Raw genomic sequence first — 54,183 nt, 5'->3', positions numbered from 1 at the left:
GAGGCCGTCCAGGCCCGGGGCGTGCGCGTCAGCGTCGTCTCGACCCTGAAGGTGCAGCCGCCCCACATCGCCGATGACCTGCGGCGGCAGGCCGATGATTTCATCGAACTGGCCGAGCTGGTCGCCGAGTTCGGGCGACCGCGCGCGCCGACCGCGCCGCCGTCCGTCCGGAGCGGCCCGCCGGAGTCCGGCTCGTGAACCGGTCGGTCCCGCCCGAAGCGCCCCGCAACTGCCCGCTGTGTCCGCGCCTGGTCGCCTATCGGGCCGTCAATGCGCGCGAGAATCCGGACTGGTTCAACGGCGCGGCGGCCTCGTTCGGGGACCCACAGGCGCGCCTGCTGATCGCCGGTCTGGCCCCCGGCCGCACCGGCGCCAATCGCACCGGCCGGCCCTTCACCGGCGATCACGCCGGCTGGCTGCTGTACGAGACCCTGAAGAAGACGGGCTTCGCCACCGGCGACTATGACGCGCGGCCCGACGACAGCCTGCGGCTGGACGATTGCATGGTCACCAATGCGGTGCGTTGCGCCCCGCCGGGCAACAAGCCGTTGCCGGTCGAGGAGGCCACCTGCCGCCCGTTCCTGGTATCGCGTCTGGCCGCCCTGCCGCGTCTGAAGGTGATCGTGACCCTCGGCGACGTGTCGCGGCGCAATGTGCTGAAGGCGCTTGACCTTCCGGCCACCGCGGTCGCGCCCGGACACGGCGTCGAGGCCCGGGTGCGGGACTATATCCTGCTCAACAGCTACCACTGCTCCCGCCTGAACACGAACACCGGCCGGCTGACGCCCGAGATGTTTGAAGCCATCTTCCGGCGGGCCCGGGTCCTGATCGAGGGCTGATCCGACCGCCGGCCTGTGTCGCCCGCGCCACGCCGGACCGGCCCAGGACGATTCGTCCGGGGCCGGGGGAACGGCGCGGCCGTGATCACGTTCTCTGATCAGGTCAGGAGCCGGGAGGACAGGATGCGCAGATCGGAACGGGTGTTTTCAGCGACGGAACGGCGGGTGGCTGTCGTCGCCCTGGTGTTGACGGTCCTGGTGACCGTTCTGGGCCTGACCGTCGGTCAGAGCTGGAGCCCGCCCTCGCTCGGACCGTACGGAACCGATGCCTATGCCGTCGCCGCCAGTCCCGGCATTCTCGACGCCCGCCCGATCATGAGCACCCCGAACAGCTGATCAGCCCTTGTCCCGCATCAGCCGGGCCTTGTCGCGCTGCCAGTCGCGGGCCGCCTCGGTCTCGCGCTTGTCGTGAATCTTCTTGCCCTTGGCCAGGGCGATCTCCAGCTTGGCCTTGCCGGCCTCGTTCAGATACAGTTTCACCGGAATGATGGTGCGGCCCTCGCGCTGGACGGCCCCGATCAATTTGTCGATCTGCTTGCGGTGCAGCAGCAGCTTCCGGGGGCGGCGCGGCTCGTGGTTGAAGCGATAGGCCTGCTGGTACGGCGGAATATCGGCATTGATCAGCACGATCTCCCGGCCTTCGACCGCCGCATAGCTCTCGGCGATATTGGCCCGCCCCGCGCGCAGCGACTTGATCTCGGTCCCCAGCAGTTGGATGCCGGCCTCGATGAAATCCTCGAGAAAATAGTCGTACCGCGCCCGGCGGTTCTCGGCGATCAGCTTGGTCTTGGGCTGTTCGGACGCCATCAGAGCACGCCTGCGGCCGCCAGGGCGGAGTCGATCGCCGGCTTCACGGCGTCGGCGGTCGGGGACAGTGGCAGGCGCACCTCCTCCGCACACAGGCCCAGGCGGGCCAGGGCGTATTTGGCGGGGGCCGGCGAATTGTCGAGGAACAGGGCCCGGTGCAGCCCGATCAGACGCTCCTGCCAGGCGCGGGCCGTGGCCAGGTCCCCGGCGGCGAAGGCTTCATAGAGGGCCACCATGGCTTCCGGCGCGACGTTGGAGGTCACCGAGATCACGCCGACGCCGCCCAGGGCCATGTGGCCGAGGCCGCTGGGGTCATCCCCCGACATCAGGTCGAAGGCCGCATCGATATTGGCCCGCATCCAGCTTGGCCGCGCCATATCGCCGGTGGCGTCCTTGATTCCGACGATGTTGGGATGTGCGGCCAGCCGCGCCACCGTCTCATTGGCCAGGTCGACCCCGGTCCGGGACGGCACATTGTACAGGATCACCGGCAGCTGAACCGCCTCGGCGATGGCTTCGTAATGCAGGGCCAGACCGGCCTGTGACGGTCGATTGTAATAGGGGGTGACCACCAGGGCGGCGTCGGCCCCGACGGTCTTGGCATGGCGGACGAGTTCAATGGCCTTGTCGGTGGCCGTGGCCCCGGCCCCGGCGATGACCCGGACCCGCCCGGCGGCGATGGTCACGCAGAGTTCAACGACGCGTCGATGCTCATCCGGATGCAGGGTGGCGCTCTCTCCCGTGGTCCCCATGGGCACGAGTCCGTGAACCCCCGCAGCGATCTGGCGTTCAACCAGACGCTCGAAAGCACTTTCGTCCACGTTTCCGTCACGAAGTGGTGTGATCAGGGCGGTGATCACGCCCTTGAACAAAGGGGCGGTCATTGAAACGATGGTCCTGCGTGGAAGTCGGGCGGCGGTCGCCTGATACGAAGCGCCGGAGGGTAGGTTGCCCGCTGGTCTGCTGCAACCGGGATGAATGGGGATCGAAAAGATCATGTTTGCGACGACCTTGGCCGCCGCCCTGGCGATTCTCGCCCCCGACCCCGCCGTTCTGATCAGCAGCCAGGCGACCCCCTATGTGGCGGCCCCCGCCTATCAGGGCCGGGTGCTGACCGAGTCGGACGCCGCCCTGTTCCGTGACGGCCTCGCGGCGGCCCGGGCCCGTGACGTCATCACCACCCAGACTCTGATGGCGCGCATCATGGATCCGACCGCCCGCAAGCTGGTCGAATGGGCCCTGATCGATACCTCGGCCGAACAGCTGTCGTTCAGTGAACTGGCCGCAGCCCAGTCCCGCTTCGCCGCCTGGCCCCGGGCCGAATCACGCGAGGCCGCGGGCGAACGGGCCCTCGACCTCGCCAATGCCGGACCCGACACGGTTCTCGCCTTCTTCGAGGGCCAGGCCCCGACCAGCATCCAGGGGGTGATCGCCCTCGCCGGGGCCCTCGAACAGAGGAATCGTGGCGACGAGGCCCGCCCGCTGATTCGCGACTGGTGGCGGACCCAGTCATTCGACGCCGCCCCCCAGGGCCGGATACTGGCGCGCTGGAGCCGCTGGCTGACCCAGGCCGATCACGAGGCCCGGCTCGACATGCTGCTGCTGGGCCCGCATGGCCCGGCCACCCGGGAGATGATCTCGCTGGTCTCACCCGAGCGGCGCGCCGTGGCCGAGGCCGTGCTGGCCTTGCGGACGGCCTACAACGGCGATGCCATCGTCGCCGGCCTCACGACCAGCCAGGCGCGGGATCCCGCCGTGGTGCTGGAGCGGGTCCGCCTGCTGCGGGCCGCCGGGCGCCAGTCGGAAGGCTTCGCCCTGCTGTCCGCCCTCCCCCGTGCCCCGTCCCACAGCGAGGGCCAGAGCACGCTCTGGAGCGAGCGCCGCAACTATTTCCTCGATGCCCTCGAGCGCCGGGAATGGCGGGCCGCCTATGACGCGATGGCCAATCACGGCTTCCCGTCCGGCGAACGCATGGTCGACGCGGAATTCTTCGCCGGCTGGATCGCCCTGGTACGGCTGAATGACCCCGCCCGCGCGGCCCGCCATTTCGAGGCCCTGCGCGCGATGTCCTCGACCCCGATCACCCAGGGCCGCGCCCTCTACTGGCTGGGTCGGGCCGCCGAGGCCGCCGGTGACAGGGCCTCCGCCCAGCAGCGCTACCTTGAGGGCTCGGCGCATATCCAGACCTTCTACGGTCAGCTCGCCGCGGAAAAGGCCGGCATCACCACACTGACCCTGCCCGCGGATCCGGTGCCGACCCAGGCGGACATCGCCCGGTTCGAGGCCGATGAGGTCGTGCGCGCCACGCGGATTCTGGGCGAGACCGGGGAGACGTCGCTGTACCGGGTCTTCGCCTATCATCTCGACGACACCCTGCCCGGGGCGGTCGATCTGGCCCTGCTGATGGACATGTCGCGCGGCTATGGCGAAGGGTTCACCGCCATGATGGTCGGGCGCGCCGCCAGCCAGCGCGGCTATCTGATGCCGCTGCGCCAGTATCCGATCCAGATTCCGCCGATCGTCGCCGGTGCGGCCCCGCTGGAGTTCACCCTGGCCATCACGCGTCAGGAATCCAGCTTCGATCCGCGCGCCCGCTCGGGGGCCGATGCCCGCGGCATGATGCAGTTCCTGCCCTCGACCGGCGCGGCGGTGGCGCGCCAGCTGAACATGCCGTTCACGACCGAACGTCTGTGGGACGCCGATTTCAACATGACGCTCGGCAGCTATCATCTGGGCGACCTGACCAACCGGTTCGGCGGGTCGATGCTGCTGGCCACGGTCGGCTACAATGCCGGTCCGGCGCGGCCGCCCCAGTGGATCGCCCGCTGCGGCGACCCGCGTGACGGCTCGATCGACCCGGTCGATTTCATCGAATGCGCGCCCTTCACCGAGACGCGCAACTACATGATGCGGGTGATGGAAAACATGGCCATCTACAAGGCGCGTCTGAACGGGGGGGCCGCCCCGCTGACGACCTCGACCGACATCGCCCGCGGTGTCTCGGCCGGACCGCGTCCCTACCGACCCTGAAGCGAGGCCGGGCCGGTCGCGGCGCGACTGGCCGCCAGCAACGGTCCGTCGGGGCCGTCGAGCCAGACGGCGGACAGGCCGAACACTGTGCGCAGGATCGCGGGACGCAGCGCCTCCAGCGGGGACCCGTCCGCCACGACGCGGCCCTGGTCCAGCACCACGACCCGGTCGGCGAAGCGCGCCGCCAGGGTCAGGTCATGCAGACTGACCAGCACCGCCTGACCGGCCTGGGCCCGTCTGGCCAGCCGTTCCAGCACCATCAGCTGGGCGTCCGGGTCCAGACCCGCCACCGGTTCGTCGGCCAGCAGGGCCCGGGCCCGCGTCGTCAGCAGGCGGGCCAGCAGCACCCGGGCCCGCTCGCCCCCCGACATCTCCGACACGCCCCGGTCGGCCAGATGGCCGATATCGACCTCGACCAGCGCCGCCCGCGCCCGGTCCAGCGCCGCCTCGCCCGCCAGCCACGGCGCGCCCAGGGCCGCGACCTCGACCGCCGGCAGGTTCCAGGCGATGCGCCGTTCCTGCGGCAGATAGGCGGCGCATGCGGCCCTCTGGCCCGGCGACAGGTCGGACAAGGCGCATCCGTCCAGCAGGGCCCGGCCACCCGTCAACGGCAACAGGCCGAGAGCGGCGCGGATCGCGCTGGACTTGCCCGCCCCATTGGGCCCGCACAGGGCGACCAGTTCACCGGGGCTGACCGTCAGGTCGACACTGGCCAGAACCGGGCGTCGTCCGAACGCGGCCGTCGCCGACTGCAGGGCCACGGCACTCACAGCCGCCACGCCCGCGCCGCGCGCCAGGCGATCAGGGCGAACAGCGGAGCCCCGACCAGGGCGGTGAACACCCCCAGCTTCAGTTCCTGATCGGTCGGCGTCATCCGGGCCGCCAGATCGGCGAGCACCAGCATCAGGCCTCCGCCCAGCGCCGAGGGCAGCAGCAACCGGCCCGGGTCCCCGCGCATCGCCGTCCGCACCAGATGCGGCGCGGCCAGACCGACAAAGCCGATCACCCCGGCCACGGCCACCGCCGCCCCGGCCGCCAGCGCCGCGGCGACCAGGGCCAGCAGCCGCATGCGCGCCATCGGCAGGCCCGAGGTCGCGGCGGTTTCCTCGCCCAGCGACAGCATCCTCAGCCCGGGTGCGGCCAGGGTGGCGAACAGGCCCGAGACGATCACCGCGGGCACGATCCAGGCGACGTCGATCCAGCTGCGGTTCTGTACCGAGCCGAGCAGCCAGCTCATCACCTCGGCCGTGGCGATCGGTGACGGGGACAGGTTGAAGATCAGGGCCGTCGCCGCGCCCGCGAAACTGGACAGGGCCACCCCGAACAGGATCAGCGCCTCGGGGGCGCGCACCCGGCTGGCGAACAGGATCAGGGCGAGTCCGGCCAGGCCGGCCCCCGCCAGGGCGGCGATCTCGACCGCGCCCGGCACGGCGGCCGCGCCCAGCACGATCGCCGAGGCGGCACCGAGGGCCGCCGTGGCCGACACACCGAGCACCCCGGGATCGGCCAGCGGATTGCGCAGCAGCCCCTGCATCACCGCGCCGGACAGGCCGAGCGCCGCGCCGACGGCCAGGGCGCAGACCGCCCGCGGGGCCCGGACCTGCCACAGCACCTCGGCCGGCCCAGACCCGGGCGCGGTGAAGGCGGCGACATACTGGTCCACAGCGAACCCGCTCTCGCCGAGGGTGACGGCCAGCGCCAGGCCCAGCACGATCAGGACCGTCAGCAGCAGGTTCAACCGCGCGGCGGTCGCGGGCGCGATCATCGGGCTGCCGCCAGCATCGCGGCGGCATCGGCGGCGAACCAGGCGGGGCACGACAGGACTGTGGCGGGCAGTCGCGCCGCGACCCGTCCCGCAGCGGCCCGGCGCACGACGGGATGGCGACCCGGCCCCCGCCAGTCGGCCCGGACCTGGTCGAAGAAGCCCAGCACGAAACGCGTCGGCGGGTTCAGCGCGATCCGCTCGACGCTGACCGGCGCGAAACCGGGCGACCCGGCCAGATTGGCGAAGCCCGCCGTTCGCAGGATCGCGCCCACGAGAGTCTCGCGCCCGGCGGTGAACCCCCCGGCCGTGAGATACAGGGCCCCGGGCCGGGACTCCGTCGGCGGCGCGATCGTGGCCAGCTGCGTCTCCATGTGCCGGATCAGGGCGTCGCCGCGTTCCGGTCGGCCCAGACCGGCCGATACGCTGCGGACCGTCGCCTGTACCCCGGCCAGGTCCGTCGCGTCGTCGATCAGCAGCACCCGCACCCCGCGCCGTTGCAGCGCCGCCAGCAGCCGGGGTTCGCCGCCCCAGTAGCGCACCACGACATCGGGCCGGAAGGCGATGGCGGCCTCGAGCGTCGGTCGTACCTGACGCCGGCCCCGCGCCGCCGCGCGCAGCCGGGAATCGGGATCATCCGCCCGGGGTGACAGCGCCAGTTCGGCCTCGGGGGCCAGGGCCAGCACATACTGGTCGGCACACTGGTCCAGCGACAGCACCCGCAACGGGGCGGCCGTCGTCGACCCGGCGGCCAGCCAGGTCAGCGCCGCCATCGTCGCCAGGACCGACGGTCTCACGGCTTGAGCAGCCCCATGAACAGCGCGTCCATCAGCGTCTTCACCAGGGTCTCGCGATCGACCCAGTCGAAATAGGGTTTGGTGATCATCAGCGATACGACGCCGTGCCCGCCGGCCCACAGGGCCTGGGTCGTGGCGCGCGCGTCGCCCCGCAGCCGGCCGGACTTCCCGGCGTCCTCGACCACGGCCTCGAATGAGCGGAACAGGGCGGCCCCCAACTGCTGGGCCACGGTCTCGGCCCCGTCCCGGGCCTCCAGGGGGCGGGTCAGATAGACCAGCCGATAGGCATTGGGATTGGCGAAGCCGAAGGCGATATAGGCCTCCATCATCCGCCGCATCCGGGCCTCGGGCGCGCCGGGCTCGGCCAGGACCGCCTGGTTCAGGGCGATCAGGGTCTCGAACGACTGGCGGCAGATTTCGTGCAGGATCTCCTGCTTGTCGGAGAAATGCATATAGAGGGCGGTCGAGGACAGGCCGACCTGGTCCGCGATCTTGCGGATCGTCGCCCCTTCGTAGCCGTGCTCGACAAAGATCTGCTCGGCCGCGGACAGGATCTCGGCGCGCCGCGAATGACCCTCGCCCTTGGGCTTGCGTGCCGATCGGCGATTGAGACGGGTGACGCCGGACAAACCTGCCCTCCAAAGAACCAGAAGGTTGAATAGCGGCATTCGCTTCCCACCGCCAACACCACACGCTGCACGGTTGATTCAATGACATTCCCGTATTACGGGTATTCGATGGTGGCGGTCAGCGATCCGGACAGGGGGTGGCTGGGCGTCCGGCCTGCGCGGCCGGCCGTCCCGGACGGGGCCGCGCATACGGGCGCGACCCCGCTCCAGTTGACGGTTGTCGTCATCGTCATCGCCGGGACGACCGCGGCCCTGGTTCTCCGGCCGGACGCGACGGCCCGCGCCGCCGTCGTCGGCATCGGGATCGGGTTTCTGGTCTGTGCGGTGTGGCGGCTGCTGCTGGTGCTGTGCAGCGGCCGCAGGCCGCTGCGGTCGGCACCGCCGGGCCGCTGGCCGCGCTATACGGTGCTGGCGGCCCTGCACGACGAGGGCGAGATCGTGCCGCAGTTGATCGATCGGCTGTCGGCGCTGGACTATCCCCGACGCCTTCTGGACGGCTGGCTGGTGCTCGAGGCGGACGATCACCCGACGATCCAGGCGGTGATCGCGGCCCGCCCGCCGGCCTGGCTGAGATTGCTGCTGGTGCCGCCCGGCCGGCCCCGGACCAAACCGCGGGCCCTGAACCATGCCCTGGCCCGGGCCCGGGGCGAGCTGCTGACCGTCTATGACGCCGAGGATGCGCCGGACCCGGGTCAGTTGCGCGAGGCGGCGGCGCGATTTGCCGCCGACGACACCGGGCGGCTGGCCTGTCTGCAGGCCCCGCTGCGTATCCGCACCCGAAATGGGCGGGCGGGGTTCCTCGAGCGTCAGTTCGCCGCCGAATACGCCGCCCTGTTCGAGGTCACCCTGCCCGGCCTGGTCGGTCTGGGCCTGCCCTTTCCGCTGGGCGGGACCAGCAACCATTTCCGCATCGACGTTCTGCGCGCCGTCGGCGGCTGGGACGCCTGGAACGTGACCGAGGACGCCGATCTCGGCTTCCGGCTGTGGCGACATGGCTGGCGGCTGGGGCTCATCAGTCGTCCGACGTGGGAGACCCCGCCCGGCCCGCTGGAACACTGGTTGCCGCAGCGAACGCGCTGGCTGAAGGGCTATATGCAGACCTGGGGGGTGCACAGTCGCGACCCGTTCGGCCTGGGGCTGCGCGGTCTGGTCGCGCTGGTCATGACCCTGGGCGTGGCCCTGGTGTCGGCGGCCCTGCATGCCCCGTCCCTGGCCTGGGTCGCCTCGGCGGTGCTCGTCGCCGGCTTTGCAGGTCTGTCACCGGCCACGCCCTTGTTGGCCCTGGCCGTGCTGGCGCTGGGGGTCGCGGCGGCCTGGCTGACCTGCGCCGTCGGGGCGAAGCGGGCCGGCCTGCCCTATCATATCGGCGACATGGTCACCGCTCCGGCCTACTGGTCCCTGCTCAGCCTCGCCTTCGTCCACGCCGTCTGGCGGCTGATCCGCGAACCCTTTGCCTGGGACAAGACCCGGCACAGGGCCGATCCCGTGGAGGCCGTCGACACCGACGCTGCCAGCGACTCTGGACGACAGGCCGCCTGAGCGCCTATCAGCGCGGATGCCTCCGGTTCTTTCCCCCACGCCCGAAACCCTCGTCACGCGGGGCTGGCCCGACTACGCCCTGCTGGACAGCGGCGACGGGCGCAAGCTGGAGCGTTATGGCCGCTTCACCGTGGTCCGGCCAGAACCGCAGTGTTTCTGGTCGCCGCGCGACCCCGAGGCCTTCACCCGCGCCGATGCCGTGTTCGATCCGCAGGACGAGGATGACGACGGCCGCTGGCGCTTCGCCGGTGGCCCGATCGAGAATTTCCCCCTCGCCTGGCGCGACGTCCGCTTCACCAGCCGTTTCACCCCGTTCCGCCACCTGGCCTTCTTCCCCGAACAGGCGGCCAACTGGGACTGGCTGGACGGGCGCATTCGCGCCCTGGTCAAGGAACGCAGGGACGGGCCGCGCCCGAGGATCCTCAACCTGTTCGGCTATACCGGCGTCGCCAGCCTGGCCTGCGCCGCCGCCGGGGCCGAGGTTACCCATGTCGACGCCTCCAAGAAATCGGTGGCCTGGGCGCGCGAGAACGCCGAGCTGTCGGGCATGGCCGACCGGCCGATCCGCTGGATCGTCGAGGACGCGCGCAAATATGTGGCGCGCGAGGTCCGGCGCGGCTCGAAATACGACGGTATCATCCTCGACCCGCCCAAATACGGCCGCGGTCCGACCGGCGAGGTCTGGCGCCTGTTCGAGGACCTGCCCGGTCTGGTCACCGACTGCGCCGCCCTGCTGGGCGACGATGCCTCCTTCCTGCTGCTAAACGCCTATGCCGCCCGTATCTCGGGCCTGTCGCTGGCCCATGTGATGGCCGAGGCCACGGCGACCCGTGGCGGTCGGATCGACTGGGGTGAACTGGCCCTGGCCGAGGACGGCAAGGACGGCCGCGCCATCGGCCTCAGCTTCTTCTCGCGCTGGAGCGACCGGTGAGCGAGCCCCGCCTGATCACCTCCCTGACCAATGACACGGTCAAGGCCGTGCGCGCCCTGCACATGCGCAAGGAGCGCGAGGCCACCGGCCGCTTCCTCGCCGAGGGTCTGAAATTCATCGGCGAGGCGCTGGATCAGGGCCGGACCCCGACCCTGCTGATGGTGGGGATGGAGGCGCGTCCGCATCCGCTGCTGGACCGGGCCATGGCCGAGACCCGGGCCGCCGGGGGCGAGATCGTCACCGTCACCCATCCGATCCTCGAGAAGATCAGCCGTCGCGACAATCCGCAGACGGTGCTGGGCGTGTTCGACCAGACCTTCGTCAAACTGGCCGACATCAACCCGGCCTCCGCCCCCTGCTGGGTGGCGCTGGAACAGGTCCGCGATCCCGGCAATCTGGGCACCATCATCCGCACCGCCGATTCCGCCGGTTGCGGCGGGGTTATACTGATCGGCGACTGCGTCGATCCCTATTCGGTCGAGGCCGTGCGCGCGACGATGGGCTCGGTCTTCGCCGTCTCAATCGTGCGCTGTACTGCCGAGGCCTTCCTCGCCTGGCGTGCCAACTGGCCCGGCAGCGTCATCGGCACGCGGCTGGACGCCACCCACGGCTATCGCGACGCCCCGGTCCGGGCCCCGGCCCTGATCCTGATGGGCAATGAGCAGGCCGGCCTGACCGACAGCCTGGCCGCCGCCTGCGACGTCAACGTCAAGATTCCCATGCGCGGCCGCGCCGACAGCCTGAACCTGGCCGTGGCCACCGGGATCATGGTCTATGCAGTCACCGACGGGATCGCCGACGGAGCCTAGGCCTTCATCCAGCGGCCCACCATTGCCGTGCGGCCAGCAGGGCCAGACCCAGCAGGATCATGGGACCGAAGATCCGGAAGGTATGCCGGGTGAACCGCTCGGGCATGAAGGTGTCGAACAGCCCGTCCTGACCGGCCCCGTATTTCACCGCCACTGCGGTCAGCGGGCATTTCAGACCACTGAGCGAAAACACCAGGCTCTCGATCACCACCAGCGCCACGGCCACGATCAGCCACGGGCCGCGCGCACCGCTGATCCCGCCGTACAGTACCAGAACCGATGCCGTGGCCATCACGACATAGATGACCGTGTGCAGCAGTCTCACACCGAACAGGCGTTGGGCGTCGGTCATCGCTCGTCAGGCTCCGGCGTTTCCGGTCAGGGCGTGTGCGGCGTCAGCCGGTCGTATTCAAAGCTGAAACCGTCGCCGACCTGATCCAGCGGCATCGGCTTCACCGACGTCCGTGAGGCCACCGTCGTCTCCCGGTCCGAGTCGATCCGGCCGGTCGTGTCGATGCGCCGGCCGGTCAGGAAGTTGACGCTGACCGTGGTCGTCGCCCCGCTCATCCGCTCGACATTGGTGTGGTCATAGCCGATCAGCTTCACCGCGCCGTCCTGATCGCGGAAATGGAACTGGTAGGGACCGGTGCTGCCGCCGCCCATCGCCATGAACAGGTTCAGCTCCAGCGTGAGGACCCCGTTGGCCAGGCTCAGCCCGGCGTCGAACGGATCGTCCATATGCAGCATGTCGGCGTCGCGTTCCGGAAAGATGGCATGGTTCTGACCGGCCAGCCGGAAGCCGCCCTCCCCGCCCAGGGCGACAGCGAGGATGCGCGGATTGATGTCGGAGTCCGGCAGGCCCTCGCGGGGAATGATCTTCTGCGGATCGGCCCGGCGCAGCACGAAGGCCAGGTCCGGCACGCCGTCCCGGCTGATGTCCCCCTCAACCGCCTGCTCCAGCCGCCAGCCGGCCGGCACGAAGGCCGCGGCGGACGTGCCCTGAGCCGTCAGCCGGGGAATGCCCGGCGCGACGTCCCGAGTCGGAGCGGCCGCCGCCGGGTTCGAAGCGGCGGCTGTGTTCGTGGCGGGTTCGACCGCCGGACTGCAGCCGGAAAGACCGACAGCCGTGACCGTCGTCAGGGCGAGCAGAAAATTGCGCATGGTCAGAAACCCTCCGGCCGGGACGGTAGTCGAGGACCCGCTGCCGACTCAAGTCGGATGCCGTCGTTCGACCGGCTGCAATGCGACAGTGGATTTTCTCGCCGAAGCGGGTGACGATCCGCCACCGGCCGACCAACGCTGGACCGCCAGGGTCCGTGGAATGGTGATGCCGGTCAGGGCGGGACATGTGAAATGACCAGGTTGAGACCGGGCGTATGACCGGTACTGTCTCCGCGCCGTCGCCCGGCCACGGCCCGGGCTCGGCCATCGTCCGCTGGCTCTGCGGCACCGGGCTGAAACTGGCCGGCTGGACCGTCCGCGGCGAGTGGCCGGTGCTGGACAAGGCCGTGGCCATCGTTGCGCCCCACACTTCCAACTGGGACGGCCCCATCCTGCTGGCGGCGGCCGGCTATTTTCGCGTCAAACCCAAATGGCTGGGCAAGGCCAGCCTGGGCACCGGACCGTTCGCCGGACTGCTCAAAGGGCTGGGCTGTATCCCGATCGACCGGTCGGCCGGTCAGGATGTGGTCAGGACCGTCCGCGACGTGTTCCGGGCCCACGACCGGATGGTGCTCGGCCTGGCCCCCGAAGGCACCCGCAGCCTGACCCCGGCATGGAAGTCGGGATTCTACCATATCGCCTGCGCGGCCGGGGTGCCGATCATCATCGGCGTGATCGACTACCGCACCCGCACCGTCAGTCTTCCGGAGGTGTTCCACCCGACCGGCGACTATGCCGCTGACCTGGTGCGCATCCAGAACCACTATCGCGACGCCATCGGCAAGAATCCGGACCAGTCCCACTGCGGCACCGGGGCCTTCCCGGCCGGGCCCGACGCGACCTAGGTCCCGCGCGGCTTGACGCGATTGGTCGGCGGGGCTTCGGCCGGGTTCTCCGGCCAGGGGTGACGGGGGTAGCGGCCGCGCATCTCGGCGCGCACCGCCGCCCACGACCCGGCCCAGAAGCCGGGCAGGTCCTTCGTCACCTGTACCGGGCGGCGCGCCGGCGACAGCAGGGCCAGGGTCAGGGGCACGCGCCCGCCGGCGACTGTCGGGTGGGCGGTGACGCCGAACAGCTCCTGCACCCGGATGTCGACCCGGGGGCCGCCCTCGGCGGCATAGTCGATGGCGGCGCTGCCCAGGGGCGTGGTCAGTCGCGCCGGGGCCAGGGCGTCCAGCGCCCGCTGCCGGTCCCAAGGCACCAGCGCCTTCAGTCCCTGCTCCAGCACCGCATCGCCGATGCCCGCCAGTGACTTCGCCCCGTCCAGCAGGGGCCACAGCCAGATCTCGCGCGCCGCCAGCAGCCCGGCATCCGTGACATCGGGCCAGCCTTCATCCAGCGTCCGCAGAAAGGCCAGTCGCGCCCGCAGGGCCCCCGCCCGCTCGCCCCAGCCCAGGCTCGACAGGCCACCGGCCTCGACCTCGGCCCGCAGGGCCGCGCTGATCTGCGCCCGGTCGGGGGTGCCGGTGATCTTCTCGTCGACGACGATGGCTCCCAGTCGCCGGATGCGCCGCATCACCATCCGCCCCGACGGTTCCTTCACCAGCCGGTCCTCGACCGTAACCCGATGTTGCAGCGTCGCCGGATCGACCGGGGCGGCCAGACGGATGCGATCGCGGGCGTCGCCGCCGCCCATCTCGGCCACGGCCAGCCACGGCTCGCGCGCCAGCAGTTCGGTCGGGTCGAGAAAGGCCCCGCGCCCCGAGGCCAGCAGCACCTCGCCGGGCCTGCCCCACGCCCGCGCCACCCGCTCGGGAAAGGCTTCGGCCAGCAGGGTGCCGGGATCGACCGTGCCGCCCTGGCCGCCGCCGGCCGCCCGGGCCCAGCGCTCGGCCAGGGTCGTCGCGTCGCGGGCGCGCGGTGACCGGTCCTGCCGCAGTTGCCGCAGCCGTTCGCCCAGGTCCGGATCCTTGCCGCCCAGCCCCGGCTCGCTCAGGATCGCGGCGATCCGCCCGCCGGTCAGGGCGTCACCCGCGTCCGAGGCCACCGCCACCAGATGGGCCAGGCGCGGCGTCAGCGGAATGCGGATCAGCCGTTGCCCGTGCGCCGTCAGATTGCCCTCCCCGTCCAGCGCCCCCAGCCGGGTCAGTACGGCCCGCGCCTCGGCAAAGGCCCCGGCCGGCGGCGCGTCGAGCAGGGCCAGGCCGTCGGCCGTGCGCGCGCCCCAGCGCGCCAGATCCAGGGCGAAGCCGGTCAGGTCGGCCTCCAGCATCTCGGGCCGTTGATGCGCCACCAGCCCCCGGGTCTGCTCCGCGTCCCACAGCCGGTAGCAGACACCCGGTTCGGTCCGTCCGGCCCGGCCCCGCCTCTGTTCGGCCGAGGAACGGCTGACCCTGACCGTGGCCAGTCGCGTCAGGCCGCTGGACGGCTCGAACCGCGGCACGCGCGACAGGCCGCCGTCGATCACCACCCGCACCCCCGCGATGGTCAGGCTGGTCTCGGCCACCGAGGTGGCCAGCACCACCTTGCGCCGCCCCGGCGGTGACGGGTCGAGGGCCCGGTCCTGTTCGCTCTTGTCCAGCGCCCCGTACAGCGGCACCACGTCGACGGCCGGGTCGCGCAGCCGGGCTTTCAGGGCCTGGGCGGTGCGGTGGATTTCGCCCTGCCCCGGCAGGAAGGCCAGAACCGAACCGGGCTCCTCGCCCAGGGCCTGCATCACGGCCCGGGCCATGGCGTCTTCAAGCCGCTCCAGCGGATTGCGACCGGCATGGCGGGTCGCGACCGGGAACATCCGTCCCCGGGCCTCGATCACCGGGGCCCCGTCCAGCAGTCGGGCGACCCCGACGATGTCCAGCGTCGCGGACATCACCAGCAGCCGCAGGTCCTCGCGCAGGACCGACTGGCTGTCCCGCGCCAGGGCCAGACCGAGGTCGGCGTCGAGGCTGCGTTCGTGGAACTCGTCGAACAACACCGCCCCCACCCCGTCGAGGCCCGGATCGTCGAGGATCATCCGGGTGAAGACCCCCTCGGTGATCACCTCGATCCGCGTCGCGGGCCCGATCCGGCTCTGCAGGCGCGTGCGGTAGCCGACCGTCCGGCCCGGCGTCTCGCCGAGCGTCTGGGCCATCCGCTCCGCCGCGGCCCGCGCCGCCAGCCGGCGCGGTTCCAGCACAAGGATTTTCCCGGCCGCCAGCCAGGCTTGATCCAGCAGGGCCAGCGGCACGACCGTGGTCTTGCCCGCGCCGGGCGGGGCCGCCAGCACGACGGTGTTGCACGCCGACAGCGCGGTCTTCAGCTCATCGAGAACGGCGTGGATGGGCAGCATTCCGCCGGTCTAGCCGCATCGCGCCGGATCGCGAAAACCCTTCCTGTTTTCGCCGCATTTAAACTGCGTTGCCAGCCGCCTCCGGCCCCGCTAGCGTCCGCCGCATTGAAGGCAGTCCGGGGAGGACTCGCCGCATTTTAGGGGCGAGACTCAATGTCCGCAGAAGGCCTCAGGCCGAAGGGGAACCGCCTGTTCCTCAAGAAATCCGTTGCCCAGATCCAGAAAGAGGCCGCCAAGAGCGAGCTGAAGCGGTCTCTGGGTCCCATCAATCTGATGAGTCTCGGTATCGGCGCCATTATCGGTGCCGGTATTTTCGTTCTGACCGGCCAGGTCGCGGCTGACTATGCCGGTCCGGCCATCATGCTGTCGTTCGTCGCCGCCGGCATCGCCGTCGCCCTCGCCGGCCTCTGCTACGCCGAACTGGCCTCGACCATGCCGGTCTCGGGCTCGGCCTATACCTATGCCTATGGCACCCTCGGCGAGGTCTTCGCCTGGATCATGGGCTGGCTGCTGGTGCTCGAATACGGCATCGCCGCCTCGACCGTCGCCGTCGGCTGGTCCGGCTATGTCGTGTCGATCATGGGGGACTTCGGCCTGTCCCAGACCCTGTTCCCGGCGATCCAGTACGCCGGCCAGGAGGGGGCCATGTGGGCCACCCCGATGATCGAGGCTGTCCGTGCCGAACATGGCACGGCCCTGGCCGCGACCGGGACCTTCAACCTGGTGGCCGCCATCGGCATCGCCGCCGTCTGCAGCCTGCTGGTTCTGGGCGTCAGCGAGTCGGCGAACGTGAACAATGTGATCGTCGTCATCAAGATCGTCGTGCTGCTGACCTTCATCGGGGTCGGCATCTCCTATGTGAATCCCGACAACTGGCACCCCTTCATCCCGGCCGCCGATCCGGCGGTTCCGGGTCGCTACGGCTACGACGGGATCATGCGCGGCGCGGCGATCATCTTCTTCGCCTACGTCGGCTTCGAGGCGGTCTCGACCGCTGCGGCCGAGGCCAAGAACCCGTCGCGGGACGTGCCGATCGGCATCCTCGGGGCGCTGATCGTCTGCACCCTCATCTATATGGCCGTCGCCGCCGTCATGACCGGCGTGGTCCCCTACGTCGAGCTGAGCAGCCCGGCCCCCGTCGCCGTCGCCATCGACCGCATGGGTCTGCACTGGGCCGATATCCCGCTGGCGGTCGCACCGGGGGGTCAGCTCAACCTCATCAGCTTCCTGATCAAGATCGGGGCCATCACCGGTCTCAGCTCGGTCATGCTGGTGCTCTGCTACGGCCAGACGCGCATCTTCTACACCATGGCGCGTGACGGCCTGCTGCCGCGCGTCTTTGCGGTCATCCATCCGAAGTTCCGCACCCCCTGGCTGGGCACCATCCTGCTGGGCGTGCTGATCGCGGTCACCGCGGCCTTCCTGCCGATCAGCCTGCTGGGTCAGCTGGTGTCGTTCGGCACGGCCGTGGCCTTCTCGATCGTCTGCCTGTCGGTCATCTATCTGCGGGTCAAACACCCGGAGCTGGAGCGTCCGTTCCGCGTACCGGGCGGCATCTTCACCGCCCTGCTCGGCATCGCCGCCTGTCTGTATCTGGCGTGGAAGAATTTCCAGCCGATGCTCGAGCAGGCCTTCCCGACCCAGGCCCAGCTGGCGGCCGGTGCCGTCGCCGATCCGCTGACCCTGCAACTGCTGGGTGGCTATGCCGCCGTCGGTGCCGTGATCTACGCCATCTACGGCTTCTGGCACTCCAAGCTGGCCAAGGGCATCGACATCACCGAGGAGACCCTGATGAACTCCCCGGCCGCCGCCTTCGGCGAGGGTGTCGACAACATCAAGGAAGACTGACCTCTCACGAGGTCCGAAGCGGCAAAGGCCCGGGCGCAAGCCCGGGCCTTTTTCGTGGGTGCCCGGCGGCGACCGGCCGGTCGGCCCTGACGGGGGCGCGGGACCGGGCGCGCATGGCCCTGGTGCCGCCCCCTGCTTCCGTCACTCGCGGGATCGACCCGGCCCTGACGCGAGAGCCATGCGGCCTGCCGGACCGGCCGCCTGCGGCCCCTCTCGGGCCCCGGCGGCGGTGCCCGGCGCTGCGCGCAAACGAAAACGGCCCGGACAGGGTCCGGGCCGTTTCGCCATGCAGATCCGTCAGGCTCAGCCCAGCAGCTGCGGGAACAGGCCGATCACGAGGATGGCGGCCACGGCCAGCGGGCACAGCCAGGCGATCAGGAAGCGCCAGGCGGTCAGACCGGCGCCCTTCAGCCCGGTTTCGCCGTTGACCAGCTTCCGGTCCGCCACCCAGCCGACGAAGATGGCCGTGACCAGACCCGACAGCGGCAGCAGCAGGCGACCGGTAATGCCGTCGATGGCGTCGAACCAGGTCGCGTTCTCGAAACCGGGGATCCCCGCCATCGGGCGCTGGTCCGCCAGCACGTTGAACGACAGGGCCGACAGCAGGCCGATCAGGAACACCAGGACACCGATGCTCCAGGCCGCCTTGACGCGCGAAACCCCGAATTTCTCGGTGACCCAGCCGACCGAAATCTCCAGCAGCGACACCGACGAGGTCAGGGCCGCGAACAGGGCCAGCACGAAGAACAGCAGGCCGACGATGGCCCCGCCCGGCATGGCGTGGAAGGCGGCCGGCAGGGTCTGGAACATCAGGGTCGGCCCGGCATTCGGCTCCATGCCCACGCTGAACACGATCGGGAAGATGGCCAGGCCGGCGATGATGGCGACCCCGGTGTCGGCGAAGGCGATCATGCCCGAGGTCTGGGCCAGGTTGGTGTCGCGCGAGGCATAGGCGCCGTAGGCGATCATGGCCCCGCCGCCGAGGCTCAGCGAGAAGAAGGCCTGGCCGAGCGCCGAGCTGAGCACCCCGGGGTGGAGTGCGCGTTCGAAGTCGGGGTTGAACAGGAAGGCCACGGCCGCGGCGAAGTCGCCAGTGATCGCCGCATAGACGGTGATGCCGATCAGCAGGAAGAAGAAGGCCGGCATCAGCCAGGTCGCCGCGACCTCGATTCCGGCCTTGACGCCGCGGGCCACGATCCAGGTGGTCACGATGACGAAGGCGAGTTGCAGGCCGACCAGCAGGACCGGATTGGCGAACAGGGTCGGCATCAACTGCTGGATCTGTTCGACGGAGTCTCCGGCATAGGCCCCGGCGAGCGGCGTGCCCGCCGAGACGGCACCCGCCACATCCATGATGCTGGAGCCGATGAAATAGATCACCCAGCCGGCGACCACGCAGTAGAAGGTCAGGATGGCGGTATTGGCGATCAGGCCGATCACGGCCAGCAGGCTCCACGCCGGACTCGCCCCGGATTGCCGGGCCAGATAGACGGCGCTGCCGATGGTCGAACGCTGGCCATGCCGGCCGATCAGGCTCTCGGCCAGCAGCAGCGGCATGGCGATCAGGATCACACAGAGGATGTAGAGCAGGACGAAGGCCCCGCCGCCGTTGCTGCCGGCCTCGGTCGGAAACCGCCACAGATTGCCCAGGCCCACGGCCGAGCCGGTGGCCGCGAGGACGAAGGCCCCCTTCGAAGACCAGTGCGCCCGTGCCGGCGCCGAAATGTTTCCAGCCAACTGTCTACTCCCTCGTGGGCAGCGCGGTCAGACCGGCTGCCTCTTTCTTGCGGGGGCGCGGCGACCGGCCCCCCTCGAACCGTCGCCCGGACCGCAAACGGCCCGGGCGCGCGGCGTGTTAGTCGTGATCCTTGCCGGCGGTCTTGTTCCCCTTGGCCAGGGCGAAGACGACGCCGGACAGCAGGGCCAGGGCGATCAGGTTGGGCAGGGCCATCGCGGCATTGGCGATGTCCCCGAGCCGCCAGACCAGTTCGATCTCCTGGAACGAGCCGATGAAGATCATCACCACCCAGAACAGACGGAACGGAATGGCCAGCTTCATGCCGAACAGGTAGGTCGCGGCCCGTTCGCCGTAGTAGCCCCAGGTGATCAGGGTCGTGAACACGAACAGGATCAGGGCGATCGAGGCGATCAGACCGCCCAGCGTCACCGTGCCGAACACCACGAAGGGGAAGGCCGTCGCATAGGCGGCCTCGGTCATCGCAAAGCCGCGCAGGTCCGAGGTCCACACCGTGTTCTGCATCACGGTGATGCCGTCGACAGTGTGCGGGAACGCGCCCTGAACCGCCAGCATGACCAGGCCGGTGGCCGTGCAGATGATGATGGTGTCGATGAAGGTCCCCATCATGGCGAACCGGCCCTGTTTGGCCGGGTCGTCGGTCTGGGCCACGGCATGGGCGATGGGGGTCGAGCCCTGACCGGCCTCGTTCGAGAACAGGCCGCGCGCTACGCCCGAGCGGATCGCCAGGATCATACCCGCGCCCACGAACCCGCCGGCCGCGGCGTGGCCGGTGAAGGCACTTTCGAAGATGGTCAGGAAGGCTCCCGGAATGGCGCTGAAATTCATCGCCAGGGCGATGACGGCCATCACCAGATAGACCAGAGCCATGACCGGCACGATCTTCTCGGCGATGGCGCCGATCGACTTGATGCCGCCGATGATGACGGCAAACACGGCCACCGCGACGATAATGCCCGAACCCCATTCCGGAATGCCGGTCAGTCCGCTGAACGAGTCAGCGAAGGAGTTGGCCTGGATCATGTTGCCGGTGGCGATCGACGAGAACAGCAGGCCGATACAGAAGATAACCGCCAGCCAGCCCCATTTCCTGCCGAGGCCGTTGCGGATGTAGTTCATCGGGCCGCCGCGGAAATGGCCGTCCGGGCCCTTCTCGCGGAAGCGGATGGCCAGCGAGCCCTCGGCGAAGGCCAGCGACATGCCGATCAGGGCGGTCACCCACATCCAGAACAGGGCTCCGGGGCCGCCGAGGGTGATGGCCGTGGCCACGCCGGCCAGGTTGCCGGTGCCGACCTGGCCCGACAGGGCGGTCGACAGGGCGGCGAACGGCGAGATCTCGCCCTTCTCCTTGTCCTTGCTGCGCGCGAACAGACCGGCGAAGGCCTGACCCAGATGGGTGATCGGGTAGAAGCGCAGGCCGATCATGATCCAGATGCCGACGCCGAGCAGGACGACGACCATCGGCGGGAACAGCAGCACCTGCTCCCCGTGCCAGGTGCCGCCCCAGATGAAGTCGCTGACGTTGGTCACGCCGTCGTAGAAGCCCTGCATCGGGCTTGCACTGTTAGCCATGGATTTCCCCTCATCCCTCTTGCGCCGCAACTATCCACATGGCGGCAAGGTTGACCACCCTGAAACCTGTGGATTTGATGCGTTTTTCCGGCGTCTGAAAGTTGACGCCGGCGTAAGCCGCCCCGCGGGGCCTTGCACGCAGCCGTCCCGCGACCTAGGACCGCGTCGGACCTTTGCGGATGTGGCGGAACTGGTAGACGCACTGGATTTAGGTTCCAGCGCCGCGAGGCGTGGAGGTTCGAGTCCTCTCATCCGCACCATCGTCCCGGCCCGCATCCGACCGGCTGCGGGCTTTGTTCGGCCGAAACTGTTCTTGCTTTGTTCCCGTTGTCGGATTACAGACGGCCATGGCTCCAGTCGCAAGGAAAGGGCGCGGTGCCTGCACCAACGCCAGTGGCCGGTTCGAACCCGTGGTCCATGAGGCCGTGGATGACGGCTGGACCGATGCGGATCAGACTCCCGCCCCGCTGCGCACCACCCTGACGCCGGAACACGCCCGCACCATCATCACCAAAAACACCAGTCCGGACATCGGTTTCGACCGTTCCATCAACCCGTACAAAGGTTGCGAACATGGCTGTATCTACTGCTACGCCCGTCCGTCCCATGCCTTCATGGGCCTATCCCCGGGCCTGGATTTCGAGAGCCGCCTCTTCTTCAAGCCCGAAGGCGCGCGTCTGCTGGAACAGGAACTCGCCGCCCCCCGATACCGGTGCCGACGCATCCACCTGGGCGGCAACACCGACCCCTACCAGCCGGTCGAGCGCGATCTGACCGTCACCCGGGACCTGCTCAAGGTTCTGCAACGCTTCAACCAGCCGTTCAGCATCATCACCAAATCGGTGCTGATCGCCCGCGACGTCGACATCCTCGGCCCGATGGGGCGGGCGGGTCTGACCCAGGCCATGGTCTCGATCACCACCCTCGACCGCGCCCTGGCCCGGACCATGGAGCCGCGCGCCTCGACCCCGGCGCGGCGGCTGGAGGCGATCCGCCGGCTGGCCGACGCCGGCGTGCCCGTCGGGGTCGGCTTCGCCCCGGTCATCCCCGGCCTCAACGACCATGAACTGGAATCGGTGCTCGAGGCCGCCGCCCAGGCCGGCGCGACCTCGGCCATGTATGTGACCCTGCGCCTGCCGCTCGAGATCAAGACCCTGTTCCAGGAGTGGCTGGCCGAGGCGCGCCCGGCCCGCGCCGCCCGCGTCATGTCGCTGATCCGCCAGACCCGCGGCGGCAAGGACTATGACGCCGACTGGTCGCAACGCATGAAGGGCACCGGCCCGGTCGCCGACCTGATCGCCGCCCGCTTCAAGGCGGCGGTGAAACGCTACGGCCTCGACGGGATTCGCCCGCCCCTCGACGTGACGCAATTCCGGGTGCCGGCCGACATGAAGAAACAACTCGACCTGTTCGACCTCCCTTCCCCCCCTTGCGGGGGAAGGTGGCTCGCGCAGCGAGACGGATGGGGGCCGGGCAGCTAGTCGTTCGCCGCCGACGGATCGATCGCCCGGGTGACCAGATCGCGCCAGACCGGGTCGGTGTCGTCGACCAGATCGACATCCTCCAGCAGGGCCACGGCCCCGCCGCCGTCCGGCAGGATCAGGCCCAGCACCTCCATCGACTCGCCGTCCGGTCCGATATGGGTCTCGGCCTGGACCGCCACGGCCGCCTGTTCGCCGTCGTCATCCCACCAGATCACCGGCTGCGGCAGGTCCATCGCGATCGTCCGCGGATCGTCGGTGTCGCTGAGGGCGAAGACCGCCCGGCGCGCCTGCACATCGTCCAGCGTCGCCACGGCCCCATTAAAGGGGACCAGACGATTCCAGTCGTCGGCGTCGAATCCACCGCCGTCCTCGTCAGGCAGGTTGTCGTTCATCGTCATCGCCGGAACACTCCAACCAGCTCGACATGCGTCGACCACAGGAACTGGTCGATCGGGGTGACCCGTTCCAGCACGAAACCGGCGTCGATCAACACGCGGGCATCACGAGCGAAACTCTGCGGATTGCACGACACACCGACCACCACGGAGGCCTTGGTGTCGACGATCTGCAGCGTCTGGTCGATGGCCCCGGCGCGCGGCGGGTCAAGGACGATGGCGTCGCAACCCTTCAGATCATACGGCGTCAGCGGGCGGCGGAAAAGATCGCGGGCCTCGGCGGTGATCGGGCTCAGCCCGGTGGCCGAGCTGAAGCCGCCCTTCAGGGCCGCGATCCCGGCCGCCGAGGAATCGGCCGCCAGCACCGGGGCCACGGTGGCCAGCGGGAAGGTGAACGCCCCCGAACCGCAGAACAGGTCGGCGATCTTCTTCGCCCCCTGGACCGCCGCCACGGCCCGCGCGGTCATCGCCGCCTCGGCCTCGGGCACCGCCTGCAGGAATCCGCCCGGCGGCAGCGGCACCGTGGCCGGACCGAACATCACCGTCGGCTGCCGCATCATCGCCAGGGTCTCGCCCGCCAGACTCAACCGGGCCAGGTCGGCGACATTGGCGGCGCGGATCGCCTGCATCTGCCGGTCGCGCGACAGGCCGCCGGACTTGCGCTCAACCCCGGTCACATCGACGTCCAGTCCGGTCAGGGTCAGGGTCACATGCAGGGTCGGGGCCGATTTCGGATGCTCGAGAAAGGCCTCGGCCACCCGGGTCAGGGCCGGAAAGGCCGCCACCAGCCGCGGATCGGCCACCGGACAGGCGGTCACCTCGACCAGTCGCCACGACTTGCGCGCCTTGAAGCCCAGAATCACCCGGCCGTCCGGTCCGCGACGCGCATGCAGGGCCAGCCGCCGCCGCGTGCCGGCCGGGACCGCCACGGTCGGCTCGATCTCGGTCTCGATCCCCTCGCGTGCGAGCGCCAGCCGCACCTGGTCACGCTTCCAGTCCAGGTAGGGCGCGGCGGCCCAGTGCTGCAGCGAACAGCCGCCACAATCCCCATAGTGGGGCGAGACCGGTGCGATGCGGTCTGGACTGGCTTCAACGATCTCGACGTCCCCGGCCCGCCCGTCGCGCACGCTGGCCCGCACGGTTTCGCCCGGCAAGGTCAGCGGGACGAACACCGGCCCGGCCGGCGTGTCGGCGATGCCGTCGCCCTGGCCGCCCAGGCGGTCGATTTTCAGCAGGGTCTGGGGGGCGGTCTCGGTCATGGCCGCCTTCTAGCCCGACTGGGTCCCGGCGCGAAACATGAACGAAGATGAACGGCTTGCTCAAAGGCCGTTCAGCTTCGCGCCGCTAACTGTCGGGGCAACAGACAGGGGTCCGAACGGTTCGGCTTCCAGGTTTGCCACAGGGAAACAGGATCACCCCGATGTTTGACCGCTTCACCCGCCGCTCCGCCGCCGCCGCCGCGCTCGCCGCCGCCGGCATGTTGATGGTCCCGGCCGCCGCCTCGGCCCAGTCCTACGGCTATCCGGGCCAGACCCGGAGCTATGATTACAACCGCGCCGGTTCGTCCGGCTATGGCGACCCGTGTGTCCAGGGTCGCCAGACCGCCGGTGGCCTGGTCGGGGCGACCGTGGGGGCCATCGCCGGCTCGCAGATCGCCGCCCGCGGGCGGCGCACCGAGGGCAGTATCCTGGGTGGCGTGCTGGGTGCCGTGGTCGGTGCCAGCGTTGGCGGCAGTTCAGGCCAGGGCTGCGACAGCACCTACAGCCGCAACGGTTACGGCGCGACGTCCGGCTACGGTTCGACCGGTTACGGTGCCAACGGCTACGGTTCCCAGGGCTACGGCTCCAATGGTTACGGCACTAACGGCTACGGCTATGACACCCGTAGCCCGGGGCGCGAGTCGTACGGCTACGACACCCGCCGCTATGACGACCGTCGCGCCGATGACCGTCGCTATGACGGCTATGGCCAGCCGGTGCGCGACACCCGCTATCAGAACACCGACGAATGCCGTCTCGCCGAGAGCCGCATCCGTCTGCCCGACGGCCGGCAGGAGGTGCGCTACGTCCGCACCTGCCCGGACCAGTACGGCCGCTATCGCGTCGTCGATTAATTTTCAGCCCCCCTGTCGATCGACGACGTGACGGGAGCCGCCGGTGGAGCAATCCGCCGGCGGCTCTCCTACGTCCGGGCTAGCGCTTCTGGGCCCACAACAGGAATTCGATATTGCCGTCGCTGCCGGTGATCGGACTCTCCGTGGTCTCGCGCACGCTCCAGCCCTCGCCTTCCAGCCAGGCGCTGACCGAGTCCACGGCCCGGCGATGGGCCTCCGGGTCCTTGATCACCCCCTTCTTGCCACCGCCACCGGGTCCCTCGGCTTCGAACTGCGGCTTGACCAGGGTGACCAGATCGGCCCCGGCCTCCGCCAGGTCCAGGGCGGCGGGCAGGACCTTGGCCAGGCCGATGAAGCTGGCGTCGCACACGATCAGCGCCGGGGCTTCGGGAATCAATTCCGGCGTCAGGGTGCGGGCGTCGGTCTTCTCCAGATTGATCACCCGCTCGGCCGCGGCGACGCGGGGATGCATCTGCTCCGAGCCGACGTCGACCGCATAGATCCGGTCCGCGCCGCGCGCCAGGCAGACCTCGGTGAAACCCCCGGTCGAGGCCCCGATGTCCAGCACCACCCGGCCCTGCACCGGTACCGGCCACAGGCCCAGGGCGTGGTCCAGCTTCAGACCGCCGCGCCCGACCCAGCGATGGGCGTCGACCACGGTCAGGACGGCGTCGTCGGGAATCGACTGGGCCACAATCCGCGCCGGCACGCCGTTGACGGTCACCCCGCCCGCCTCGATCGCGGCGCGGGCCTTGGCCCGGCTGTCGGTCAGACCCCGGGCGACCAGCAGCTGGTCCAGCCGGACCCGTTTCATCCCAGGTCGTCCAGACGGGCCAGGGCCGCCCCCAGCCGGGTCCGGCCCTCCTCGGCCTCGGCCAGTTTGGCGCGCTGCTCCTCGATCACCGCCGCCGCGGCCTTGGCCACGAAATTGGGATTGCCGAGCTTCTTGTTGAAATGGGCGATGTCGCTGTCGAAGGCGGCAATCTCCTTGGTCAGGCGGGCGCGCTCGGCGGCCAGATCGATCAGCCCGGTCAGGGACAGGGCCACGCCTTCGCCGTTCGAGACGAAGCTGACCGCCCCGGCCGGGGCAGACTCGGCCGTGTCGACGCTCGACACCCGTGCCAGGGTCAGGATCAGGTCGCGGTGACGCTCGATCAGGGCGGCCGTCTCGGGCGACGGCCGCACGAAGGTCAGCGGCGGCTTGGCCCCCGGCGGCACATTCATCTCGGCCCGCAGCTGGCGCACCTCGGTGACCAGGTCGACCAGCCAGCCGATCTCGGCCTCGGCCCCGGCGTCGACGAAGGCGTCCGGCAGCGCGGGCCATGTCGACCCGGCCAGCAGGCCGTCGCGCGCCGGACCCTCCCGGCCCAGCTCGGCCCAGAGTTCCTCGGTGATGAAGGGCATGACCGGGTGCAGCAGCTTCAGGGTCTGGTCCAGGGTCCAGGCCGTCATCGCCCGGGTCTCGGCCTTGGCGGCCTCATCAGTTCCCATGAACACCGGCTTGGCCAGTTCCAGGTACCAGTCGCAGAACACGTTCCAGACGAAGCGGTACAGGGCGCTGGCGGCGTCGTCGAACCGTCCGCCCTCGATCGCCTCGGCCACGGCCCGCTCGGTCTTCAGCAGTTCGCCACGGATCCAGCGGTTGATGGTCTGCTCGACCGTGGCCGGGTCGAAGTCCGCGACCCGGCGCGCCTCGTTCATCTGGCTGAAGCGGGCGGCGTTCCACAGCTTGGTGCCGAAATTACGATAACCTTCAATCCGCTGCCGGCTGAGCTTGATGTCGCGTGTGCCCGACAATATGGCCATGGTGAAGCGCAGGGGGTCGGCCCCCAGCTCGTCGATGATGACCAGGGGGTCGATGACATTGCCCTTGGACTTGCTCATCTTCTGGCCCTTCTCGTCACGGACGAGGCCATTGATGATCACCCGCTTGAACGGCACTTCATCCATGAAGTGAAGACCCATCATCATCATCCGGGCGACCCAGAAGAAGATGATGTCCGCAGCCGTGACCAGATCGCTCGTCGGATAGAAGCGCTGCAGATCCTCGGTCCGGTCCGGCCAGCCCATGGTCGAGAACGGCCACAGGGCCGAGCTGAACCAGGTGTCGAGCACGTCCTCGTCCTGGACCAGGGCGGTCTCGGCGTCATAATGGTGGCGGGCGGCGGCCCGGGCGTCGTCCTCGGTTTCCTCGACGAAGATGGTCCCGTCCGGTCCGTACCAGGCGGGGATGCGGTGGCCCCACCACAGCTGGCGCGAGATGCACCAGGGCTCGATATTGCGCAGCCATTCGAAATAGATCTTCTCGTAGCTCTTCGGCTCGAACGCCGTGTCGCCCTGCTCCACCGCCTTGATGGCCGGCTGGGCCAGGGTGTGGGCGTCGACGTACCACTGGTCCGTCAGCCACGGCTCGATGACCACGCCGGAGCGGTCGCCGTGCGGAATCACGTGGCGGGTCTTCTCGATGTCCTTGAGCCAGCCCTCGGCCTCGGCCCGGGCCACGATGGCCTTGCGCGCCGCGAACCGGTCCATGCCGTCATAGTCGGCGGGCACGTCGGGCGTGTCGGCGGCGGTGATGCGGCCATAGGCGTCCATGATGTTCAGCGCCGCCAGCCCGGCCCGCTTGCCGACCTGGAAGTCGTTGAAATCGTGCGCCGGGGTGATCTTGACCGCGCCCGAGCCCTTGGCCGGATCGGCATAGGCATCGGCGACGATCGGAATGCGCCGGCCGACGATGGGCAGGGTCACGAATTTCCCGACCAGACCCGCGTAACGCTCGTCGTCCGGGTGCACCGCCACGCCGGTGTCGCCCAGCATGGTCTCGGGCCGGGTGGTGGCGACGACGATATGGTCGCGGGTCTCGAACTCCGTGGGCTTGCCGTCGTCATCGAAGGCGACCGGATGCTGATAGGTGACGCCGTCGGCCAGCGGATAGGCGAAATGCCAGTAGGATCCCTCCATCTCGCGCTGCTCGACCTCGAGGTCGCTGATCGCCGTCTGGAAATGCGGGTCCCAGTTGACCAGTCGCTTGTCGCGATAGATCAGGCCTTCCTTGTGCAGCTGCACGAACACCTTGCGCACGGCGGCGTTCAGCCCCTCGTCGAGGGTGAAGCGCTCACGGCTCCAGTCGCAGGACGCGCCCAGCCGGCGCAGCTGCTGGACGATGGCCCCGCCGCTCTCGGCCTTCCATTCCCAGATCTTCTCGACAAAGGCCTCGCGGCCCATGTCGCGGCGACTGACATTGCCGGCGGCCGCCAGCTGGCGCTCGACCACCATCTGGGTGGCGATGCCGGCGTGGTCCGTTCCCGGTAGCCACAGCACGGCCTTGCCCTTCATCCGGTGATAGCGGGCCAGGATGTCCTGCAGGGTGTTGTTCAGCGCGTGGCCGACGTGCAGCGAGCCGGTGACGTTCGGCGGCGGGATCACGATCGAATAGGCGTCGGCCGCCCCGTCGGTCGCCGTCGCGGCGCGCGGCGCGAACAGACCGCTCTGCTCCCAGGCCTCGTACAGGCGGGGTTCGGCGGCGGCGGGATCGAAGGTCTTGTCGAGCATGACGGAATTTCGTTTCGGCAAAAAGGAAGGGGCGGCCCCACCGGAGCCGCCCCTTGTGATCTAGTCGCAGTGGACGCGAAGGGCTAGCCGGCGGTGCGGGCGATGCGCTCGACTTCCTTGCGGACCTCGGTCTCGACGATGCCCGGCAGATGGGCGTCCAGCCATTCCTTCAGCATCGGGCGCAGAAGGGCCCGGGCCAGGTCGTCGATGGTCAGGCCGCTGCCCAGGCCGGGCTCGGCGGAGTCGGCGGGGCGCATCGCGGCCGCCAGGCCGGCGAAGGCCGAGGCGGCGCTGGCGGCGGCACTGTCGCCGACGATTCGATTGTAGGCCGGTGCGGCGGCCGCGACCGGCTCGGGCCGGGGTTCCGGCTCCGGTTCCGGCTCGGCGTCGACGGTGACGTCCGCGGCCGGAAAGGCGTCAGGCTCGGCCACATCCAGATCGCCGATCACCTCGGCGGCCGGGGCCTGGTAGGGCTCGGTCAGTTCCAGGACGTCATCATCCTCGGCGACCGGCTCTTCGGCCGGCTCGGGCTCGGGCTCGGGGGCGACGGCCTCGACCGGTTCGGGCTCGGGCTCCGACACCTCTTCCGGTTCCGCCGCGGCGGCCGGGGCGGTTTCCGCGGGCGCGTCATCTTCGGAGATGATCCGGCGGATCGACGCCAGGATTTCCTCCATCGTCGGTTCCTGGGCGGTCTGGTCGGTCATGATGTACCCTTGAACGAAACCTGGCGGCGCAACACGAACGCGGCCGACGGACATTGGGGAGACGGGGGCGACTGCACCATCCCTTGAGCCTTGTCGTCGCATCTACGCCCGGCGGAATCAACGCCCGTTTTTCGCCTATCAGGCTATATTGCGGCTCCGGGCGCGGAACGGTCCCCCGACCGGCGTCGTCCCGGTGCCGTGGTCACTGACCCGGCGCGGTGCGGACGATTTCCGACTTCAGTTGCTGATCGATCGGGGCGTCTTCGGCGTCATTGGCCGGGACCACGGGCGGGGCGGCGATTCGGTCGAAGGCCTCGATCACGCCGTCCCACGGCAGGGCCCCGTTGTTGCGAACCCGGTTGTAGTTGGCGCGGGCGTCATAGACGTCGATGGACGGATCGAGGTCCTGGCCTTCCAGCCGGCCCATCGAGGCCAGCAGCAGGGCCTGGGCGACGTATTCGTTGCGGCGGGCGCTGGCCAGGGCCACCTGGGCGCTGCGCAGTTCCAGCTCCTGGTTCAGCACATCCAGGGTGGTGCGCAGTCCGACCTGGGCCTCCTGGCGAACCCCTTCCGCGGCGACCGAGGCGGCGCGCACGGCTTCCTGGCCCGCCTGCAGGGCGGCGCGGGCCGAGATCACCTGGGCATAGGCGTTGCTGACCGACTGCAGGACCTGGCGACGACGGCCCTCGCCGTTGATCTGGGCGACATTGGCCTGTTCCAGCGCCTGCGACACGCGCGAGCGGTTCAGGCCGCCGGTGAACAGCGGCACCGAGACCGTGGCCCCGGCCCGGAAGCTGGTGTTCTCGCCTAGATCGAAGCCATGCAGGTCATTGGACGTCCCGCCGTAGGACGCCGTCAGCCGGGCCGACGGCAGATATTCGGCGCGGGCGGCCGCGACGCGGGCCTCGGCGGCCTGCAGCGCATAGTCGGCGGCCCGGACACCCGGGTTCTCGGCCAGGGCGACATCCAGGGCGACGTCGAAGTCGGTCGGGACCCCCGGCAGCTCCGGCAGGGCCGACAGGTCCGACGGGGCCTGACCGACCACGGCGGCATAGGCGGCGCGGGACACCGACAGCTGGGCCCGGGCATTGGCCAGGTCGGCGTCGGACTGGGCCAGGCGGGCCTCGGACTGGGCCACGTCCGTGCGGGTAATCTCGCCGACCTCGAAGCGGGCGCTCGACTCATCCAGCTGGCGCTGCAGCACCGTGATGTTGTCCTGGCGGACGCGCAGGATTTCCATGTCGCGCAGCACATCGGCATAGGCCTGGATCACCGAGGTCAGCACCTGCTGCTCAACGTCGCGCAGGTTCTCGCGGCCGGCCAGGATATTGGCCTCGGCCGCGGTGATGCCGTGGCCGAGCCGGCCGCCGCTGTAGACGGTCTGCGACAGGCCGACGCTGGCGTTACCGGTCGCTGAGTCGGTATTTCCTGCTCCGCGGGTCTCGGTGAAGCTGTAATTGGCCCCGACGCTGAGATCGACCTGCGGCCGCAACCCGGCGCGGGCCTGGACAATGGTCTCGTCCAGCGACCGCTGGCTGGCCCGCTGGGCCAGCAGGGTGGGGTTGGTGCGATAGGCCAGGGCCAGGGCCTCCTGCAGCGTCTCCGCCCAGGCCGGTGCCGCGAATCCGGCGACCAGCGTGGCCATGGCCACCGATGCGAGTGCGCGCGAGCGTGTAAACATGAGCCGTTCCTGCCTGACGGCCCCCGAAATGGCCCGTCCTGTGTTCGTTGGCGTAAGTGCGAGATCACCACGCCATACGCCAGTTAAGTTTTTTTCACCCTCGCGATCCGGCCGACCGCCGATGAGGACTCTCTACAGGCTGAATGTGGGGGCTGGTGCCAGTTCCGCCAGCACCGGCGGGGCCGCATCAAACAATTCCCGCCGTGACAGACCGTCGCGACCCTGGACATACAGCACCGCCTTGCCGGCCGGACCCGTGCGCTCGACGACCGCCAGGCGTCCGCCGGGCGTCAGGGCCGCGATCCAGGCCGTCGGCCGGACCGGCGTGGCCGCCTCGCTGACGATCAGGTCATAGCCCTCGCCGTGCGGGACGGTCAGCGGGGCCACGACCGTCTCGACCCCGGCCTCGGCCAGGACGGCCCCGGTCACCTCGAACACGGCGGCATCGCCTTCCTGGGCCACGACCTCCAGGCCCATCTCCGCCAGCACGGCCGCGGCATAGGGGGCGGCGATCGCCAGGACGCGCTCGCCCGGACGCGGGGCCAAGGCCATCAGCAGCTTGGACACCTCCCGCGCCGCCATCAGCTTGCGCGAACCGGCAATCTCGACCTCGGTTTCGGCATAGGCGGCGAAAGCCCGGTCGGGTGCGCAGAACCGCTCGCGCGGCACGGCCAGCAGGGCGGCCTGCAGTACCCGGTCGGTGACGTCGTTCACGCGGACCTGGGAGTCCACCATGACCTTGCGTGCGGCGGCGAAGTCCATCTGTCGCTGATCCTGATCTGGCGGCGCGGGAACTGCGCCGGAAAACTCGCGCGCTTATAGGTCCGCGCGTTGCAGCCGACAATCCGATCTGGTAGCGAACGGCCCTCGCGAATACGTCGTCTCCCAAATGAGACAGACGGCCTGATGGCGGAGTGGTTACGTAGCGGACTGCAAATCCGCGCACCCGGGTTCGATTCCCGGTCAGGCCTCCATCGCGATTTTCTGAAGATCAGCCGGCCGAAACGGCCCGCGGGCCCGGCCCGCGGCCACGGTCGTGCATGGCCTTGCGGCCCTCCCTCAGCGGCTTTCAGCCGATGGGGGCGGTGATCCATCCGACCGCGCCCGCCAGGCTGACGGCGGCGGTGACAAGGCCGATCGCCACGGCGACCCGCGCATTGCGAAGGATGAAGAAAAATATTCCACTGAACATAGGCACTCTCCCCGGACAGCCCAGAGCGCCACAATTTTGCCCAATCATCAAGGTGGACGAATCGTTAACGTGATGAAGCTTTAGTGATCAGCAAAGCTTATCGGCTCAGGTGAAACAGGGCGACGGCCCCCGCGGTCGCCACATTCAGCGAATCAAACCCGCCCGACATCGGGATTCGCGCCCCGCGGCAGCGCGCGATCAGCGCCGCCGGCAGCCCCGGCCCTTCCGGCCCCAGCAGAATCGCCCGCCGCCCCGTGCGGCCCACGACCGACAGGTCTTCCCGGGCCGAGGGCGTCAGGGCGATGACCTCGAAGCCGTGGCGGTCCAGCGCATCGACCATGGCGGTCGCCGTCAGGCCGGTGACCATCGGGGTCCGCAGCACCGCCCCGACCGAGACCCGGATGGCCTTGCGATAAAAGGGATCGCAGCAGCGGTCATCCAGCATCACCCCGGCGGCCCCGAAGGCCGCGGCATTGCGGAAGATCCCGCCCATATTGTCGTGATTGCCGATCTCGCTCGCCGCGACGATCACCGCGTCGGCGTCGGTCGCGGCCAGAAAGGCGTCGACGTCGGCCGGACCGGGCTTTGCCCCCAGCGCCAGGATGCCCCGGTGCAGGGGGAAGCCGGCGATTCCGTCCAGCACCGCCTGGGGCGCGATATGGACGGGCACCGTGTCCGGCAGGCCGGCCAGGATCCCGCGCTGGGCCTCCAGCCGCGATTCGGCCAGCAGGACCGATACCGGCCGGCACCGCGACGCCGCCGACCCCAGGACCCGCAGGACCACCTCACCCTCGGCCACGAACAGGCCTTCGCGTCCGGTCAGGTCCCTTTCGCGAATGTCGCGAAAGGCCGCGATACGGGGATCCGCCGGGTCATCTATGCGGATGATTGTCATCGTTCGTCTTTTCCGGTTGCGCTGGCCCGACGGCCGCTGTTATAGCCGCCGCCTTCCCGAGCGTCTGTTCCGCGGTAGCTCAGTGGTAGAGCAGCCGACTGTTAATCGGCTGGTCGTAGGTTCGAATCCTACCCGCGGAGCCACTCGCCTTCCCTTCCCGGCAAATTGCCAAGAAAAAAGCCCGACGCGCGCGCCGGGCTGAAGTGGTTTGGTGATGGTGGGTGTCCCCAAAGAAGGAAGACCCCTCCTGAATCGACTGCTTCGGTTAAGTCATTCCTAACGGCCTCAATCCGCCCGGACCGGCAACCAGGTGGATTGCGCGGCACCGGCGTCACTCTTCCAGTGCACCCGCCAGCCCCACCCGGCCCGCTCCACCGAGAAGGCCCCGGGTCCCGGCCGCGACTCGCCCGGATAGGCGAAGTCCGCATCGCGCACCCGCACGGTCATCCCGCCGCCGCCGGCCCGGTTGAGCACGGCGGACCAGCGCCCGTCTTCGTCCGGCGTCACCGCCATGGCCGGACGGTCGCCGACGGCGACGGGAACACCCTGGGAGGTCGATCCGGTTCGCCCCGAGGCCAGCAGGACCCGGCCATCGCTGTCGATCGCACCCAGAACCGGGGCGGCGTCCAGCCGCAGGCTGGCCCGCCCCGAGCGGAGCAGGACGATGGGCCCGTTGCCGCCGCGGAGAATCAGCAGCCGCTCGGGGGCCGGCACCGCATCCTGCCCGATCTGGGCTTCGGGAATCAGCATCAGGTGGTCGGTCGGCGCGGCCATCCGGATTTCAAAGCGCCCTTCGGCGTCGCTGCTCGCGGCATAGGCGGCCCCGGTCTCGCGCCGCAGCACGACCCGCCGGCCGGGCTCGGCCAGGCCGCGGACTCGCAGACCATCGGCGGTGACGCTGACATCGGTGATCTGCGGCGGCGCGACCCAGTGGCTGGCGGGCCCTGACGGGGTCGGGGCCGCGGCCGGGGCCGGTTCCGAGCAGCCGGAGGCCAGACCCAGGAAAAGCGCCAGCCCGACGGCGGCGCCGGATGCGATCCGACGTTTCATACTCATCACCGGCACTATATGGCTGTTGTCCCAGATAGCGCGCCCGGGTGCCGGCTGTCTCCCCCTTCGATCCTGAGGAACCATGTCGTCCATTCCCGTCACCATCGCCCCGTTCGACGGTCTCTCCGTCTGCCTGTTCTGCGGCTCCTCGGACACGGCCCATCCTGACTACACGGTCGCGGCCCGGGCCTTCGGCGCGGCGACGGCGGCCCAGGGCTGGCGACTGGTCTACGGCGGCGGCGGCGTCGGCCTGATGGGGGCCTCGGCCCGCGGGGCCCACGAGGCCGGCGGCCGGGTCGTCGGGATCATGCCAGGCTTCCTGCGCAGCCGCGAGCGCCTCTATGACGAGGTCGAGACGATCGTCGTCACCTCGATGCATGAACGCAAGACCCTGATGTATGACCAGTCCGACGCCTTCGTCGTCGCTCCGGGCGGCGTCGGCACCCTGGAAGAAGTCATCGAACTGCTGTCCTGGAAGCGGCTCGACCTTCACACAAAGCCGGTTATATTTCTGAATATCAATGGCTTCTGGGACACTCTGTTTGTCCTGATGAAGCATACGGTCGATGAGGGCATGACCCCGCGATCCTTCCTGGATGCCTGGGTCGTTTGCGACACGGTCGAGGCGGCGATCGCCGCAATTCGTGACGCCGAACACGCCCCGCTCTTGCAACATGATCACCGTTAAGTAATCAGTGATAAGGTGCACGCGTCCGTTTTCTATAGAAACGCAGCTTGACAGTTTTTATAAGAAACGGACAGTGCCGGTCCGGGGCATCTTCGCCCCCCTTATCCGGAGACTCCCATGCGTGCCCTGATCATCGCCGCGGTAATGTTCGCTGCCGCGCCCGCCCTGGCCCAGTCGCCTGCGGCCACCGCCCTCACCCTGGCCGACGCCGCCACCGCCCCGGCCGGTACCACCATCATCGACAGTGCCGCCTGGCGCTGCGAAGGGACCGTCTGCACCGCGACGGCCCGCGTCAGCCAGCCGGCCACGCGCGCCTGCCGCCGGGTCGTCGCCCGTCTCGGCAAGGTCACGGCCTTTGCCTACAAGGGTACGGCCCTGACGGCCGCCGAACTGGCGACCTGCAACGCTGACTGACGCCTGCGGGGCGGGGTCGGCCTCAGGCCGCCTCGCCCTTCAGCCGCTGCACGATCCGCTCACGGCCGATCATCGGCACGAGCGTCGCCATGTCGGGCCCGTGCGCCTGACCGGTCAGGATCAGTCGCAGCGGCATGAACAGGGCCTTGCCCTTGGCCCCGGTCGCGTCCTTGACCGCCGTGGTCCACGCCGACCAGGCCGATTCGTCGATCGTCTCCGGCAGCACGGCCAGGGCTGACGCGGCAAAGGCCGCGTCCTCGATGACCGGAGTCACCGGCCCGCGCACCAGGGCCGCCAGATCCGTGACGTCATCGAATTTCTGCAGATTCTGCCGCATCAGGTTCCAGAACGCCTCGCCCAGGTCGCAGTCGCGCGCGGCCAGTCGCTCACGCGCGACGTCATAGGGCATGGCATGCAGGGCCTGGGCATTGAGCCGGTCCAAGTCTGCCGTGTCGTAGCGCGCCGGCGACCGGCCCATCTTGGCGAAGGCGAAGCTTTCGCCCAGGGCCGCGACCGATTCCGCGACCTCCAGCGGATCCGAGGTGCCGATCCGGCCCAGATGGCTGGTGATGGCGATCGGCTCATAGCCCTGCTCACGCATCTCGCTGATCGACAGCGACCCGAGCCGTTTCGACAGGGCCTGACCGTCGGCCCCGACCAGCAGGGTCGTGTGGCCGAAATCAGGAATGGTGCCGCCCAGGGCCTCGAAGATCTCGATCTGGGCCCCGGTATTGGTGACATGGTCCTCACCGCGGATCACATGGGTGATGCCCATGTCGATGTCGTCGACGACGGACGGCAGCGTATAGAGGAACAGACCGTCCTCGCGGATCAGCACCGGATCCGACATCGAGGCCGTGTCGACCTCGGCATGGCCGCGGGCCAGGTCTTCCCACGACACCCGCTTGCCCTCGAGGCGGAAGCGCCAGTGCGGCTTGCGCCCCTCGGCCTCATAGGCGGCCTTTTCGGCCTCGGTCAGCTCCAGGGCGGCGCGGTCATAGATCGGCGGCAGGCCACGCGACAGCTGCACCTTGCGGCGGCGATCCAGTTCGTCGCCGGTCTCATAACAGGGATACAGCCGCCCGGCGGCCTTCAGGCGGTCGGCGGCGGCCTCATACCGGTCGAAGCGTTTGGACTGGTTGTGGCGTTCGTCCCAGACCAGACCCAGCCAGGTCAGGTCATCCTCGATGCCCTGCTCGAAGGCCGCGGTCGACCGCGCCAGGTCGGTATCGTCGATGCGCAGCACGAACTGACCGCCGTGGGCTCGGGCGAACAACCAGTTGATCAGGGCCGTGCGGACATTGCCGACGTGCAGCTTGCCGGTGGGCGACGGGGCGAAACGAACCTTGACGGACATGGATGCGGCAACCTTGAAAGCGAGGCGCGTTGGTCGCGCCACCACCCCCGCAAGTCAAGCCGCCGTGCCGTCAGGCGACGATCAATCGTCCCGGTGGACCCGTTCGCGGCGCTCGTGTCGCTCCTGGGCCTCGACCGACAGGGTCGCCGTCGGCCGCGCTTCCAGCCGGCCCAGGGAAATGGGCTCGCCGGTCTCCTCGCAATAGCCGTAGTTGCCGTCCTCGATCCGGCGCAGGGCGTCATCGATCTTGGATATCAGCTTGCGCTGGCGATCCCGGGTTCTCAGCTCCAGGGCCCGGTCGGACTCTGAAGAGGCCCGGTCGACCAGATCCGGATGGTTCTCGGTCTCGGCCTGGAGGTTGACCACGGTCCCGCGCGACTCACGCAGGATGTCTTCCTTCCAGATCAGCAACTTTTGCTTGAAATAGGCGAGCTGTCGCTCGCTCATGAACGGCTCGTCATCGCTGGGCTTGTAAGCAGACCCGCCATCGTCGACTGTCGACGCTAATGCGTTCATCGCACTCACGCTCTTCTTCCTAAGCACCCCCCTGCGGCGCAGGACTGCCTATAGGAGGGGTGAAGAGTCGTCGCAACGCGGTTCGCGCTAGAGTGATGTCAACAACTGTGTCTCCGGCGGAAAACGTGACATTTCTTCCTCACTTTCGCCTCCCGGAAGAGAATATCCCGTTGAATTCGGTAATCTATGTTGCAGTGCGGCGTAGATCGGCCTTGGCCAGTTCAACGGCGGCGCGCAGGTCGATCTGATCCAGCAGGCCGTCCAGATCCGCGTCACCGTCCAGGGTCCGCTCTTCGCGCAGGCCGCGGGCCAGGCGCTCCAGCGCCCCCTCGCCCGGCTCGCCGGACAGCAGGGCCAGCTTGACCTCCTCGAGCCGGTCCAGCAGGCCATTGCCGCGCCGGATCGCCCGACGGCGGCGTTCGGTTACGTCCTCGACCCCCTGCAGGGCCATCAGGGCCGAGACTCCGGCCACGCCGGACACGCCGCCGGAGGCGGCGGCCGCACCGGCCGGGGCCGCCGCGCCGGATGCGGGCAGGGCAAAGCCGCCACCGCTGCGCGAAGGCCGGGCGGAGGATGAGGCTGACGACGGACCCGAGGGGCCGGTGACCTTCATGCGGGTGAACTCCAACTGATGACCGACAGTCGCCGCGGACCGTCACTGTTTGGTTAATGCCCCGGCAGTTTTTGCCGTGGGGATGTGGGCTTCAAACGGGCCGATCACTGTTATTGTTGCGTTATTTACGCGGCACGATCCTCGCAGGGTTAATCACGACAGTCGTCAGTGGACCTCCGACCTATGAAAAAACTGCTCGCCGCCTTTCTTGCCCCGCTCGTCCTGGCCGGGATCGCCACCCCGGTGGCGGCCCAGTCCCGAATCAAGGACATCGCGGCGGTCGAGGGCGTCCGCACCAACCAGCTGGTTGGCTACGGTCTGGTCGTCGGCCTCAACGGTACCGGGGATTCGCTGCGCAACTGCCCCCTGACCCGACAGTCGCTCGAAGGGATGATGGAACGCCAGGGCGTCAATATCCGGGGCACCAACGCCAATACCAAGAACATCGCCGCGGTCATGGTGACCGCCGAACTGCCGCCCTTCTCGACCCCGGGCTCGCGCATCGACGTCAATGTCGCGGCCATGTGTGACGCCAAGAGCCTGCTCGGCGGCCAGGTTCTGGTCACCAGCCTGCAGGGTGCGGACGGCGAGGTCTATGCGGTGGCCCAGGGCTCGATCCAGACCGGGGCCGTCTCGGCCTCGGGCGGGTCCGGCTCCTCGGTGACCCGTGGCGTCCCCACCGCCGGTCGCATCGCCTCGGGCGGCGTGGTCGAGCGCGAGACCGGTTTTGAGCTGGCCAATATGGACGAGGTCCGCCTGACCCTGCGCAATCCCGACTTCACCACGGCCCAGCGCGTCGCCGCGGCCATCAATCAGGTCTACCCCAGCACGGCGATGGCCGAGAACGGCACCGTCATCGCCCTGCGCGCGCCGGGCCAGATGGGCATGGCGGGCTTTATCAGCCAGGTCGAAAACCTGTCGGTCCGGGTCGACGTCCCGGCCAAGGTGATCATCGATGAGGTCAACGGCGTCATCGTCATGGGCGACGCCGTCCGCATCTCCACCGTGGCCATCGCCCAGGGCAATCTGACCATCTCGGTGCAGGAAACGGCCCAGGTCAGCCAGCCCCTGCCCTTCAGTCGCGGCGAGACCGCGGTCGTCCCGGAATCGACGGTCACCGTCGAGGAAGAACTCGGCCGCGAGATCCGCATCGTCAACGGCACGACCTCGCTGTCGACCCTGGTCAACGGCCTCAACGCCCTCGGGGTCAGCCCGCGCGACATGATCGGCATCCTGCAGGCGATCAAGGCCGCCGGGGCCCTCCAGGCCGACATCGAGGTGATGTGAACATGAGCGACCTGTCCGTCCCCGCCGCCCTGCTGCAGCCGCTGACCCAGCGCCCGGTCGCCTCGCCTGCGGCCATGGCCCGGACCCGCGAGACCGCCGAAGCCTTCGAGGCCTCCTTCCTGTCCCAGATGCTGAAGCCGATGTTCGAGGGCCTGTCGACCGACGGCCCGTTCGGGGGCGGTGAGGCCGAGTCGACCTGGCGCGGCTTCCTCGTCGACGCCATGGCCAAACAGACGGTCCGGGCCGGCGGCATCGGCCTTGCCGACCGGGTTATGTCCGAAATGCTGAAGATGCAGGAGCAAAACCCATGACCCCCCGCAGCGCCGCGGACGCGGCCGCCGATCTCAACGCGACCGGCCACCTTCGCCAGCTCATCACCCTGACCGAACGCCTGACGGGGCGACTGGTCGAGGAATCCCGCGCCTTCGAGGCCCGCCGCCCCCAGGACGTCGCCGGCGGCATGGCCGAAACCCGCGAACTGGCCAACCTCTACCGACGCGAGTCGGCCCAGGTGAAGGCCAATCCCAAGGTCTTCGCCGGTGGCGGCCTCAGCGAACGCAAGGCGCTGATCCGCGCGACCGAAGCGTTTGAGGCCGTCCTGGCCCGGCACGTTCTCGCCGTCGAGGCGGCCCGGGTCATTTCCGAGGGTCTGGTCAAGGCCATTGCCGAGGAGGTCGCCAGTGTCCGCGGTTCCCCCTCGGCCTATGGGGCGTCCGGACAGGCCTCGGCCAGCGACGCCCGCGCCGTCGCCATGAACCGTACCGCCTGAACAGATTCGGTTAACCGCGTTCGTCGGCCCGGCCTTTACGGTTGCGGGCGCAAGGATCGCAGATGAGCATTTCCCGTCGCCTGCTGGGACTGGCCTTCGCCTCGGCCGACACCCTGATCGAAATCGATGCCGACGGCTGTGTCGTCATGGCCATCGGGGCCGGACCCGCGTCCGGGATCGACCCGGGCACCGACTGGATCGGTCGCCCGCTCGTCGCCTTGCTCGGCAAGGCCAGCGGCGTCCTCGTCACCGAAGCCCTGGCGGATCTGCAGCCGGGCGTCCGTTCCCTTCCGATCGACATCCTGGTGAGCTGCGACGCCGACCATGTGCGGCGCGCCCGCCTGCGCACCTTCTGCCTGCCCGAGATCGCGCCGGCCGTGTCCTGCGCCCTGATCTATGACGGCGCGCCCTTCTGCCTGGCGGTGCCCCAGGCTCCGCCCATGCTGGATGCCGAAGGGCTGATCAACCGCGTCCAGCAGGCGCTGAGCGAGGGCCGGAGCAGCGAGGACGTGGCCCTGGCCTTCGTCGACATCCCCGGCCTGATCCCCGGCCAGGACGAACAGCACCAGCGCGCCGAGGCCCGCATCGAGGCGGCGCTGCAATCCGCCTCCATCGACGGATCCAGCGCCGCGCGCCTGACCCCGGAACGCTTTGCCGTGCTGCGCAATCCGAATGACGACACCGCGACCCTGGCCGATCAGGTCCGGGACGCCGGGGCGGCCGAAGGCCTGACGCTCGCGCCGAGCGCGACCCAGGCCGGGGTCGATGCCGGCCTCCCGCCCGGGCTGGTCATGCGGGTACTCAGGGTCGCGCTCAAGGCCTGTATCGAAAGCGGCGACACCGCCCGCCCCGATCAGGTCTTCTCCGACCATCTCAAGTCCACGCTGAAGGAGGCCGAGCGCTTCACGGCCATTGTCCGCAAGGGCGATTTCGCCCTGCATTTCCAGCCGATCGTCGACCTTGTTTCCGGCGAGACCCATCACCTTGAGGCCCTGGCCCGCTTTGGCGACGCGGGCCCGGCCGGCACGGTTGCCATGGCCGAGGATCTCGGCCTGATCGACAAATTCGACCTGGCCGTGCTCGACAAGGCGCTCAAGCAGATGCGTCGACCCGGCTTCACCCATCTGAAGGTGGCCGTGAACATTTCCGGCGTGTCCCTGACCAACGACACCTATGTCCGGACGCTGCTGAAACTGACCCAGCCGCACCCCGAGGTCCGCGCCCGTCTGATGGTCGAGGTCACCGAGACCGCCGCCGTGGGCGATCTCGAGGCGGCGAACTGCCGGATCGCCAGTCTGCGCGACGCGGGGATCATGGTCTGCCTCGACGATTTCGGTGTCGGCGCGGCCTCGTTCGAATATCTGCAGAGCCTGTCGGTCGACGTGGTCAAGATCGACGGCAGCTTCATCCGTGACGTCGTCGACAATCCGCGTACCCGGACCCTGCTCGGCCATCTGGTCGGTCTGTGCCGGTCGCTGAAGGTCTCGACCATCGCCGAGATGATCGAGACCGAGGCGCAGGCCGATGCGGTCCGTGCGCTGGGCATCGACATGGGCCAGGGTTATCTGTTCGGTCGCCCGTCGGCCGAGCCGGTCATGCCGGTACCGGTCCCGGCGACACCCGTGCGGCGACGCCAGGGCGAAGTCACCGGCTGGGGCTGACCCGCCCGCGACGTCCGGTCAACGGTTTCGGCTATTCGCGGTTCAGGCTTCCGGGTGACGGCGCGTGCGGTTCGCGCGAACCCGAACCGGCACCGGTCCGGGACGCGCAGCGAGCGAGGCCAGCGCGGCCACGACCGTAACGACGGAAAGGGCCAGACCGATTTCCAGGGCGTGGATCATGGGAAGCTGCCTCTTGTACAAACGCGAGACGATGAGAATGGCGTCTGACGTCACCGACCGCAAGGCCGTTCCCCTCACGGTTGGGTGACGGCGACCCGGTGTCGCGCCCCGATGGCCGACGACGGCCCGAGCGCCTATGTCATCGGCCATGACCCTGTCGCCCGATCCGAATGCCCATCCGCCGGAATCCCGACGCGACGCCGCCCGGGAGCGGATCGAGACCGAGACCGGCATCGATGAAGCGATGATCGCCCGACTGGTCGATGGCTTCTATGACCGGGTGCGCGCCGACAGCCTGATCGGGCCGATCTTCGATGCTCGCATCCGCGACTGGGGTCCCCATCTGGCCCAGATGAAGCTGTTCTGGTCATCGGTGGCCCTGATGAGCGGCGTCTATCACGGTCGCCCCATGCCCAAACACCTGCCCCTGCCGGTCGACGGCCGTCATTTCGACCGCTGGCTGGAGTTGTTCCGGGCCACGGCGCGCGAGCTGTGCCCGCCGGCGGCGGCCGATCATTTCATCGAACGGGCCCAACGGATCGCCGAAAGCCTGGAACTGGGCATCGCCGGGGCCAATGGCGTGCTGCTGCGCAAGGGCGAACGCTATGTGCGGCCGACCGAGGCATGGGTACCGCCGCAATCCTCAGACCAGTAGGCGCCTGCGTCAGGAACCCGTCCCGTCACTGCAGCACGGCGATGGCGTCCGTCAGCCGCACGTCATGCATCTGGTCGAGATAGGCTTCGTAGTACCCCTTGTGGGACGCCCCCACGATCGCCAGCAGCCGGGTGCCCGGCTTCCGTCCCAGCACGTCCCGGATATTGGCCACCATGCGCAGGTTGCGCGTCTCCCAATAGGCCAGGTAGCTGCGACCAAAGCCCTGCGATGACGGCTCCATCAGGGCGGCACCGAAGTCCGACTGATAGACCAGCATCGCCGCTTCGGGGGCATTGTAGGCGCGGTACATGTCTAGCACGCCGTCCTCGCGTTCCAGGCCGGCCGTCAGGCGGGCATCGGCCTCCTTGCGGGCATGGGTCGCGGGATTGTCCCAGGCCGCCATGATCGCGGCACTGGAAGCCTCCGGCTCGGCCGAATCCGGGGTGTCCGCCGAATGGTCATCCACGCTCCACAGCCGTTCCAGGCCGAGGCGCGCAGCCAGGACGGCGGCGATGAGGTTGGTCTCGTTGGGACTGTTCTTGCGACGATTCAGATTCGCCACAAGCGTATCCGTCAGGCCGTCTTCCGCCCGCCGCTCGTCCGGGATCAGTCGAAGCCATTGCACAAGCGCCGAGCCCGGTTCTCCCGCGGCCAGGAAGACCGCCGCCAGCCGGCGCCGTTGTCCGGGCAGCGGCTGGTCGGGCCAGGACGCCAGAATCCGCTCTACCTCGGCATTGGCCGCCGGCACATCCAGTCCGGTTGCCAGCCCCGCCGCGGTGGGATCGGGACAATAGCCCGCCACAGAGTCGGCGTAGCGGCTCGGATAGCGGCGCAGGCTGTCGCATTGGAGACCTGACAGGTTCTCGGTTGCGATAACGGTCGGCCCCCAGGCCTCAAGCCGGATCAGCAGGGGCTCCAGCATCTCGGGCCGGAACGTGTCGCCAAGTACGGACAGGTGCTGCGTCCCGAGAACGAGCACCTCGTTCGGGGTGCCGACAGCGGGGCCCTTCAACTGATCGGGGTGGAAGGCCGCGCGATAGTCCTCGCCGGACTGGGCGGCCGCGACCGTTGGAAGGACCGCGACCGACAGGACCAGAACGGCGAACAGGGATGCGTTGAACGGAATTCTCATGGACCACTTCCTGGACGGCTCGGTGTGACAGCCTCGGGCTGATTGATCCCACCATCCAACGGAAACGGGCCCGGAACCCGTTAAATTTCGGACAGCCTCGCATCGGCCGGACCGGAGCGGCGATCCGGCCGACCCGGGCTGCAGATGATCTCGGTCTGGCGGCGACGGGAACCTCACCTCTCCGGGGCCGAATGGAGCGGGCCGCTGGTCCGGCGCAATGTTCCCATATTGTTCTTGCTGAAACCCGCGAATTGATCCCCATATAGCGGTGTCGCCCCGAACCCTGCCCGGCCCCCCGCGTTTCCGGATTCCATGACCGAAAAACATAATTTCATCCGCGTCCGCGGTGCCCGCGAACACAATCTCAAGGGCGTGGACGTCGATATCCCGCGCGAGAAGCTGGTCGTGATGACCGGCCTGTCCGGCTCGGGCAAGTCCTCGCTCGCCTTCGACACCATCTATGCCGAGGGCCAGCGCCGCTATGTCGAGAGCCTCTCGGCCTATGCCCGCCAGTTCCTCGAACTGATGGGCAAGCCCGATGTCGACCTGATCGAGGGCCTGTCGCCGGCCATCTCGATCGAACAGAAGACCACCTCGAAGAACCCGCGCTCGACCGTCGGCACGGTGACCGAGATCCACGACTATATGCGCCTGCTCTGGGCCCGGGTCGGCGTGCCCTATTCGCCGGCCACCGGCCTGCCCATCGAGAGCCAGACCATCTCCATGATGGTCGACAAGCTGACCGCCCTGCCCGAGGGCGAGCGCCTGCTGCTGCTGGCCCCGGTCGTGCGCGGCCGCAAGGGCGAATACCGCAAGGAGATCGCCGAATGGCAGCGCACCGGCTTCCAGCGGCTCAAGATCGACGGCGAATTCTACGCCATCGAGGACGCGCCGGTTCTCGACAAGAAGTTCAAACACGACATCGACATCGTCGTTGACCGCATCGTCACCAAGGCCGGGCTCGAGGCCCGCTATGCCGACAGCCTGCAGACCGCCCTGAACCTGGCCGATGGCCTGGCCACCGCCGAATGGGCCAGTCCGCCCGACGGCGAGGAGCCGCGTCGCATCGTCTTCTCCGAGAAATTCGCCTGCCCCGTCTCCGGTTTCACCATCGCCGAGATCGAGCCGCGCCTGTTCTCGTTCAACAATCCGTTCGGGGCCTGCCCGACCTGCGACGGCCTGGGCGTCAAACTGGCCTTCGACGCCGATCTGGTCATCCCCGACCGCGACAAGGCCCTGCACAAGGGGGCCGTCGCGCCATGGTCCAGGGGGCCCTCGCCCCTCTACACCCAGACCCTGCAGGCCCTGGCGCGCCACTACGGCTTCTCGATGGACAAGCCGTGGCGCGACCTGCCCGAACAGGCCCAGTCCGTGATCCTGCGCGGCACCGGCTCCGAGAAGATCAAATTCGTCTATGACGACAACGCCCGCACCTATGAGGTCTCCAAGACCTTCGAGGGCGTGCTGCCCAATCTGGAGCGCCGCTGGCGCGAGACCGACAGCGCCTGGGTGCGCGAGGAACTGGGTCGCTACCAGTCGGAGACCCCGTGCGAGGCCTGCGGCGGCAAACGCCTCAAGCCCGAGGCCCTGGCTGTCCGCATCGACGGTGCCGACATCGCCGACATCAGCGCCCTGTCGATCTCCAAGGCCTACCTCTGGGTCTCGACCCTGGCCGAAAGCCTCAGCGACAAACAGCTGGAGATCGGCCGACGCATCCTCAAGGAGATCAGCGACCGGCTGCGCTTCCTCAACAACGTCGGTCTCGACTACCTCAGCCTGTCGCGCGCCTCGGGCACATTGTCCGGCGGCGAGAGCCAGCGCATCCGGCTGGCTTCACAGATCGGCTCGGGCCTGACCGGCGTCCTCTATGTGCTCGACGAGCCCTCGATCGGCCTGCACCAGCGCGACAATTCCCGCCTGCTGGAATCGCTGCGCGGCCTGCGCGACCTCGGCAATTCCGTGCTGGTGGTCGAGCATGACGAGGAGGCCATCCTGACCGCCGACTATGTCATCGACATGGGCCCCGCCGCCGGCATCCACGGCGGCGAGATCTGTGCCGAGGGCACCCCGGCCGAGGTGCTGGCCAATCCCGGATCCCTGACCGGCAAATACCTGTCCGGCGAACGCGAGATCGCCCTGCCCGTCGACGGGCGTCGCCCGATCAACCGCAAGAAGATGCTCAGGATCAGCGGGGCCACCGGCAACAATCTCAAGAGCGTGACCGGCGAGATCCCGGTCGGCCTGTTCACCTGCGTCACCGGCGTGTCCGGCGGCGGCAAGTCCACCTTCACCATCGAGACCCTGTACAAGGCCGCCGCCCGCCGCCTGCACAATGCCTCGGACGCCCCGGCCAATTTCGACCGGATCGAGGGGCTGGAGAATTTCGACAAGGTCATCGACATCGACCAGAGCCCGATCGGCCGCACCCCGCGCTCGAACCCGGCCACCTATACCGGGGCCTTCGGCCCGATCCGCGACTGGTATGCCGGCCTGCCCGAGTCAAAAGCCCGCGGCTACGGCCCCGGCCGCTTCAGCTTCAACGTCAAGGGCGGCCGCTGCGAGGCCTGTTCCGGCGACGGCCTGATCAAGATCGAGATGCATTTCCTGCCGGACGTCTATGTCACCTGCGACGTCTGCAAGGGCAAACGCTACAATCGCGAGACGCTGGAAATCGTCTTCAAGGGCAAGAGCATCTCCGACGTTCTGGATATGACGGTTGAGGAGGCCGCGGCCTTCTTCAAGGCCGTGCCGCCGATCCGCGACAAGATGCTGACCCTGGAACGGGTCGGTCTCGGCTATGTCCAGGTCGGCCAGTCGGCCACCACCCTGTCCGGCGGCGAGGCCCAGCGCGTCAAACTGTCCAAGGAGCTGTCGAAACGGGCCACCGGCAAGACCCTCTACATCCTCGACGAGCCGACGACCGGCCTGCATTTCGAGGACATCCGCAAGCTGCTGGAAGTGCTGCAGGAACTGGTCGAGGCCGGCAACACGATCGTCGTCATCGAGCACAATCTGGATGTGATCAAGGTCGCCGACTGGCTGCTCGACTTCGGTCCCGAGGGTGGCGAGGGCGGCGGCGAGATCGTCGCCACCGGCACGCCGGAACAGGTCGCTGCCGACCCGAACAGCTGGACCGGCCGCTACCTCAAGGAGGTGCTCGACCGCCACGAAACCCGCCGCAAGGCGCGGGTGGCGGCGCTGACGGCCGATGCCAGGGTCAAGGCCGGCCCGGGCCGGGCCAGGACCCGGGCCTGATCCGCCGCCGCCGGCCTCAGGCCGTCGGCTCCGCGACGCCGAAACCGGTGATGTCGCGGTAGGCGGCGGCGAAGGGCGCATACAGCACCCCGACGGTCAGGGCATAGACCACGGCCTCGACGAAGGCGCTGGCGATCACCCAGGGATTGGTGATGTCGAACCGGGCCTGCAGGGCCGCCAGATCCGACCCGTCCGAGCCGAGCGACCAGGGGGCCAGGCCCGACATCATCGCCAGGGGCATGGTGATGATGGAGGACAGGACGCCGATGATCACCACCATCACCGCGGTCAGGATGATCATGCCGAGCAGGGGCCAGAACCGCCCCTTGGTCACCGGGAAGGAATCGAAAATCGCGATCCGCTTCTGGGCCACGGTGATGGGAACGGCGAGACAAAGCCGCACGGCCAACCAGATCGACAGGGCCACACCGGCGAGCCCGACGACCACCGCCACCAGGACGGCGATGCGATTGCCCGAGGCCTGGGCGAGGCCCGCGGCGAGGCCTACCGCGAAGATCAGGGCCGCGAACAGGATGATCCAGAGCAGCGACAGCACCACCGTCACGACCACCACCCGCACCTCGTCCATGCCGAGCCGCAGGTAGCCGAACCCGCCCGCCCTGGGGTTCAGCACGCCGCGCGCCACGGCGGCCGCCAACATGGCACTGACGATGATCGAGACCGGGAACAGCCAGCCGATACTCAGGAAGAGGCTGCCCATCGCCTGGAACAGGGCGGCCACGTCCGCAGGCGGCGGCGAGGTCACCCCTTCCATGGCCTCGGCCATTTCGGTGACCCGGGCCAGGGGGCCCATGGCGCGCGACATGGCGAACAGGCTGGCCACGCTCACGACGGCGTAGAGCAGGCTCCAGGCGACCAGCGCCAGGGGATTGCGCCGGACGAGGCGGAAGCCCTCGAACGCGGCCTCTGTGGCGGAAAAACTCATCATATATCTCCTGCGCGTCTGGTCTGGTTCAAAGTTCCGGCGCGTGCGCCGGTTCCGCTGTCGGGGTGGGGTCCGTCCCGGGCTCGGACACCGGCGCCGGCGCGCTGCTGTCCGCCAGCTGGCGGCAGGCCGAGGCAAACGGGGCGAGCCCGAGGGTCAGCAGCAGGCCGTAGACAAACGACAGCACCAGCCCACCCAGGGCGCACACGATCCAGTTGGCCATCAGCCAGGGAACCGGGTCACCCCAGTTGGCCGGATTGGCCCAGACCTCGATACTCTCCAGATTGATGAAGGCCGCTCCGACGCCAAAGGCCGCCAGGGCCGCGATGGCCACGGCCAGCTCGACGAGCAGGATGATCACCACCAGCAGCAGCATCATGCCGAACAGCGGCCAGGTCTGGCCCCGCCCCAGACGCCAGCCCTGGACGAAGGCGAAATCGCGGTACAGCACGCTGGCCGGCGCGATCAGGCTGATCCGCGCCAGCATCAGCCAGACTCCCAGGATCAGCACCAGCACAAGGGCCGTGATCGCCATCCAGTTGCCCGGAGAGTTCAGCTGCCAAACGGCATAGCCGACGGCCGCGCCCAAAAGCACCAGCACGATCAGGGCGACATAGACGCCGATGAACACCGCGACCCCGACCACGGCAACGCGCAGCTCGTCCATGCCGAGCCGCAGGGAGAAGACGGCCGTCTCCCTCGGCCGGATGATCGCCCGCATCACGGCGGTATAGACCACGGCCATCACCAGCAGCTGGACGATGTGCAGCAGGCCGCTCACGCCCTGCAACTGGATCATCCCGGTGAAGTCGGGATCCCGGCCGGCCTCGGACGAGGCGATCGCCTCCGCAATCATCGGCAGCGTGACCAGGACGGCTCCGGCCGACGGCAGCAGGATCAGCAAACCCCAGACGAGAACCGACACTGGCCGACGTCCGACCAGGCGAAATGCGTCACCGAATGCCGTACCGATTGAAAATCTGGCCATTAGACCCCCCTATTGCCCACGGCCACGCTAGCCCGGTTGGAGCGGCAAGGCTAGAAGCCGCCCATGACAGCCTCCCTTCCCGCCCCCATCCACATCATCGGCGGCGGTCTCGCCGGGTCCGAGGCCGCCTGGCAGATCGCCTCGGCCGGCGTCCCGGTCATCCTGCACGAGATGCGCGGCGTGCCCGGGGTCAAGACCGACGCCCACCACACGGATGGACTGGCCGAGCTGGTCTGCTCCAACTCTTTCCGCTCCGATGACTGGGAGCACAATGCCGTCGGCCTGCTGCACGCCGAGATGCGGGCGCTGGACTCCATCATCATGGCCTGCGGCGACGCCCATCAGGTGCCCGCCGGCGGGGCCCTGGCCGTCGACCGCGACGGCTTCTCCCAGGCCGTCACCGCCGAACTGGAAGCCCACCCCCTGATCACCATCGTCCGTGAGGAGATCGCCGGCCTGCCACCCGAAGACTGGGACAATGTCATCGTCGCCAGCGGCCCCCTGACCTCCCCGGCCCTGGCCGCCGCCATTCTCGAGCTGACGGGCGAGGAGAGCCTCAGCTTCTTCGACGCCATCGCCCCCATCGTCCACGCCGACAGCATCGATTTCGACATCGCCTGGCGTCAGTCGCGCTACGACAAGGAAGGCCCGGGCGGGGACGCCGCCGCCTACGTCAACTGTCCCATGAACAAGGAACAGTACGAGGCCTTCATCGACGCCCTGCTGGACGGCCCCAAGGCCGAGTTCAAGGACTGGGAGAACGTCCCCTATTTCGACGGCTGTCTGCCGATCGAGGTGATGGCCGAGCGTGGCCGCGAGACCCTGCGCCATGGCCCGATGAAGCCCGTCGGTCTGACCAATCCGCGCGACCCCCAGGTCAAGGCCTATGGCATCGTCCAGCTGCGTCAGGACAATGCGCTGGGCACATTGTTCAACATGGTCGGCTTCCAGACCAAGCTGAAACACGGGGCCCAGGCCGAGGTGTTCCGCATGATCCCCGGCCTGCACGAGGCCCAGTTCGCCCGCCTCGGCGGCCTGCACCGCAACACCTTCCTCAACAGCCCCAAATTGCTGGACCGCCAGCTGCGGCTGAAGGCCATGCCGCGCCTGCGCTTCGCCGGCCAGGTCACCGGGGTTGAGGGCTATGTCGAGAGCGCCGCCATGGGCCTGCTGACCGGCCGCCTCGCCGCCGCCGAACGCCTGGGTCGCCCGATCGAGGCTCCGCCGGTTCACACCGCCATGGGGGCGCTCGTCGAACACATCACCGGCGGCCACCTCGACGGCCCCGGCGGCATCTCCAAATTCCAGCCGATGAACATCAACTACGGCCTGCTGCCGCCGCTGGAAGCGCCCAAGGTCGACGAGGCCGGGGAAAAAATCCCGCTCAAGCAACGCGGCCGCGCCAAGAAACGACTGATGAGCATCCGGGCGCTGGAAGCCCTCAAGGCCTGGCGGGATGCGGGGTGATGACGACTCCCAGTCCCGAACTCGAGCGCTTCCGCGCCCGGCGCGTCACGGCCATCTTCCGCCTCGACCTGATCTCCAAGGGCGCGCAGATCACCTACGAGGACGGTACCCCGGTCGACATGGCCTCGGAAAAGCAGCGGCTGGAGGGCGTCGTCGCCGACATGGACCGCCGCATCGAAAAGCTGGAACGCACGGAAGGCTGACCCCGGTGCTCGACCCCGTCCGCGTCCTGATCCGTCGCCGGATCACCGAGGTCTTCAACGACGCCGACAAGGGCGAGCGGCCGGTGTTGCGCCGCGCCGACGCCCTGTTCCCGGTCGACGGCGTCGCCTGGCGGGTCAATGGCGACGTCGTCACCATGATGATCGGCGGGGTCTCGGGTCTGCTGCTGCAGATGCTGCACCCGGCGGTCCTGGCCGGGGTCTGGGACCATTCGGACTTCCGCTCCGACATGCACGGCCGGCTGCGGCGTACGGCCAAATTCATCGCCCGCACCACCTATGACCATGCCGATGCCGGCCGCGCCGCCCTCGACAAGGTCAACCGCATCCACGCCAGGTTGGGCGGCACCCTGCCGGACGGCACCCCCTACCGCGTCACCGACCCGGCCCTGCTGGCCTGGGTCCATGTGACCGAGACGATCAGCTTCCTCGACGCCTGGATCCGCTATGCCGAACCGGCCATGCCGCTGGCCGAACAGGACGCCTATTTCGCCGAGATGGCCTGCATCGGTCAGGCGCTGGGGGCCGACCCCCTGCCGCGCACCCGCGCCGCCGCCGAAGCCCTGATCCAGTCGTACCGCCCCCAACTCCGCGCCGATGCCCGCACCCATGAGGTCGCGGCCCTGGTCATGGCCCAGACCGTCGGATCGCCCGCTGTCGACATCGCCGCCGGGGTGATCATGCAGGCCGGCCTCGACCTGCTGCCTGACTGGGCCCGGGCGATGCACGCGCCGCACCCGGGCGGTCTGCCGCGCCCGCTGCTGCGCGGCGCGGCGCGCAATACCGCCCGCCTGATCCGCTGGGCCTTCGAGCGGTCGCCCAACCGGACCGTGTGGCCGGCCACTGTCAGCGAATTTCCGACGCGCTGACCGACCGGGCGATCGCCGCGGTTCGTCAGTCGGGCGTCACCTTGTCGACCCACTGCGCGGTGTCGGTATATTGCTGGAAGGCGACGATCTTGCCGCCCGACAGGGTGAAGACATGGGCGAACTGGGCGTCCAGCGCCTCACCCGTCGCGATATTGATCCCGGCATATCGACCCAGCGAGACGACGCGGTCGCCACTGGCCAGGATCGTCTCCGGCGTCGCGGTAAACCCTTGCCACTGCTGGCCGACCCGCCCGAACACCCCCTCGAATACGGCCGCGGGGCCGGTGTAGGGATTGAGATCGGCATAGGGACCGCTTTCGGCCTCGATCCAGACGATGTCGGGCGACAGGATCCCGCGGATCGTGGCCCCGTCGCCGGCGGCGAAGGCCCGGTACAGGGTCTCGACCACGGCCTTGTTATCGGCCTCGGCCGTGACGGCGGCGGCGATCGCAACGCCGGTGACCGTCGTGGCCGGGGTCGCGGCCATCGCCACGGCGGGCAGACAGGCGAGGCCGGCAGCCGCCAGCGCGGCCATGGAAATCTGGCGAAGAGTCATGGGTCCCCCAAGAGCGATCAGTCGCTGAACGACCATCGTTAGGCGGGATCACCGGTGGATGGCAAGGACCGGGGGTCAGATCCGCCCGGTCGCCACGCTCCACGTCAACCGCAGCCGCTTGACCGGATCGGGGGCATCGCTGCGGACCAGGGCGGCATGGGCCACCGCCGGAAAGGCCTCGGCCGGCAGGGCTTTCAGGGCGACATTGGCCGACGCGCGCAGGGCCCGCGCCTCATCCGTTCGCCCGACCTGCCCCAGCCCCCACATCCGCCCGGCCGCGACCACCCGGTCCTGATGCCCCGGTCCGGCCAGCACCTGCACCGCCGCCTGCATCGGCCCGACATAGAAGGCGTCGAGATCGTGCGGCTCGCCGTGCACCCGCCCGACATGAGCGGCGATCAGGGCGTCGAACGGCGCGCGCCCCAGGCCGTGGCGCGCCACCACATCGGTGAGGGCCTCCAGCACCGGATGGCCCTTGCGGGCGGTGCCGGCGAACACCCCGTCCAGCTGCTCACACCACCAGACGTAGCGCATCTCGGCCAGCAGCGGCTGGGTTACCCGGGTCGGAATGGCCAGCAGTTCGGCCTCAAGGGCATAGAGGGCGATCAGGTCCGCGCGCGCCCGCGGATCGGTCACGAACCGGCTGGACAGCCAGCGGTCGGTATCGGCGGCGCGGACCTGGGCGTCGAGACCGGTCCCGCTCACGACCCGGCGGCCGCCTGCGCGGCCGGTGGCGTCAGGCGGCCCCGGGCCAGGGCCCATCCGAAGGCCAGCAGGAACACCGCGATCGCGCCCTCCAGCCCACGCTGGAACAGCCCGCCCATTTCCGCCTCGACGATGATGGCCCCGAAACCGACCATGGCGATGACGACACATATCGCGCCGAGCGGGGCCAGCCATGACGCACGGCCGTGGCGCGCCCACAGGCCGGCCAGTCCCATGCCGATGATTCCGGTCAGATAGCCGGTGCCGCCGACCAGGTCGTGCATCATGGCGTTGAAGGTGATCTCGCTGCGCGCACATTCGAAGGCGCACGGATAGACGCCCGCCCCCGACAGGCTGAGTCCGTACCAGCCCAGCAGCAGACAGGCGGTCACCGCCAGTCCGCTCCGGCGCAGCAGCCACGCGGCGATCAGGCAGAAGCCGCCCATGAACAGACCGCTGGGCACGAAGCCCCACCAGCTGACCGCCGGGCCCGTCACCGCCCCGGTGGCCCCCAGCTCACTGATATGCTGCCGGACGTGATCGTATCCCGGATAGACGGCACCGCCCCACAGGATCGCGCCCAGCTGGATCAGTTCGCCGGTGACCAGCAGGCCGAGCGCGATGCGACCCAATGCCTGCCGCCCCCCCGTCATGGCGGGATCAGCCAAACAGCGTCTGGTACATCGCCATCGAGGTCAGCATCGGCAGCGACAGCAGCGTATTGGTGCGGCTGGCCAGCATGGCGACCCGGGCCGCCTTGGCCTTGGCGTCGTCATCGACGACGATGATGCCCAGCGCGCGCTTCTGGTTCGGCCAGATAATGCCCCAGACGTTGAGGAACATGACGATCGCCAGCCAGACGCCGATCCCCATCAGGGTGTAGCCCTTCTGGTCCTCGGTCAGGCCGGCGGCCAGACCGAACGACAGCACCTCGATCGCATAGGCATGACCCCGGCTGAACATGACGGCCAGGCCGGCGACGACGGTGGCCAGCGCCGACCAGCGGAACCAGAACAGGGCCTCGGGCGCGATGTATTTGCCGACCGCGGGCTTCAGCTCGGCCGGGATCGCCGGCATCACGCGGATCTGGACGAAGTTGAAATAGTACAGCAGGCCGATCCACAGGATCCCCGCCAGGACGTGGGTCCAGCGCAGCACCGCCTGCCAGAACAGACCGTCAAAACCGCCGGGCGAGACCTGACCGAAGGCGAAGATCATCACCCCGGCGAGCACCAGGCTCAGCAGAATGGTGTTGCGGAAATTCGAAAGCAGATTGCCCATGACCAGCCCCTCCCAAGGCGGCGCGAAACGCGACGATTCGTGATGATAGCGCCGGGCGGGCCCGGCGGGAATACAGCCGGCGCCGGGGCGTGGCTGGACCGTGTCCAGCCCGCCCGATTCCAGACTAGGGCCGGCTGGCCATGCCCAGCTTGACCGGCGTGGCGTCCTCGTCCCGTGCGCCGCGCCGTACACCCCACAGCAGGATGATCGGTGCACCGACGTAGATCGACGAATAGGTGCCGATGATGATGCCGAACATCAGGGCCAGCGAGAAGCCGAACAGGGCCACGCCGCCGTAGACCGCCAGCGCCGCCAGCACCATCACCGCCGTCATCCCGGTGATGATCGTCCGCGACAGGGTCTCGTTGATCGACAGGTCGATCACCTCGCCCAGGGGCATGGTCTTGTACTTGCGCAGGTTTTCGCGAAGGCGGTCGAACACGACCACGGTGTCGTTCATCGAATAGCCGATGACGGTCAGGATGGCCGCCACCATGTTCAGGTTGAACTCCAGCTTGAACAGCACGATCAGGCCGAAGGTCAGGATCACATCGTGGACCAGACCGGCCACGGCCCCGAAGCCGAACTGCGGCTCGAAGCGGAACCAGATGTAGGCGAACATCAGCACCACGGCCATGCCCAGGGCCCACAGGCCCTTGCTGAACAATTCGCCCGAGACCTTGGACCCCACGACCGAAACGCCCGAGAAGGTCACGTCACCGACCGCCGCGCTGACCGCCGCCTGCACGCGCTGCACGACCACGGTCTGCTCCTGGCCTTCCGGAATCTGGAAGCGAACGATGGCGCTGCTG

General features: G+C 69.0%; 55 protein-coding genes and 3 tRNA genes (2 of these 58 only partly in view). 25 read left to right on the top strand and 33 right to left on the bottom strand.

What is annotated here, in order from left to right; translation table 11 throughout:
• The 3 genes from AACZ75_RS07620 to AACZ75_RS07610 form a co-directional block, all read left to right on the top strand.
• Positions 1-198: the final stretch of an NYN domain-containing protein gene (locus AACZ75_RS07620; RefSeq protein ID WP_339872200.1), read on the top strand. The gene continues 384 nt to the left of window position 1, outside the view; 198 of the gene's 582 nt are visible here — the last part of the coding sequence; its start codon lies beyond the left edge, outside the window; it ends in the stop codon at positions 196-198.
• Positions 195-839 carry a uracil-DNA glycosylase gene (locus tag AACZ75_RS07615; protein WP_339872199.1) on the top strand — a complete coding sequence of 215 codons (645 nt, stop codon included), beginning with the start codon at positions 195-197 and terminating at the stop codon, positions 837-839. The genes AACZ75_RS07620 and AACZ75_RS07615 overlap by 4 nt, the downstream gene beginning before the upstream one ends.
• Before the next feature lie 123 nt (positions 840-962).
• A complete protein-coding gene (locus tag AACZ75_RS07610) occupies positions 963-1,175 on the top strand; it encodes a hypothetical protein (protein WP_339872198.1) in 213 nt (70 codons plus the stop codon).
• Here AACZ75_RS07610 and smpB read toward each other — a convergent pair whose 3' ends face one another.
• Both smpB and dapA read right to left on the bottom strand, forming a co-directional pair.
• Positions 1,176-1,646, bottom strand: coding sequence for an SsrA-binding protein SmpB (smpB, locus tag AACZ75_RS07605; protein ID WP_339872197.1), 471 nt, complete (start codon positions 1,644-1,646; stop codon positions 1,176-1,178). It abuts the gene before it with no gap.
• Positions 1,646-2,530 (bottom strand): 4-hydroxy-tetrahydrodipicolinate synthase, encoded by an 885-nt coding sequence (dapA, locus tag AACZ75_RS07600; protein WP_339872196.1) that lies wholly within the window; start codon positions 2,528-2,530, stop codon positions 1,646-1,648. Before dapA ends, smpB begins: the two co-directional genes overlap by 1 nt.
• A gap of 112 nt (positions 2,531-2,642) precedes the next feature.
• On the opposite strand from dapA, the gene AACZ75_RS07595 reads away from it, so the two are divergent.
• On the top strand, positions 2,643-4,676 hold the full coding sequence (locus tag AACZ75_RS07595; protein ID WP_339872194.1) for a lytic transglycosylase domain-containing protein: 2,034 nt from the start codon (positions 2,643-2,645) through the stop codon (positions 4,674-4,676).
• Here AACZ75_RS07595 and AACZ75_RS07590 read toward each other — a convergent pair.
• From AACZ75_RS07590 to AACZ75_RS07575, 4 genes are read right to left on the bottom strand one after another with little or no spacing between them, the layout of a single operon-like run.
• Positions 4,664-5,455, bottom strand: a complete 792-nt coding sequence (locus tag AACZ75_RS07590) for an ABC transporter ATP-binding protein (RefSeq protein ID WP_339872192.1) — start codon at positions 5,453-5,455, stop codon at positions 4,664-4,666. The genes AACZ75_RS07595 and AACZ75_RS07590 overlap by 13 nt on opposite strands.
• A complete protein-coding gene (locus tag AACZ75_RS07585) occupies positions 5,443-6,441 on the bottom strand; it encodes an iron ABC transporter permease (RefSeq protein WP_339872190.1) in 999 nt (332 codons plus the stop codon). Before AACZ75_RS07585 ends, AACZ75_RS07590 begins: the two co-directional genes overlap by 13 nt.
• Positions 6,438-7,235 carry an ABC transporter substrate-binding protein gene (locus AACZ75_RS07580; RefSeq protein ID WP_339872188.1) on the bottom strand — a complete coding sequence of 266 codons (798 nt, stop codon included), beginning with the start codon at positions 7,233-7,235 and terminating at the stop codon, positions 6,438-6,440. Before AACZ75_RS07580 ends, AACZ75_RS07585 begins: the two co-directional genes overlap by 4 nt.
• Positions 7,232-7,864, bottom strand: coding sequence for a TetR/AcrR family transcriptional regulator (locus AACZ75_RS07575; protein ID WP_339872187.1), 633 nt, complete (start codon positions 7,862-7,864; stop codon positions 7,232-7,234). The genes AACZ75_RS07580 and AACZ75_RS07575 overlap by 4 nt, the downstream gene beginning before the upstream one ends.
• Before the next feature lie 81 nt (positions 7,865-7,945).
• Between AACZ75_RS07575 and AACZ75_RS07570 the strand changes: the two genes are divergently transcribed.
• The 3 genes from AACZ75_RS07570 to AACZ75_RS07560 all read left to right on the top strand — a co-directional run bounded on the left by AACZ75_RS07570 (position 7,946) and on the right by AACZ75_RS07560 (position 11,143).
• A complete protein-coding gene (locus AACZ75_RS07570) occupies positions 7,946-9,403 on the top strand; it encodes a glycosyltransferase family 2 protein (RefSeq protein WP_339872186.1) in 1,458 nt (485 codons plus the stop codon).
• A gap of 16 nt (positions 9,404-9,419) precedes the next feature.
• Complete coding sequence (locus AACZ75_RS07565; RefSeq protein ID WP_339872185.1) at positions 9,420-10,334, top strand: class I SAM-dependent methyltransferase; 915 nt, start codon at positions 9,420-9,422, stop codon at positions 10,332-10,334.
• A 62-nt stretch (positions 10,335-10,396) separates the two neighbouring features.
• Positions 10,397-11,143, top strand: a complete 747-nt coding sequence (locus AACZ75_RS07560) for an RNA methyltransferase (RefSeq protein ID WP_339872329.1) — start codon at positions 10,397-10,399, stop codon at positions 11,141-11,143.
• A gap of 4 nt (positions 11,144-11,147) precedes the next feature.
• Here the strand turns inward: AACZ75_RS07560 and AACZ75_RS07555 are convergent, their stop codons facing one another.
• The gene (locus tag AACZ75_RS07555) at positions 11,148-11,495 is read right to left on the bottom strand and encodes a hypothetical protein (protein WP_339872184.1); all 348 of its coding nucleotides are present in this window, start codon (positions 11,493-11,495) and stop codon (positions 11,148-11,150) included.
• Between the two features lie 26 nt (positions 11,496-11,521).
• Positions 11,522-12,304: a hypothetical protein gene (locus AACZ75_RS07550; RefSeq protein WP_339872183.1), complete on the bottom strand. Its 783-nt coding sequence runs from the start codon at positions 12,302-12,304 to the stop codon at positions 11,522-11,524.
• Positions 12,305-12,519: 215 nt separating this feature from the next.
• On the opposite strand from AACZ75_RS07550, the gene AACZ75_RS07545 reads away from it, so the two are divergent.
• Positions 12,520-13,149, top strand: a complete 630-nt coding sequence (locus tag AACZ75_RS07545) for a 1-acyl-sn-glycerol-3-phosphate acyltransferase (RefSeq protein ID WP_339872182.1) — start codon at positions 12,520-12,522, stop codon at positions 13,147-13,149.
• Here the strand turns inward: AACZ75_RS07545 and hrpB are convergent.
• Positions 13,146-15,569 (bottom strand): ATP-dependent helicase HrpB, encoded by a 2,424-nt coding sequence (gene hrpB, locus AACZ75_RS07540; RefSeq protein ID WP_339872181.1) that lies wholly within the window; start codon positions 15,567-15,569, stop codon positions 13,146-13,148. The genes AACZ75_RS07545 and hrpB overlap by 4 nt on opposite strands.
• A gap of 153 nt (positions 15,570-15,722) precedes the next feature.
• On the opposite strand from hrpB, the gene AACZ75_RS07535 reads away from it, so the two are divergent.
• Entirely contained in the window at positions 15,723-17,417 is a 1,695-nt protein-coding gene (locus AACZ75_RS07535) for an amino acid permease (RefSeq protein WP_339872180.1), read from the top strand.
• 303 nt (positions 17,418-17,720) lie between these two features.
• Here the strand turns inward: AACZ75_RS07535 and AACZ75_RS07530 are convergent, their stop codons facing one another.
• Together AACZ75_RS07530 and AACZ75_RS07525 are read right to left on the bottom strand one after the other, a co-directional pair.
• Positions 17,721-19,154: a sodium-dependent transporter gene (locus tag AACZ75_RS07530; RefSeq protein ID WP_339872179.1), complete on the bottom strand. Its 1,434-nt coding sequence runs from the start codon at positions 19,152-19,154 to the stop codon at positions 17,721-17,723.
• Positions 19,155-19,272: 118 nt separating this feature from the next.
• On the bottom strand, positions 19,273-20,745 hold the full coding sequence (locus AACZ75_RS07525; protein ID WP_339872178.1) for an alanine/glycine:cation symporter family protein: 1,473 nt from the start codon (positions 20,743-20,745) through the stop codon (positions 19,273-19,275).
• A gap of 175 nt (positions 20,746-20,920) precedes the next feature.
• Between AACZ75_RS07525 and AACZ75_RS07520 the strand changes: the two genes are divergently transcribed.
• A tRNA-Leu gene (locus AACZ75_RS07520) sits at positions 20,921-21,005 on the top strand.
• 87 nt (positions 21,006-21,092) lie between these two features.
• A complete protein-coding gene (locus AACZ75_RS07515) occupies positions 21,093-22,226 on the top strand; it encodes a PA0069 family radical SAM protein (RefSeq protein WP_339872177.1) in 1,134 nt (377 codons plus the stop codon).
• Here AACZ75_RS07515 and AACZ75_RS07510 read toward each other — a convergent pair.
• Entirely contained in the window at positions 22,223-22,627 is a 405-nt protein-coding gene (locus AACZ75_RS07510; protein WP_339872176.1) for a hypothetical protein, read from the bottom strand. The two genes, AACZ75_RS07515 and AACZ75_RS07510, sit on opposite strands and share 4 nt — an antisense overlap.
• Positions 22,624-23,883 carry a class I SAM-dependent RNA methyltransferase gene (locus AACZ75_RS07505; RefSeq protein WP_339872175.1) on the bottom strand — a complete coding sequence of 420 codons (1,260 nt, stop codon included), beginning with the start codon at positions 23,881-23,883 and terminating at the stop codon, positions 22,624-22,626. Before AACZ75_RS07505 ends, AACZ75_RS07510 begins: the two co-directional genes overlap by 4 nt.
• A gap of 161 nt (positions 23,884-24,044) precedes the next feature.
• Here AACZ75_RS07505 and AACZ75_RS07500 point away from each other — a divergent pair, with 161 nt between their 5' ends.
• The gene (locus tag AACZ75_RS07500; protein WP_339872174.1) at positions 24,045-24,737 is read left to right on the top strand and encodes a glycine zipper 2TM domain-containing protein; all 693 of its coding nucleotides are present in this window, start codon (positions 24,045-24,047) and stop codon (positions 24,735-24,737) included.
• 79 nt (positions 24,738-24,816) lie between these two features.
• On the opposite strand, the gene AACZ75_RS07495 is transcribed toward AACZ75_RS07500, so the two are convergent.
• The 5 genes from AACZ75_RS07495 to AACZ75_RS07475 form a co-directional block, all read right to left on the bottom strand.
• Entirely contained in the window at positions 24,817-25,551 is a 735-nt protein-coding gene (locus AACZ75_RS07495; RefSeq protein ID WP_339872173.1) for a TlyA family RNA methyltransferase, read from the bottom strand.
• Positions 25,548-28,289 (bottom strand): valine--tRNA ligase, encoded by a 2,742-nt coding sequence (locus AACZ75_RS07490; RefSeq protein ID WP_339872172.1) that lies wholly within the window; start codon positions 28,287-28,289, stop codon positions 25,548-25,550. Before AACZ75_RS07490 ends, AACZ75_RS07495 begins: the two co-directional genes overlap by 4 nt.
• 83 nt (positions 28,290-28,372) lie before the next feature.
• Entirely contained in the window at positions 28,373-28,993 is a 621-nt protein-coding gene (locus tag AACZ75_RS07485; RefSeq protein WP_339872171.1) for a DUF2497 domain-containing protein, read from the bottom strand.
• 202 nt (positions 28,994-29,195) lie between these two features.
• Positions 29,196-30,674, bottom strand: a complete 1,479-nt coding sequence (locus tag AACZ75_RS07480) for a TolC family outer membrane protein (protein ID WP_339872170.1) — start codon at positions 30,672-30,674, stop codon at positions 29,196-29,198.
• A gap of 132 nt (positions 30,675-30,806) precedes the next feature.
• A complete protein-coding gene (locus tag AACZ75_RS07475) occupies positions 30,807-31,436 on the bottom strand; it encodes a protein-L-isoaspartate O-methyltransferase (protein WP_339872168.1) in 630 nt (209 codons plus the stop codon).
• 138 nt (positions 31,437-31,574) lie between these two features.
• Here AACZ75_RS07475 and AACZ75_RS07470 point away from each other — a divergent pair.
• Positions 31,575-31,648 (top strand) — tRNA-Cys (locus tag AACZ75_RS07470).
• A gap of 95 nt (positions 31,649-31,743) precedes the next feature.
• On the opposite strand, the gene AACZ75_RS07465 is transcribed toward AACZ75_RS07470, so the two are convergent.
• The gene (locus AACZ75_RS07465) at positions 31,744-31,866 is read right to left on the bottom strand and encodes a hypothetical protein (protein ID WP_339872167.1); all 123 of its coding nucleotides are present in this window, start codon (positions 31,864-31,866) and stop codon (positions 31,744-31,746) included.
• 97 nt (positions 31,867-31,963) lie between these two features.
• A complete protein-coding gene (locus AACZ75_RS07460) occupies positions 31,964-32,761 on the bottom strand; it encodes an RNA methyltransferase (RefSeq protein ID WP_339872166.1) in 798 nt (265 codons plus the stop codon).
• Positions 32,762-32,829: 68 nt separating this feature from the next.
• Here AACZ75_RS07460 and AACZ75_RS07455 point away from each other — a divergent pair.
• Positions 32,830-32,904: transfer RNA gene (locus AACZ75_RS07455), tRNA-Asn, on the top strand.
• Positions 32,905-33,046: 142 nt separating this feature from the next.
• Here the strand turns inward: AACZ75_RS07455 and AACZ75_RS07450 are convergent.
• Complete coding sequence (locus AACZ75_RS07450) at positions 33,047-33,811, bottom strand: hypothetical protein (protein WP_339872165.1); 765 nt, start codon at positions 33,809-33,811, stop codon at positions 33,047-33,049.
• Positions 33,812-33,893: 82 nt separating this feature from the next.
• On the opposite strand from AACZ75_RS07450, the gene AACZ75_RS07445 reads away from it, so the two are divergent.
• Positions 33,894-34,499, top strand: a complete 606-nt coding sequence (locus AACZ75_RS07445; protein WP_339872164.1) for a TIGR00730 family Rossman fold protein — start codon at positions 33,894-33,896, stop codon at positions 34,497-34,499.
• 117 nt (positions 34,500-34,616) lie between these two features.
• On the top strand, positions 34,617-34,913 hold the full coding sequence (locus AACZ75_RS07440) for a hypothetical protein (RefSeq protein WP_339872163.1): 297 nt from the start codon (positions 34,617-34,619) through the stop codon (positions 34,911-34,913).
• Between the two features lie 22 nt (positions 34,914-34,935).
• On the opposite strand, the gene gltX is transcribed toward AACZ75_RS07440, so the two are convergent.
• The 3 genes from gltX to AACZ75_RS07425 form a co-directional block, all read right to left on the bottom strand.
• The gene (gene gltX, locus AACZ75_RS07435; protein ID WP_339872162.1) at positions 34,936-36,270 is read right to left on the bottom strand and encodes a glutamate--tRNA ligase; all 1,335 of its coding nucleotides are present in this window, start codon (positions 36,268-36,270) and stop codon (positions 34,936-34,938) included.
• Positions 36,271-36,351: 81 nt separating this feature from the next.
• A complete protein-coding gene (gene dksA, locus AACZ75_RS07430; protein WP_339872161.1) occupies positions 36,352-36,786 on the bottom strand; it encodes an RNA polymerase-binding protein DksA in 435 nt (144 codons plus the stop codon).
• 184 nt (positions 36,787-36,970) lie between these two features.
• Positions 36,971-37,399, bottom strand: a complete 429-nt coding sequence (locus AACZ75_RS07425) for a flagellar assembly protein FliX (protein WP_339872160.1) — start codon at positions 37,397-37,399, stop codon at positions 36,971-36,973.
• Positions 37,400-37,582: 183 nt separating this feature from the next.
• On the opposite strand from AACZ75_RS07425, the gene AACZ75_RS07420 reads away from it, so the two are divergent.
• The 4 genes from AACZ75_RS07420 (at position 37,583) to AACZ75_RS07405 (ending at position 41,116) form a co-directional block, all read left to right on the top strand.
• Positions 37,583-38,686, top strand: coding sequence for a flagellar basal body P-ring protein FlgI (locus tag AACZ75_RS07420; protein WP_339872159.1), 1,104 nt, complete (start codon positions 37,583-37,585; stop codon positions 38,684-38,686).
• A gap of 2 nt (positions 38,687-38,688) precedes the next feature.
• Positions 38,689-38,997 carry a rod-binding protein gene (locus AACZ75_RS07415; protein ID WP_339872158.1) on the top strand — a complete coding sequence of 103 codons (309 nt, stop codon included), beginning with the start codon at positions 38,689-38,691 and terminating at the stop codon, positions 38,995-38,997.
• A complete protein-coding gene (locus tag AACZ75_RS07410) occupies positions 38,994-39,455 on the top strand; it encodes a flagellar basal-body protein FlbY (protein ID WP_339872157.1) in 462 nt (153 codons plus the stop codon). The genes AACZ75_RS07415 and AACZ75_RS07410 overlap by 4 nt, the downstream gene beginning before the upstream one ends.
• 62 nt (positions 39,456-39,517) lie before the next feature.
• Positions 39,518-41,116: an EAL domain-containing protein gene (locus tag AACZ75_RS07405; protein ID WP_339872156.1), complete on the top strand. Its 1,599-nt coding sequence runs from the start codon at positions 39,518-39,520 to the stop codon at positions 41,114-41,116.
• Between the two features lie 42 nt (positions 41,117-41,158).
• Here the strand turns inward: AACZ75_RS07405 and AACZ75_RS07400 are convergent, their stop codons facing one another.
• Positions 41,159-41,296, bottom strand: coding sequence for a hypothetical protein (locus AACZ75_RS07400; RefSeq protein ID WP_339872155.1), 138 nt, complete (start codon positions 41,294-41,296; stop codon positions 41,159-41,161).
• 148 nt (positions 41,297-41,444) lie between these two features.
• On the opposite strand from AACZ75_RS07400, the gene AACZ75_RS07395 reads away from it, so the two are divergent.
• Positions 41,445-41,951 carry a group III truncated hemoglobin gene (locus AACZ75_RS07395; RefSeq protein ID WP_339872154.1) on the top strand — a complete coding sequence of 169 codons (507 nt, stop codon included), beginning with the start codon at positions 41,445-41,447 and terminating at the stop codon, positions 41,949-41,951.
• Between the two features lie 25 nt (positions 41,952-41,976).
• Here AACZ75_RS07395 and AACZ75_RS07390 read toward each other — a convergent pair whose 3' ends face one another.
• The gene (locus AACZ75_RS07390; RefSeq protein WP_339872152.1) at positions 41,977-43,083 is read right to left on the bottom strand and encodes a DUF5694 domain-containing protein; all 1,107 of its coding nucleotides are present in this window, start codon (positions 43,081-43,083) and stop codon (positions 41,977-41,979) included.
• Between the two features lie 312 nt (positions 43,084-43,395).
• Between AACZ75_RS07390 and uvrA the strand changes: the two genes are divergently transcribed.
• Complete coding sequence (gene uvrA / locus AACZ75_RS07385) at positions 43,396-46,338, top strand: excinuclease ABC subunit UvrA (protein ID WP_339872151.1); 2,943 nt, start codon at positions 43,396-43,398, stop codon at positions 46,336-46,338.
• A 16-nt stretch (positions 46,339-46,354) separates the two neighbouring features.
• Here the strand turns inward: uvrA and AACZ75_RS07380 are convergent, their stop codons facing one another.
• On the bottom strand, positions 46,355-47,284 hold the full coding sequence (locus AACZ75_RS07380; RefSeq protein WP_339872150.1) for a hypothetical protein: 930 nt from the start codon (positions 47,282-47,284) through the stop codon (positions 46,355-46,357).
• 28 nt (positions 47,285-47,312) lie between these two features.
• Positions 47,313-48,209 carry a hypothetical protein gene (locus AACZ75_RS07375; RefSeq protein ID WP_339872149.1) on the bottom strand — a complete coding sequence of 299 codons (897 nt, stop codon included), beginning with the start codon at positions 48,207-48,209 and terminating at the stop codon, positions 47,313-47,315.
• A gap of 126 nt (positions 48,210-48,335) precedes the next feature.
• On the opposite strand from AACZ75_RS07375, the gene trmFO reads away from it, so the two are divergent.
• Genes trmFO through AACZ75_RS07360 form a run of 3 tightly spaced genes read left to right on the top strand, consistent with a single transcriptional unit; the run spans position 48,336 to position 50,829 of the window.
• On the top strand, positions 48,336-49,739 hold the full coding sequence (gene trmFO / locus AACZ75_RS07370) for a methylenetetrahydrofolate--tRNA-(uracil(54)-C(5))-methyltransferase (FADH(2)-oxidizing) TrmFO (protein WP_339872148.1): 1,404 nt from the start codon (positions 48,336-48,338) through the stop codon (positions 49,737-49,739).
• Positions 49,739-49,942 (top strand): hypothetical protein, encoded by a 204-nt coding sequence (locus AACZ75_RS07365; RefSeq protein ID WP_339872147.1) that lies wholly within the window; start codon positions 49,739-49,741, stop codon positions 49,940-49,942. The genes trmFO and AACZ75_RS07365 overlap by 1 nt, the downstream gene beginning before the upstream one ends.
• 5 nt (positions 49,943-49,947) lie before the next feature.
• A complete protein-coding gene (locus AACZ75_RS07360; protein WP_339872146.1) occupies positions 49,948-50,829 on the top strand; it encodes an oxygenase MpaB family protein in 882 nt (293 codons plus the stop codon).
• A gap of 25 nt (positions 50,830-50,854) precedes the next feature.
• Here AACZ75_RS07360 and AACZ75_RS07355 read toward each other — a convergent pair whose 3' ends face one another.
• The 5 genes from AACZ75_RS07355 to secF form a co-directional block, all read right to left on the bottom strand.
• Positions 50,855-51,385, bottom strand: a complete 531-nt coding sequence (locus AACZ75_RS07355; RefSeq protein WP_339872145.1) for a nuclear transport factor 2 family protein — start codon at positions 51,383-51,385, stop codon at positions 50,855-50,857.
• Between the two features lie 75 nt (positions 51,386-51,460).
• Positions 51,461-52,090: a squalene/phytoene synthase family protein gene (locus tag AACZ75_RS07350; RefSeq protein WP_339872144.1), complete on the bottom strand. Its 630-nt coding sequence runs from the start codon at positions 52,088-52,090 to the stop codon at positions 51,461-51,463.
• Entirely contained in the window at positions 52,087-52,758 is a 672-nt protein-coding gene (locus AACZ75_RS07345; RefSeq protein ID WP_339872142.1) for a DUF998 domain-containing protein, read from the bottom strand. Before AACZ75_RS07345 ends, AACZ75_RS07350 begins: the two co-directional genes overlap by 4 nt.
• Positions 52,751-53,371: a hypothetical protein gene (locus tag AACZ75_RS07340; RefSeq protein ID WP_339872141.1), complete on the bottom strand. Its 621-nt coding sequence runs from the start codon at positions 53,369-53,371 to the stop codon at positions 52,751-52,753. The genes AACZ75_RS07345 and AACZ75_RS07340 overlap by 8 nt, the downstream gene beginning before the upstream one ends.
• 124 nt (positions 53,372-53,495) lie before the next feature.
• Positions 53,496-54,183, bottom strand: partial view of a protein translocase subunit SecF gene (gene secF / locus AACZ75_RS07335; protein WP_339872140.1) — the 3' portion only. Its footprint extends 281 nt past the window's final position; 688 of the gene's 969 nt are visible here — the last part of the coding sequence; its start codon lies off the right edge, out of view — the gene reads right to left on this strand; its stop codon occupies positions 53,496-53,498.

The sequence above is a fragment of the uncultured Brevundimonas sp. genome, assembly GCF_963975535.1.
Classification (GTDB): Bacteria; Pseudomonadota; Alphaproteobacteria; order Caulobacterales; family Caulobacteraceae; genus Brevundimonas.
The sequence above is the reverse complement of the archived record's forward strand: the minus strand, read 5'-3'. Positions and strand labels throughout refer to the sequence as shown.

What these genes read in the sequence shown, in the direction of transcription:
- AACZ75_RS07610 (WP_339872198.1), top strand. Translation starts at nt 963, where the DNA reads ATGCGCAGATCGGAACGGGTGTTTTCAGCGACGGAACGGCGGGTGGCT.
- smpB (WP_339872197.1), bottom strand. Translation starts at nt 1,646, where the DNA reads ATGGCGTCCGAACAGCCCAAGACCAAGCTGATCGCCGAGAACCGCCGG.
- dapA (WP_339872196.1), bottom strand. Translation starts at nt 2,530, where the DNA reads ATGACCGCCCCTTTGTTCAAGGGCGTGATCACCGCCCTGATCACACCA.
- AACZ75_RS07595 (WP_339872194.1), top strand. Translation starts at nt 2,643, where the DNA reads ATGTTTGCGACGACCTTGGCCGCCGCCCTGGCGATTCTCGCCCCCGAC.
- AACZ75_RS07585 (WP_339872190.1), bottom strand. Translation starts at nt 6,441, where the DNA reads ATGATCGCGCCCGCGACCGCCGCGCGGTTGAACCTGCTGCTGACGGTC.
- AACZ75_RS07570 (WP_339872186.1), top strand. Translation starts at nt 7,946, where the DNA reads ATGACATTCCCGTATTACGGGTATTCGATGGTGGCGGTCAGCGATCCG.
- AACZ75_RS07565 (WP_339872185.1), top strand. Translation starts at nt 9,420, where the DNA reads ATGCCTCCGGTTCTTTCCCCCACGCCCGAAACCCTCGTCACGCGGGGC.
- AACZ75_RS07560 (WP_339872329.1), top strand. Translation starts at nt 10,397, where the DNA reads ATGCGCAAGGAGCGCGAGGCCACCGGCCGCTTCCTCGCCGAGGGTCTG.
- AACZ75_RS07555 (WP_339872184.1), bottom strand. Translation starts at nt 11,495, where the DNA reads ATGACCGACGCCCAACGCCTGTTCGGTGTGAGACTGCTGCACACGGTC.
- AACZ75_RS07550 (WP_339872183.1), bottom strand. Translation starts at nt 12,304, where the DNA reads ATGCGCAATTTTCTGCTCGCCCTGACGACGGTCACGGCTGTCGGTCTT.
- AACZ75_RS07545 (WP_339872182.1), top strand. Translation starts at nt 12,520, where the DNA reads ATGACCGGTACTGTCTCCGCGCCGTCGCCCGGCCACGGCCCGGGCTCG.
- hrpB (WP_339872181.1), bottom strand. Translation starts at nt 15,569, where the DNA reads ATGCTGCCCATCCACGCCGTTCTCGATGAGCTGAAGACCGCGCTGTCG.
- AACZ75_RS07535 (WP_339872180.1), top strand. Translation starts at nt 15,723, where the DNA reads ATGTCCGCAGAAGGCCTCAGGCCGAAGGGGAACCGCCTGTTCCTCAAG.
- AACZ75_RS07525 (WP_339872178.1), bottom strand. Translation starts at nt 20,745, where the DNA reads ATGGCTAACAGTGCAAGCCCGATGCAGGGCTTCTACGACGGCGTGACC.
- AACZ75_RS07515 (WP_339872177.1), top strand. Translation starts at nt 21,093, where the DNA reads ATGGCTCCAGTCGCAAGGAAAGGGCGCGGTGCCTGCACCAACGCCAGT.
- AACZ75_RS07510 (WP_339872176.1), bottom strand. Translation starts at nt 22,627, where the DNA reads ATGACGATGAACGACAACCTGCCTGACGAGGACGGCGGTGGATTCGAC.
- AACZ75_RS07505 (WP_339872175.1), bottom strand. Translation starts at nt 23,883, where the DNA reads ATGACCGAGACCGCCCCCCAGACCCTGCTGAAAATCGACCGCCTGGGC.
- AACZ75_RS07500 (WP_339872174.1), top strand. Translation starts at nt 24,045, where the DNA reads ATGTTTGACCGCTTCACCCGCCGCTCCGCCGCCGCCGCCGCGCTCGCC.
- AACZ75_RS07495 (WP_339872173.1), bottom strand. Translation starts at nt 25,551, where the DNA reads ATGAAACGGGTCCGGCTGGACCAGCTGCTGGTCGCCCGGGGTCTGACC.
- AACZ75_RS07490 (WP_339872172.1), bottom strand. Translation starts at nt 28,289, where the DNA reads ATGCTCGACAAGACCTTCGATCCCGCCGCCGCCGAACCCCGCCTGTAC.
- AACZ75_RS07485 (WP_339872171.1), bottom strand. Translation starts at nt 28,993, where the DNA reads ATGACCGACCAGACCGCCCAGGAACCGACGATGGAGGAAATCCTGGCG.
- AACZ75_RS07480 (WP_339872170.1), bottom strand. Translation starts at nt 30,674, where the DNA reads ATGTTTACACGCTCGCGCGCACTCGCATCGGTGGCCATGGCCACGCTG.
- AACZ75_RS07475 (WP_339872168.1), bottom strand. Translation starts at nt 31,436, where the DNA reads ATGGACTTCGCCGCCGCACGCAAGGTCATGGTGGACTCCCAGGTCCGC.
- AACZ75_RS07465 (WP_339872167.1), bottom strand. Translation starts at nt 31,866, where the DNA reads ATGTTCAGTGGAATATTTTTCTTCATCCTTCGCAATGCGCGGGTCGCC.
- AACZ75_RS07460 (WP_339872166.1), bottom strand. Translation starts at nt 32,761, where the DNA reads ATGACAATCATCCGCATAGATGACCCGGCGGATCCCCGTATCGCGGCC.
- AACZ75_RS07450 (WP_339872165.1), bottom strand. Translation starts at nt 33,811, where the DNA reads ATGAAACGTCGGATCGCATCCGGCGCCGCCGTCGGGCTGGCGCTTTTC.
- AACZ75_RS07445 (WP_339872164.1), top strand. Translation starts at nt 33,894, where the DNA reads ATGTCGTCCATTCCCGTCACCATCGCCCCGTTCGACGGTCTCTCCGTC.
- AACZ75_RS07440 (WP_339872163.1), top strand. Translation starts at nt 34,617, where the DNA reads ATGCGTGCCCTGATCATCGCCGCGGTAATGTTCGCTGCCGCGCCCGCC.
- gltX (WP_339872162.1), bottom strand. Translation starts at nt 36,270, where the DNA reads ATGTCCGTCAAGGTTCGTTTCGCCCCGTCGCCCACCGGCAAGCTGCAC.
- dksA (WP_339872161.1), bottom strand. Translation starts at nt 36,786, where the DNA reads ATGAACGCATTAGCGTCGACAGTCGACGATGGCGGGTCTGCTTACAAG.
- AACZ75_RS07425 (WP_339872160.1), bottom strand. Translation starts at nt 37,399, where the DNA reads ATGAAGGTCACCGGCCCCTCGGGTCCGTCGTCAGCCTCATCCTCCGCC.
- AACZ75_RS07420 (WP_339872159.1), top strand. Translation starts at nt 37,583, where the DNA reads ATGAAAAAACTGCTCGCCGCCTTTCTTGCCCCGCTCGTCCTGGCCGGG.
- AACZ75_RS07415 (WP_339872158.1), top strand. Translation starts at nt 38,689, where the DNA reads ATGAGCGACCTGTCCGTCCCCGCCGCCCTGCTGCAGCCGCTGACCCAG.
- AACZ75_RS07410 (WP_339872157.1), top strand. Translation starts at nt 38,994, where the DNA reads ATGACCCCCCGCAGCGCCGCGGACGCGGCCGCCGATCTCAACGCGACC.
- AACZ75_RS07405 (WP_339872156.1), top strand. Translation starts at nt 39,518, where the DNA reads ATGAGCATTTCCCGTCGCCTGCTGGGACTGGCCTTCGCCTCGGCCGAC.
- AACZ75_RS07400 (WP_339872155.1), bottom strand. Translation starts at nt 41,296, where the DNA reads ATGATCCACGCCCTGGAAATCGGTCTGGCCCTTTCCGTCGTTACGGTC.
- AACZ75_RS07395 (WP_339872154.1), top strand. Translation starts at nt 41,445, where the DNA reads ATGACCCTGTCGCCCGATCCGAATGCCCATCCGCCGGAATCCCGACGC.
- AACZ75_RS07390 (WP_339872152.1), bottom strand. Translation starts at nt 43,083, where the DNA reads ATGAGAATTCCGTTCAACGCATCCCTGTTCGCCGTTCTGGTCCTGTCG.
- uvrA (WP_339872151.1), top strand. Translation starts at nt 43,396, where the DNA reads ATGACCGAAAAACATAATTTCATCCGCGTCCGCGGTGCCCGCGAACAC.
- AACZ75_RS07380 (WP_339872150.1), bottom strand. Translation starts at nt 47,284, where the DNA reads ATGAGTTTTTCCGCCACAGAGGCCGCGTTCGAGGGCTTCCGCCTCGTC.
- trmFO (WP_339872148.1), top strand. Translation starts at nt 48,336, where the DNA reads ATGACAGCCTCCCTTCCCGCCCCCATCCACATCATCGGCGGCGGTCTC.
- AACZ75_RS07365 (WP_339872147.1), top strand. Translation starts at nt 49,739, where the DNA reads ATGACGACTCCCAGTCCCGAACTCGAGCGCTTCCGCGCCCGGCGCGTC.
- AACZ75_RS07355 (WP_339872145.1), bottom strand. Translation starts at nt 51,385, where the DNA reads ATGACTCTTCGCCAGATTTCCATGGCCGCGCTGGCGGCTGCCGGCCTC.
- AACZ75_RS07340 (WP_339872141.1), bottom strand. Translation starts at nt 53,371, where the DNA reads ATGGGCAATCTGCTTTCGAATTTCCGCAACACCATTCTGCTGAGCCTG.